Origin of the sequence: Streptomyces sp. NRRL F-6492, from assembly GCF_001280125.1 — a bacterium.
GTDB lineage: Bacteria > Actinomycetota > Actinomycetes > Streptomycetales > Streptomycetaceae > Streptomyces.
In genome coordinates this window covers 114,108-171,778 of sequence record NZ_LGEG01000114.1, presented here as the reverse complement: position 1 = coordinate 171,778, position 57,671 = coordinate 114,108, and the positions used below count along the sequence as shown (strand labels likewise).

Annotated in this window: 31 protein-coding genes (1 of these 31 only partly in view); 20 read left to right on the top strand and 11 right to left on the bottom strand. The window is 72.1% G+C overall.

Annotated features, from left to right (window positions below):
- The first annotated feature begins 312 nt into the window (after positions 1-312).
- On the top strand, positions 313-1,779 hold the full coding sequence (locus tag ADL08_RS11110) for a S8 family peptidase (protein WP_053641918.1): 1,467 nt from the start codon (positions 313-315) through the stop codon (positions 1,777-1,779).
- 144 nt (positions 1,780-1,923) lie between these two features.
- Positions 1,924-3,489, top strand: a complete 1,566-nt coding sequence (locus tag ADL08_RS11105; RefSeq protein WP_053641917.1) for an ABC transporter substrate-binding protein — start codon at positions 1,924-1,926, stop codon at positions 3,487-3,489.
- Positions 3,490-3,617: 128 nt separating this feature from the next.
- Here ADL08_RS11105 and ADL08_RS11100 read toward each other — a convergent pair whose 3' ends face one another.
- The 3 genes from ADL08_RS11100 to ADL08_RS38975 all read right to left on the bottom strand — a co-directional run bounded on the left by ADL08_RS11100 (position 3,618) and on the right by ADL08_RS38975 (position 6,725).
- Positions 3,618-4,379, bottom strand: coding sequence for a VOC family protein (locus ADL08_RS11100; RefSeq protein WP_053641916.1), 762 nt, complete (start codon positions 4,377-4,379; stop codon positions 3,618-3,620).
- A 200-nt stretch (positions 4,380-4,579) separates the two neighbouring features.
- Complete coding sequence (locus tag ADL08_RS11095) at positions 4,580-6,559, bottom strand: sulfatase-like hydrolase/transferase (protein WP_053641915.1); 1,980 nt, start codon at positions 6,557-6,559, stop codon at positions 4,580-4,582.
- A gap of 64 nt (positions 6,560-6,623) precedes the next feature.
- Positions 6,624-6,725, bottom strand: a complete 102-nt coding sequence (locus tag ADL08_RS38975; RefSeq protein ID WP_324610464.1) for a putative leader peptide — start codon at positions 6,723-6,725, stop codon at positions 6,624-6,626.
- A gap of 148 nt (positions 6,726-6,873) precedes the next feature.
- On the opposite strand from ADL08_RS38975, the gene ADL08_RS11090 reads away from it, so the two are divergent.
- The 4 genes from ADL08_RS11090 to ADL08_RS38065 all read left to right on the top strand — a co-directional run bounded on the left by ADL08_RS11090 (position 6,874) and on the right by ADL08_RS38065 (position 9,435).
- The gene (locus ADL08_RS11090; RefSeq protein WP_053641914.1) at positions 6,874-7,146 is read left to right on the top strand and encodes a heme-binding protein; all 273 of its coding nucleotides are present in this window, start codon (positions 6,874-6,876) and stop codon (positions 7,144-7,146) included.
- Between the two features lie 93 nt (positions 7,147-7,239).
- The gene (locus ADL08_RS11085) at positions 7,240-8,085 is read left to right on the top strand and encodes an SDR family oxidoreductase (protein ID WP_053641913.1); all 846 of its coding nucleotides are present in this window, start codon (positions 7,240-7,242) and stop codon (positions 8,083-8,085) included.
- A gap of 239 nt (positions 8,086-8,324) precedes the next feature.
- Entirely contained in the window at positions 8,325-8,762 is a 438-nt protein-coding gene (locus tag ADL08_RS11080) for a hypothetical protein (protein ID WP_053641912.1), read from the top strand.
- 247 nt (positions 8,763-9,009) lie between these two features.
- Positions 9,010-9,435, top strand: coding sequence for a winged helix-turn-helix transcriptional regulator (locus tag ADL08_RS38065; RefSeq protein WP_053641911.1), 426 nt, complete (start codon positions 9,010-9,012; stop codon positions 9,433-9,435).
- Here ADL08_RS38065 and ADL08_RS11070 read toward each other — a convergent pair.
- The 6 genes from ADL08_RS11070 to ADL08_RS11045 all read right to left on the bottom strand — a co-directional run bounded on the left by ADL08_RS11070 (position 9,394) and on the right by ADL08_RS11045 (position 18,000).
- Positions 9,394-12,231: a helix-turn-helix transcriptional regulator gene (locus tag ADL08_RS11070; protein ID WP_063885275.1), complete on the bottom strand. Its 2,838-nt coding sequence runs from the start codon at positions 12,229-12,231 to the stop codon at positions 9,394-9,396. The genes ADL08_RS38065 and ADL08_RS11070 overlap by 42 nt on opposite strands.
- A gap of 138 nt (positions 12,232-12,369) precedes the next feature.
- Positions 12,370-12,831 carry an Lrp/AsnC family transcriptional regulator gene (locus tag ADL08_RS11065; RefSeq protein WP_234352095.1) on the bottom strand — a complete coding sequence of 154 codons (462 nt, stop codon included), beginning with the start codon at positions 12,829-12,831 and terminating at the stop codon, positions 12,370-12,372.
- A 344-nt stretch (positions 12,832-13,175) separates the two neighbouring features.
- On the bottom strand, positions 13,176-14,255 hold the full coding sequence (locus tag ADL08_RS38705; protein WP_159043142.1) for a Fic family protein: 1,080 nt from the start codon (positions 14,253-14,255) through the stop codon (positions 13,176-13,178).
- Positions 14,249-15,007 carry a DUF6426 family protein gene (locus tag ADL08_RS37600; protein WP_053641908.1) on the bottom strand — a complete coding sequence of 253 codons (759 nt, stop codon included), beginning with the start codon at positions 15,005-15,007 and terminating at the stop codon, positions 14,249-14,251. The genes ADL08_RS38705 and ADL08_RS37600 overlap by 7 nt, the downstream gene beginning before the upstream one ends.
- Before the next feature lie 195 nt (positions 15,008-15,202).
- On the bottom strand, positions 15,203-15,691 hold the full coding sequence (locus ADL08_RS37145; RefSeq protein ID WP_159043143.1) for a hypothetical protein: 489 nt from the start codon (positions 15,689-15,691) through the stop codon (positions 15,203-15,205).
- Entirely contained in the window at positions 15,688-18,000 is a 2,313-nt protein-coding gene (locus tag ADL08_RS11045; RefSeq protein ID WP_053641906.1) for a peptidoglycan recognition protein, read from the bottom strand. The genes ADL08_RS37145 and ADL08_RS11045 overlap by 4 nt, the downstream gene beginning before the upstream one ends.
- 973 nt (positions 18,001-18,973) lie before the next feature.
- Here ADL08_RS11045 and ADL08_RS11040 point away from each other — a divergent pair.
- The 4 genes from ADL08_RS11040 to ADL08_RS11025 all read left to right on the top strand — a co-directional run bounded on the left by ADL08_RS11040 (position 18,974) and on the right by ADL08_RS11025 (position 27,918).
- Entirely contained in the window at positions 18,974-25,201 is a 6,228-nt protein-coding gene (locus ADL08_RS11040; RefSeq protein ID WP_053641905.1) for a DNRLRE domain-containing protein, read from the top strand.
- 112 nt (positions 25,202-25,313) lie between these two features.
- Positions 25,314-25,493, top strand: coding sequence for a hypothetical protein (locus ADL08_RS11035; RefSeq protein ID WP_053641904.1), 180 nt, complete (start codon positions 25,314-25,316; stop codon positions 25,491-25,493).
- A gap of 43 nt (positions 25,494-25,536) precedes the next feature.
- Positions 25,537-25,764 carry a hypothetical protein gene (locus ADL08_RS11030; RefSeq protein ID WP_234352094.1) on the top strand — a complete coding sequence of 76 codons (228 nt, stop codon included), beginning with the start codon at positions 25,537-25,539 and terminating at the stop codon, positions 25,762-25,764.
- A 360-nt stretch (positions 25,765-26,124) separates the two neighbouring features.
- Positions 26,125-27,918, top strand: coding sequence for a cytochrome c biogenesis protein DipZ (locus ADL08_RS11025; RefSeq protein WP_234352093.1), 1,794 nt, complete (start codon positions 26,125-26,127; stop codon positions 27,916-27,918).
- Positions 27,919-28,346: 428 nt separating this feature from the next.
- Here the strand turns inward: ADL08_RS11025 and ADL08_RS11020 are convergent, their stop codons facing one another.
- Both ADL08_RS11020 and eccCa read right to left on the bottom strand, forming a co-directional pair.
- Entirely contained in the window at positions 28,347-30,932 is a 2,586-nt protein-coding gene (locus ADL08_RS11020; RefSeq protein WP_053641902.1) for a hypothetical protein, read from the bottom strand.
- Positions 30,929-34,993 (bottom strand): type VII secretion protein EccCa, encoded by a 4,065-nt coding sequence (gene eccCa / locus ADL08_RS11015; RefSeq protein ID WP_420709669.1) that lies wholly within the window; start codon positions 34,991-34,993, stop codon positions 30,929-30,931. The genes ADL08_RS11020 and eccCa overlap by 4 nt, the downstream gene beginning before the upstream one ends.
- Before the next feature lie 278 nt (positions 34,994-35,271).
- On the opposite strand from eccCa, the gene ADL08_RS11010 reads away from it, so the two are divergent.
- The 10 genes from ADL08_RS11010 to ADL08_RS10965 form a co-directional block, all read left to right on the top strand.
- Positions 35,272-35,646, top strand: coding sequence for a hypothetical protein (locus ADL08_RS11010; RefSeq protein WP_053641900.1), 375 nt, complete (start codon positions 35,272-35,274; stop codon positions 35,644-35,646).
- Between the two features lie 264 nt (positions 35,647-35,910).
- Positions 35,911-37,290: a type VII secretion integral membrane protein EccD gene (gene eccD / locus ADL08_RS11005; protein ID WP_053641899.1), complete on the top strand. Its 1,380-nt coding sequence runs from the start codon at positions 35,911-35,913 to the stop codon at positions 37,288-37,290.
- A 97-nt stretch (positions 37,291-37,387) separates the two neighbouring features.
- A complete protein-coding gene (eccB, locus tag ADL08_RS11000) occupies positions 37,388-38,851 on the top strand; it encodes a type VII secretion protein EccB (RefSeq protein WP_053641898.1) in 1,464 nt (487 codons plus the stop codon).
- A gap of 115 nt (positions 38,852-38,966) precedes the next feature.
- On the top strand, positions 38,967-39,305 hold the full coding sequence (locus ADL08_RS10995; RefSeq protein ID WP_053641897.1) for a hypothetical protein: 339 nt from the start codon (positions 38,967-38,969) through the stop codon (positions 39,303-39,305).
- 53 nt (positions 39,306-39,358) lie between these two features.
- Positions 39,359-39,655 (top strand): WXG100 family type VII secretion target, encoded by a 297-nt coding sequence (locus ADL08_RS10990; RefSeq protein WP_159043144.1) that lies wholly within the window; start codon positions 39,359-39,361, stop codon positions 39,653-39,655.
- Positions 39,656-39,804: 149 nt separating this feature from the next.
- Positions 39,805-40,236, top strand: coding sequence for a hypothetical protein (locus tag ADL08_RS10985; protein WP_053641895.1), 432 nt, complete (start codon positions 39,805-39,807; stop codon positions 40,234-40,236).
- A gap of 34 nt (positions 40,237-40,270) precedes the next feature.
- Positions 40,271-42,532, top strand: a complete 2,262-nt coding sequence (locus ADL08_RS38700) for a hypothetical protein (protein WP_053641894.1) — start codon at positions 40,271-40,273, stop codon at positions 42,530-42,532.
- A 50-nt stretch (positions 42,533-42,582) separates the two neighbouring features.
- A complete protein-coding gene (locus ADL08_RS10975; RefSeq protein ID WP_053641893.1) occupies positions 42,583-43,149 on the top strand; it encodes a YbaB/EbfC family nucleoid-associated protein in 567 nt (188 codons plus the stop codon).
- Positions 43,142-43,450 (top strand): hypothetical protein, encoded by a 309-nt coding sequence (locus ADL08_RS10970; RefSeq protein WP_053641892.1) that lies wholly within the window; start codon positions 43,142-43,144, stop codon positions 43,448-43,450. The genes ADL08_RS10975 and ADL08_RS10970 overlap by 8 nt, the downstream gene beginning before the upstream one ends.
- A gap of 126 nt (positions 43,451-43,576) precedes the next feature.
- Positions 43,577-57,671: the 5' portion of a hypothetical protein gene (locus ADL08_RS10965; RefSeq protein ID WP_053641891.1), read on the top strand. It continues 4,205 nt past the right edge of the window; only the first 14,095 of its 18,300 coding nucleotides appear in the window; it begins with the start codon at positions 43,577-43,579; the stop codon falls past the right edge of the window.

The following is a 57,671-nucleotide window of genomic DNA, read 5'->3' as shown; positions in this document are numbered from 1 at the left end:
ATAGGTGTCCGTACATGCGGGCACCCGGATAGCCCCCCGGTGGCCGCGTTCGTAGGTTTCCGCTCACCGGTCGGCCACCCGCCACCCCCGGCGGCCGGCCGCACCACGAGGGGCCACGGGCGCATCGGCCCACCGCCCCTCGTACGCACCACGACCGCCCCCACCCCCCACACACCCAAGGAACGGGCGGTACCGGAAAAGCAGGAGTCGAGCCCGTGGGCGCCCTCGTGCGCCCGTGCGCCGGAACTCCCGTGTTCACCCCCCTCCCGTGACGGCAGACCCTTTGCCCGATCGGACGCGAAAGGAAACGAAGTGCACGGTTTTACCCCCCTCCGCATATCCGTCGCGGTCGTGGCGGCCGCCGCGGTGATGAGCACCGGCATCGCCTTCGCCGGCGGATCCTCCGACACGGCCCGCCCCTCCGACGCCGGCCGGGTCGCCGCCCCCGCGACCGCCGCCCCCACCGCCGCCACCGAGCTCGTCCAGGGCTTCATCGTCGGGTACAAGCCCCGGGCCGCGGAGGCGAAGTCGAACACGGCGGCGGAGAAGGACGCCGAGGCCAAGGCCGGCAAGGCCGGCGAGCCGGTCTCCTTCGAACGCCGCCTGGGCACGGGCGCGGCGCTGGTCGAACTGCCCGAGGCCGACGAGGTCCGGGACGCGCAGAAGGTCGCGGCGGCCTTCCTGGCCGACCCGGACGTCGCCTACGTCGTCCCCGACCGCCGGGTGTACGCCACCGCGGTCGACCCCGCCGAGTACAAGGCCCAGTGGGACCTGTACGAGACCACCGCCGGCATGAACGTTCCTTCGGCCTGGAAGCAGGCCACCGGCAAGGGCGTCACCGTCGCGGTCCTCGACACCGGCATCACCGAGCACACCGAGCTGAGCTCCAAGGTGCTGCCCGGCTACGACTTCATCTCCGACACCTGGACGGCCAACGACGGCGGAGGCCGCGACAACGACCCCTCCGACGCCGGGGACTGGCTGAAGAAGGGCGAGTGCGGCAAGGACAAGAACGGCAACCCCGTTCCGTCCGGCGACAGGAACAGCTCCTGGCACGGCACCCACGTCGCCGGCACGATCGCGGCCGCGGCCAACGGGTCCGGCACGGTCGGCGTGGCCCACGGGGCGAACATCCTGCCGGTCCGCGTCCTGGGCAGGTGCGGCGGAACGACCTCCGACATCATCGACGCCGTCACCTGGGCGTCGGGCGGAACCGTGACCGGCGTGCCCGCCAACAAGAACCCCGCCGCGGTCGTCAACATGAGCCTGGGCGGCAAGTTCACCTGCGACCAGGCCTACAACGCCGCCCTCAAGGCCGCCAGGGACCGGGGCACCACCGTCGTCGTGTCCGCCGGCAACGACAACACGGACGCCGCCGCCTACAGCCCGGCCGGCTGCGCCGACGTCGTCACCGTCGCCGCCTCCGACCGCGAGGGCAACCGCGCCGCCTACTCCAACTACGGCAAGGTCGTCGACGTCACCGCCCCCGGCGGCGAGACCTCCCCGCGTACCGCGGACGGCATCCTGTCCACGCTCAACAAGGGGACCAAGTCCCCTGGCGACGAGAGCTACGCCTCCTACCAGGGCACCAGCATGGCCGCCCCGCACATCGCGGGCCTGGCCGCGCTGCTGAAGCAGAAGAACCCCTCCCTCACCCCCGCCCAGGTCGAGCAGACGATCAAGAGCAACACCCTCGCGCTGCCCGGGACCTGCTCCGGCGGCTGCGGCGCCGGCCTCTCCGACGCGACCAAGACCCTGAACGCCGTCACCGGCGGCTGAGTCCGGCCCCGACACCGACCGTTCTTCCTTCCCCGACGACGGACGGCCCCGGCGGCTCCCCTCCGCCGGGGCCGTCCGGCATGCCCGCCGGCGGAGAACGGCCGACCTTCGACACGTGCCCCGAACAGGGCGGAAGGCGATTTCATGAAGCTCAGTCGTCTCGGCATCGCGGCAGGGACCTGCGCCTTACTGGTGGCCTGCGGTTACCGGCTGCTCCCGCTGACGAAGCCGACGGAGGACCCCATCGTCATCGGCACGGCGAACAGCCTCACCCACCTGGATCCCGCAGGAGGGTACGACAGCGGGTCCTGGGCGCTGTACAGCAACATCTACCAAGGCCTGCTCACGTTCGACCCCGGAGCGGCCGCCCCCCGGCTCGACGCGGCCGCGTCGTGCGCCTTCACCCGTTCCCTGACCACCTACCGCTGCACGGTGCGCGACGGCCTCAGGTTCTCCAACGGGCATCCGCTCACCGCCGCGGCCGTGAAGCACTCCTTCGAGCGCGTCCTCGCCATCCGGGACCCGCTCGGGCCGTCGCCGCTGTTCGCGAACCTCCGCTCCGTGGAGGCGAGCGGTTCCTCCGTGACGTTCCACCTGGCGGCGGCGGACGCCACCTGGCCCTCCAAGATCGCCACGCCCGCGGGTTCCATCGTCGATCCGGCCGAGTTCCCCCGCTCCGCGCTCCGGACGCGGCAGAGCGGGGCGGGCTCGGGCCCCTACGTCGTCTCCTCCTACCGGGAGGGCGTGCGGGTGGGCCTCGTCCCGAACGCCGCGTACAAGGGGGCCGTGGCCAGGAAGGGCAAGCCGGTCGAGGTCCGCTACTACAAGACGTCCCAGGACGTGGAGCGGGCGTGGAACGCGAGGAGGATCGACGTCGCCTTCTCCGGGCTCACCGCCGCGACGCTGGCGACCGTCGAGAACGGAAAGGATCCGGAGGTGCGCCTCTTCACCGGAGAAAGCACGGTGGGGCGCTATCTCGTCCTCAACACGCGCCCGTCGCACCGGCCTCTGGCGGACGTCGCGGCCCGCAGGGCCGTCGCCGCCCTCGTCAACCGGGGGCGCCTGGCGAACACGGTGTTCAAGGACACCGTGTCGCCGCTGTACTCACTCGTCCCCCGGGGCGTCACGGGACACGGCACCGACTTCTACGACGTGTATCCCGAATCGGATCCGGAGTGGGCGGCGCGGCACCTGCGCGCCGCCGGCCTCTCCTCGCCCGTACGCATCAAGCTGGGCCACCAGGTCGGCACCGCCGCCGTCGAGGCACACGAATTGAAGGAACAACTGGAAAGGAAGGGACTGTTCGAGGTCGAGCTGATCGAGGAAGGCGACTGGGTCACGTACCAGGAGCGGTACAAGAAAGGCGAATTCGACGCCTACATCCTGCAGTGGAACCCCGACTTCCCCGACCCGGACACCTTCGTCCAACCGCTCGTGGGAAGCGGCAACACCCTTTACAACGGCTATTCCTCGGCCGAGATCGACAGCTCGATCAAGGCCACGCAGCAGTTCGCCGACCGCGCCAGGACCGTCCCGCAGCTCCGGAGGATCCAGCGGGTGATCGCCGAGGACGTGCCCCTGGTGCCCCTCTGGCAGAAGAAGAGTTACGTGGCGACCCGCCCCTCCATCGCCGGCGGTCATTACCTCGTCGCCGACAGCAGCGGCGTATGGCGCCTGTGGGAACTGCGCCGGCAGGAGCCGGAAGGATAGGGGCGGGGCGGACGAGGGCCGGGACCTCACCACCGGCGCGGCCCCCGTGACGGCTCCCCCGGCCTGTCCGGAGCCGCCCCGACGGTGCGTCCGGGCCCAGGTGACCGCGAGGGGATGTCCCGGCGGCGTCAGCCCCGCTGCCGGGGCATCCGTACGGAGAACTCGTTGCCGTCGGGATCGAGCAGCATCACCCGGCCGTCGTCGCCCTCACCGGTGCCGCCGCCGATGCCCGTGCCGCCGTCACCGTCGGCGCGCGTGGCGCCGAGTGAGATCAGGCGGTCCAGCTCCGCCTCCCGGTCGGCGCCGGCGGGGAGCGACAGCTCGAAGTACAGCCGGTTCGCGCCCGTCTTCGGCGCCACCGGAGGACCGCCCCATGTGATCTTCGTACCGCCGTCGGGCGATTGGATCGCGGTCTCCTGGTCCTGGTCCCAGACCAGCGGCCACCCCAGCGCCTCGCTCCAGAAGTAGCCGACCGCCTGGGTGCCGTCGCAGGCCAGCGCCCCGATGGAACCGGTGTCGGCGAGGAACTTGTTGCCCGGCTCGATGACGCAGAACTCGTTGCCGTCCGGATCGGCGAGCACCACGTGTTCGTCCTCCGGGAGCTGGCCCACGTCGATGTGCTCCCCGCCGGACTCCAGCGCCCTGGCCACCGTCTGCCGCTGCTGCTCCGGGGAGGCGCTCGTCAGGTCGAAGTGGGCCCGGTTCCGGCCGGTCCTCGGCTCCCGGTCCGGCAGGAAACGGATGCGGAACCCGGTGGCGTCGGGAGGCAGGATCGCGACGCCGTCGTCCGGGCCGACGGCCGGTTCCCAGCCCAGGAGGCCGGACCAGAACCGCGCCAGATCAGACGGCTGGGTCGTACGGAAGCAGATCGCGAACAGTCGGCTGGTCATGTCCCTTGTTTCTCCGGTCCATCGGCGGCCTTCACGGCGCACCGCCTTCCCCGCGGGCGCAGCCTAGGGCGACCGTGCGGAACCCGCATCCGAGTTTCCGTCGCGCGGGCGACCGCTGGAGCCACCGGAGAACCCCATGGCAGCCGAGCCCACTTGTCCGCCCCGCACACGCCTGGAAGTGGTGCACACGGGACGCCGCGTCAGGCGACCGGGTCGAAGACCCGTGAGGACGGCGTGTACGTGCCGTCCAGGACGAACTTGAGGTAGCGGCCGGCATTGCGCAGGTACTCGTTCGTGCTGAGCGCGGCGGCCTCCACCGCCGCGCGGGCCGGCCGGGCGGTCTCGGTGTCGATGAACGTGAGGGCGTTGATCGCCTGGAGGCGTACGAACGGATCGGCGTGCTCGTCCAGGGTGCGGGCGAGGAAGGCGACCGCCTCGTCCGTGCGGTGGCCGAGGTGGGCCAGGCTCTCGGCCGCGCCGATCCGGACCTGGGGCGAGGGATCGTGCCGCAGCGTCCTTGCCAGGCGGCCGGCGGCCGGGGCCGCCCGGCGGTCCAGGATCAGCAGGCCCTGCGCTCCCCAGTGGCGGACGACCTCGTTGCGGTCGTCCAGCGCGCGGACGAGGGCGGGCAGGTGGCGGGGGTCGCGCTCGATCGCGCGGCCGGCCAGGTCCAGGACCCGGCGCAGGGGGTAGGCGCCGGGCTTCCGGCTGGCCTCCCATCCTTCGAGCGGGCTGCCCTCCGGGATGAACCCGTTGTCGTTGACCCGCAGGATGTGCTCGTCCAGCGCCCGGCTCAGCCGGCGCAGGGTACCGGCGTGCCGGGGGTCGCCGGCCAGGTTCCTCACCTGGTCGGGGTCGGCGCGCAGGTCGTACAGCTCCTCGTGGGGCTTGGGGCGCCAGAAGCGTTCCCGGGTGGTGTCCAGCCGGCCCGCGAGGTGCTCGCGTTCCCAGGACTGGTAGCCCTTGGCCAGCCAGGCGAACGCCTGGTGCTGTCCCCAGGGCCGGTGCGGCGCGTAGTTGCGCAGGTAGCGGTAGCGGGTGTCGCGCGCGGTGCGCACCATGTCGTAGCGCTCGTCCATCCGGTCCCGGCCGCCGAAGGCGTAGGGCGCGGGGCGGGGCCTGCGGACGCCGAGGAAGGGCCGGCCCTGGACGTGGTCGGGGATCTCCACCCCGGCCAGGGCCAGGACGGTGGGCCCGTAGTCCACCGAGGTCACGGCGCCCTCCTCCACCGAGCCGGCCGGCCGCGGGGCCAGATGGGCCCACTTCTCGGGGATGCGCACGATCAGGGCCGTGCGCATCCCCTCGTCGTAGCAGTGGCGCTTGCTGCGGGGCAGTACGCCGCCGTTGTCCGAGTAGAAGAAGACGACGGTGTCCTCGGCCAGTCCGGCCGTCTCCAGTTCGGCGAGCCGTGCGGCGATCCGCCCGTCCAGGGCCTCCATCGCGTCGTAGTAGTGGGCGAGGTCGGCGCGGATCTCCGGGGTGTCGGGAAGGTAGGCCGGCAGCCGGACCTCGGACGGCCGGGTGCGGCCGTCCCGCGCCGTGAACAGGCTGGACTCGTGGGTGGTCATGTCGTTGATCACCGCGAAGAACGGCGCCCCGGCCGGACGGTCGCGCCAGTGGGCCGTGGCGCTGGACTCGTCCCAGGTGGCGCCCATGTCGACGACGGTGTTGTAGTCGGTCTTGCTGTTGTTCGTGCAGTGGTAGCCGGCCCGGCGCAGGTACTCGGGGAAGCCGCGCAGGAAGTCCGGCACCCTGCCCAGCGCCCGCATGTGCTCGGCCGGGCCCGCGCTCTGCGGGTGGACGCCGCTGAGCAGCGCGAAGCGCGAGGGGGCGCAGACCGGGGCGCTGGAGTAGGAGTGCTCGTAGCGGATGCCCTCGCGGGCCAGCCGGTCCAGCGTGGGGGTGCGGGCGGTCCGGTCGCCGTAGGAGCCGAGGAACGGGTAGTGGTCCTCGGCCACCAGCCACAGGATGTTGGGCCGGTCCGCGGGCGGACGCGGGACCCGGGCGGGCGCCTCCTCCCGGACCGGAGCGGCGGTGGCGGTGGCGGTGGCGGTGGGTACGGCCAGGGCGGCCGAGGCGGCGGCGGTTCCGGCGAGGGCGGCGAAACCGCGCCGGGACAGCCCCGCGGGGCGCGGTGTACCGGAGGGTTGCTGACCGGGCAGCGGCGAGGACGAGGGCATGACGAAGCTCCAGGGGACGGGACGGAGCCGGATCGGGGTCCGGCGAGAGGTGAGGGGTGAGAGGTCAGTTCGTCCGGGAGCGACACAGAGCGCTCGACTGCCGCACCAGATCGACGTGCAGGCGCGCGACGAGCAGCGGCCGGGCGTACGGGGCGGCGGGGGTCATGATCACCATCATGAGAACGCGGTACGGGAGCGGTCAACGGCCGTCCGAGAGGTGGACGTCCCCGCTCATGCCGCCGGGAAAGGACCGGGCGTCACCCGAGTGCCCGGACAGGAGGCGCCCGTTCCGCCGGAGACCTAGCCTCGCCCCCATGCGCACGACACGCACCGTCGGCCTCGCCGGCGCCCGCCGGACCATCGGCGCGGGCATCGCCGAGGCGACCCGCACCTCCTCTCCCGGCGGCATCGTCGTCGCGGACGCGGGCGGGAACCTCCTGGCACACGTCCGGATGGACGGGGCGCAGCTCGGCGGCGTCGAGCACTGCGTCGACAAGGCGCGCGCCGTCGTCCCGTGCCGCCCGGCCGGCGGCGGTTCGCGCGAGCAGGACACCGCCGTGGCCGAGGCGGCGGCCACGGCCCTGTGAACCCGCCGTCTGCGGGTACGAGCAGGCCGAAGGCATCCGGAGACATCCGGTGTCCCGGAAGACCGGGCACCGGCACGGGAAGGGCGTGACGACATGGCGGGACCGATCCTCATCACCGGCGCGGGCAGCGGCTTCGGCAAGGAGGTCGCGCTGCGGCTCGCCGGGGCCGGACACGAGGTGATCGCGGGCGTGGAGATCATCGCCCAGGTCGGCGCGCTCCGCGCCGGGGCCCGGGAGCGGGGCGTCGAGCTGCGGGTCGAGAAGCTGGACGTCACCGACCCCGGCGACCGCGAGAACGCCTGGACCTGGGACGTCGAGGTCCTCCTCAACAACGCCGGCGTCTCCGAGGGCGGCGCCACCGCCGACATCCCCGAGGAACGGCTCCGGCGCCAGTTCGAGGTGAACGTCTTCGGCCCCGTCCTGCTCACCCAGGGCATCGCGAGGAGGATGGCGGCCCGCCGCAGCGGCCGGATCGTCTTCATGTCCTCGGTCGCCGGGCTCACCGTCGACCCGTTCACCGGCGCCTACGCGGGCTCCAAGCACGCCGTCGAGGCGTTCGCCGACGCCCTCGACCAGGAACTCGCCGAGTTCGGGATCACCGTGGCCACGATCAACCCCGGCCCGTTCCTCACCGGCTTCAACGACACCATGTTCGAGACGTGGAAGGAGTGGCGCGACGATCCCGCCGACCGCCTCTTCGACTACGCGGAACTGGCCTTCCCCCACGAGCAGTACGACCCCGAGCCGGTCTACGAACGGACCGTCGAGGTCCTCCTCGGCGAGGACCGCCGCTACCGGCACCTGCTGCCCGCCGCCATGGAACCGCAGGCCCGCGAGCAGATCGACGCCCAGTGGGACCGGCGGCTCAACGACGGCCACCGCCCCGAACTCGTACAGAAGGCCTACGACACCGCACCGGGCACACCGGCCGAGTCCTGACCGGCCCCGGCCGCCGCCTCGACCTGCCGGGCCCCGGCGCAGGCGCGGCCCCGTCTCCCCGACCCGCGTCGTGCGGCCTCCGGGCCGGGGACGCCCGGACACCGTTCGTCCGTCGGTTCTGGCCGCCGCTGCCGGGCGGCTCCGTGCGAGGGGGCACCGCAGCCGTTGGGCAGGTTGCCCCCTCCGCCGGGGCACCGCAGCGGTTGGGCAGGTTGCCCCCTCCGCCTCAGAATGGGCGCATGGCTCCTCTTCCCCTCGTCCCGCGCCCGCTGAACGCCGACGAGCGCGCGGTACTCGAACACATCCTGTCGACGGAGTTCACCGGCGCGCCGCAACTGCGGAGCCAGCTGGACCGCACCGAGGTGATCGCCGTCTGGGGGCCCGGCTCCGTGAGCGTCGACCTGCGGGTCCGGGAACCTTGCGAGCATGCGGCGCTGCCGGAAGCGCTCGTGCCCGTGGACGCACCCGTCCACGACCCGTCGGGCGCCTACGTCGGCGAGGTCCTCGTGTGGACGGACCGGGGAGCCACGCTCGCAGCCCTGGAGTTCGCCTGGATCACCGACGAGATGCCCACCTCCCTTCCAGCCGTCATGGACGGTCGGCTCGGCCGGCCAGTGCGACGGACTGGCCCCACCCTGAGCGCCCGTGGCCCTGCGGCAGACGAGATCGCCACGTGAGGCACCCTCTTGGAACGCTTGACACGATGAGGTGGATCGGCCCTGGTGCCCTGTTCGACTGCCGGGTCGGACGTCGTCCAGGCCATGGGGCTTCGCCGTGCACCGTGCCGGATGACGTGATGAAGACACCTGCGGGAATGGGGCGGGACCGGCGTCCGGCAGCGGCCGCACGAGGCGCTGCCGGCCGAGCCGACCGCCGCCGCCGCCCGGCTCGACCGACCGAGGGGCGGTCGCCGACCATCCTCCGGTGGCCGACGAGCTCCACCGGATCACGGCGCCCACGCTCGTCCTGGTCGGCGCCGAGGACGTCTCCACGCCCCCGTCCGACGCTTCCGGCCACCGCTACACGGCTGGTCCGATGCGACGGACGTCCTTCGAGAACTGGCCCTGTTCGGTCGCCCGGACGACCGACCTGCTGGGCGACTGGTGGACCCCTCTCGTGCTGCGCGAGGCGTTCTACGGAACCCGGCGTTTCGAGGACTTCCAGAGCGAGCTCGGCATCGCCCGCGCCACGCACGGGGAGATCCCCACGCCTGGGCGGGAGTTCGGTCACCGCCCTTCGCGGCGGCCGAACCTGTACGTGGGAGACCGCCCGGGAATTCCGGTCCCGACGGCTTCGGATCGGGACCGGCTACGCGTCGCGGCGCAGGACGCCGGAGAGGGCGATCCGTGAGGAGACCCCGAGCTTGCGGTAGACGCGGGAGATGTGGGTCTCCACGGTGCGCGGGCTGAGGAAGAGCCGTTCGGCGATCTCGCGGCTGCGCAGACCCTCCGCCGCCAGGCCGGCGATCTCGCGTTCGCGGTCGCTGAGCAGATCGCGCGGGTCCGCGGCGCGGCCGTCGGCGGAGAGTTCGGTACGGAGGTGGGCCACGCGTTCCCGGACGAGCCGTGCGGTACGGGCGACGGCGACGGCGTCGGCGATGTCGAGGTGGCGGAGGGCGGTGTCCGGGCCGTGGGCCTCGTGGAAGGCGCGGGCACCGAGCATGAGCGTCCAGGCGTACTCCAGGAGCATGCCGGCCGACCGGAAGGCCTCCGCCGCGGGTTCGAACAGTCCGGCGGCGACGTCGTGCGCGCCGTCGGCCATGTGCAGCTGGGCACGGGAACGGCGCGCGTACGCCCCCTGGACCGCCAGCCCCAGCCGCTCCGCCTCGACCTCGGCGGTACGGGCCAGGCGGTGCGCCTCCGCCCTGTCGCCGGCCTCCAGCGTGGCCGTGACCAGCAGGGAGAGCAGCAAGGGACGGGAGAAGGGCCGGACCTGTGGCAACCGGTGGCTGCCGATGGTGTCCAGCAGCGCGCGTCGGCACCCGTCGGCGTCACCGGCGAGCAGCCGGGCATGGGCGAGGAGGCCCGTCGCCGAAGCGGTCCACCAGCTGTGGCCGGGCGGGGCCGTGTCGGCGATCCCCTCGACGAGGGCGACCGCCTCGGCGGCGGACGCCCGGCCGTGGGACCAGACGTGCCCCGTCGCGCGTATCGCCTGCGCGAGGGTCACGGCAGGCCGCACGCCGAGGGAGTGGGCCAGGGCCTCGGCTTGGAGGGCGTGCTGCCGGGAGGCGTCCAGGTGGCCGGTCCAGTGCTCGGCGATGGCCAGTCCGAGCAGCCGGTGGAGCTGGATGGGCCGCTGGAGGCCGGTGTCATGGGTGGCCGGCCCCCGGCTGAGATGGCGGACGGCGTCGGTGAACCGCTCGAGGTAGAGTTCGGCGCTGCCCAGCAGGGCGAGGGTCTCCGGGGTGCGGCCGGCGAGGGGGTCCGGCAGGGCGTCAACGAGCCGGACGCAGCGGGCGACCTCTCCGGAGGCCTCCCGGAGGTCTCCGGCGTGAGCGGCGCAGAGGGCGTTGAGGACCCCCAGCACGGTGCGGTCCGTCGCATCCGTGTCGCCGGTCGCGCCCGGGATCCGTACGGCTTCCGCCAGCAGGTCGCGGGCCTGCTCGTGCGAGCCGTGCAGGACGTGCACCAGTCCGTATTCGATGATCAGCTCTGCGACTTCGGGCGGCAGTGGGTCGGGCAGGGGCCTGGGCAGCAGGGCGAGGGCCGCGCCCACGATGGCGGTCGCCTCCGCGTAGCGGCCGAGCTGGCGTTCGGCGTCGGCGCAGACGGCGTGGGCCCGCAGCAGGTGCCGCTCGTCGAGAGGAGCGGGACGGCGCCCCAGCAGTTCGTGCGCGCGGGTGCGGGCCTCGTCCACGCTTCCCGAGGCGATCAGGGCGTGGCAGAGGGCGAGTTCCGCTTCCGTACGGTCGGCGGCGTCGGCCTCCCCGTCGGGCAGGGCCTCCAGGGCGAGGCGGAGCCAGTGGGTCGCGGTCGCGGGATCCCGCGCGGTGATCTCGGCGGCGGCCTGGACGAGGGTGCGCGCGGCGAGTGCAGCGTCGGCGCCGAGCAGCCGCTCGGCGTGCCGGGCCCGTTCGCGGACCCGGCCGCTCCGGCCGGCGACGAGGTCCAGGGCACGGCGGTGGGCACGCAGCCGGAAGGACACCCCTGCCACCTCGTACGCGACGTGGCCTACGGCGGGGTTGCGGAAGGCCAGGCCGCCCCTTCCGTCGGCCGCGCGCACCAGGCCCGCCCACTCCAGTTCGGTGAACGCGTCGAGGGTGCGGTCCATGCCCAGTCCGCTGATCCGGGCGACGTCCTCGGGCCGGAACGGGCTGCCGGCCACGGCCGCCGCCGACGCGGTGAGCGCCGCCGGCACGGACAGCGCGTCGAGTTCCGCGATCAGCGGTTTCGCCTCGCGCAGCAGTCCGGCGATGTCTTTGCCCGGCCGGTCGGTTCCGTGCTCGGGACGCCAGCCCGCAGCCGCGAGCAGGCGTACGTAACGGGGGTTGCCCTCGGCCACGGCACACAAGTCGGCCGCGATCCGGAGGAGTCCGGTCCGGGCCCGTGGGTCCGTTTCTGCGTGGCCGGGCCAATCCGCGAGCAGCGCGGCCACGGCGCCGGGGTCGAGCGGCCCCGGTTCGACGCGCGTCACCGTGCCGGCCCGTGCCCCGTCCTCCAGCGCCCCCCTCAGCTCGGGCGCCGTCCGCCGGGGGCGGTGGGCGAGAGCGAGCAGGAACGGACCGGGCACCGCGGACCGCACCAGCCGCACGAGCAGTGCGGCCGAGTCCGGGTCGCACCAGTGAACGTCGTCCAGGACCACCACGTGCCCCGCCATCCACTGGGCGGGCCCGTCACGAACCACGTCGAACCGCCGTGCGTCCCGGCCGCCGGCGGCCGGCCCCGCAGCCCAGGCGTCACGGAACACCCGCCACGGGGTGGTGTCGCCGCGCACGGCGTGGGCGCGGGCCACCGGGACGCCCTGCCGCGCGGCCAGCGCTGCGAGTGCCCTGGTCAGGCGGGTCTTCCCGATGCCCGGCTCTCCACAGATCTCCACGACCAGACCCCGGCCGTGCCGCAGCGCCGTCACGGCCCCCGCCAGCGCGGTGAGTTCGGCCTCCCGTCCGGGAGGGTGCTCGCCGGCAGCCGGTTCGGGCACTGCGGACATGAGCGTCGTTCTCCCTCTGCGCAGAGCGTGGACAGAGCAACCATACAGACGCGGACGGGGGCCTCGAACTTCGGTTTCTGAAGCGGGGCGCCTGTGCGAGTACCGAATCCAACGTTCTTGATGGGCAGGGGAGTTCGTTCAGTCGGGTATGCCCCAGGTGAAGCGGTGCGCGTGGATGCCGAAGTACGGGAAGGACTCCACGGCGCTCACCCCGGGGACGGTGCGAACGCGGTCGTTGATGATCGCGGACAGTTCCTCCATGGTGCGGCACACGACCTCCGCGAACAGGTCGCGGGAGCCGGCCGTGGACACCAGGTAGACCACGCTGTCGATGCGCTCCAGCTCGTCGATGACCTCCGGGAGCCTGCCGTCGACGTTGACGGCGAGTAGCGCCATCACGGGCAGCCCCAGCTTCATGGGGTCGGTGACCGCCGCGAACTCCAGCAGGCCGCGGTCGGTCAGGCGCTGCACCCGGGCGCGCACGGCCGGAGCGGACAGCCCCACCTCCCGGCCCAGTTCGGTGTACGAGGCGCGTCCGTCCTGCTGGAGCCTTCGGACCAGGGTCTTGTCGACCGCGTCCAGTTCGATACGGGCCGCCACGTGATCCTCTTTCCTTCCGAGGGATGCCGGACGAGACCGTAGCAACCCGGCCGGGCGGGCAGGGCCGACCGTCCTGATGGAGCGCGTCTCGGGAGGGGACCGCGAGCGGCCGTTCGGCGTCTTCCGCACCCCTGTCGTACAAGCCCTGCGCCGGCCCCGGCCCGAGTCGCCGCTGCTCCTCACGTGCTCCGTGCGTCCCCGGCAGGGGCCGCCCCCGCCGACGGCGTGCCTCGCCGATCCGGACGACGCCTTCCGGCTCGACCAGCACGAGATCCCACGGCCGAAATCCTGGCGCACAGTGGGCACCTGACCTCGGTGAATCCAAGATCCCCGTGAGGGTCGGGCTAGGACTCCGGGGTCCAGGGTTCGTCGAGGACGGCCAGGGAAGGGGGGTGCACCAGGGCGCCGGGGAGCCGGGGGTGGGGACCGAGGACGCCCTTCGCCGTCAGCCGGGCGAGGACCGGCTCCGGGGGGTACGGGACGCGGTCGCGCAGCCAGCCGGCGGAGACGGCGGGCGAGGAGCGCAGGTGGGTGAGGACGGCCGCGGCGGCCGGGTCGTCGGTGAGGTGTCCGGCGGCCTCGGTGAGGAGGGTGCTGTAGCGGGTGATGGTGGTGGTGCGGTGCCGGGCGGTCTCGGTGACGGCGCGGGCGAAGAGGGAGCCCCACTCCGTCCACCGTCCTTCGGCGGCGGCGACGAGGGCCTCGTCGTGGGGGCGGCGGTGGGCGTGGACCCAGCCGTCCAGGTCCAGCAGCAGCCCGGGCAGCAGCCGGGCCGCCAGCAGGTCGCACTGGGCGAGGAGGCGCGCCGTCCGGCCGTTGCCGTCGGCGAAGGGGTGGACGGTCAGCAGCCGGGCTGCGGAGAGGGCGGCCGCGTCCAGGGCGGGGGCGGTGGTGCGCACGGCCCAGCGGTACCAGCGTTCCACGTGGCCTCGGAGTTCCCTGCCGGGTGCCACCTCGATGGCGAAGACCTGGCCGTCGGCCCAGGTGATCCTGGCCGTGGACCGGCGCAGGCCGCCGGGGCCGGGGATGCTGGGGTCGCCGGCGACGATCAGCGTGTGCAGCTCGCTCAGGGCGTCCGGGGTGAAGCAGGGCCTGCGGCCCGGCCGTTCCGCGATCTCGGCGCGGGTGGAGGCGGCGGCCAGCAGCCCGGCCTCGGCCCGCCGTTCGGCGACGGCGGCGATCCGGGCGGTCACCGGCCCGTCGGGGGTGCCGGCCAGATGACGGCTGTGCACGGCCGTGCGGAACCGGGCCCGGTGGAAGAGGTCCGGGTTGCCCAGGTGCCGCCCGGCGGCGTCGGAGAGTTCGGCCAGCGCGGCGGCGGCCTCGTCCCGCTCCGCCGGGGGGATCGCCTCCGCGTCCAGCGGCGGTACGACGGGGGCGACCCGTCGTACCGCCGTGCCCGAGGGGCGTGGGGACTTCAGCACCACCGGCTGGTGACCTTGCCCGTCGGCCGCACCACGTTGACGTACTCGGTGGTGACGTAGCCGAAGATGTTCGACGAGGTGACGGAGTACGTGAACGTCTGGTACTCGACGAACAGCGTCCACGACTGCCCCAGCTGGAGGGTGACGTCGACGGAGTACGACTCCTCGAACACCGTGTTGACCTGGGCACCCAGCGTGGCGGACAGGACCTGTGCCGCGTTGGCGGAGATGTTGGCACTGGTCTCGTAGGACCACTGGTACTTCACGGTCCTGTTGACCCGTACAGGCATGGAGTCGGCGTTGCGGTGGCAGTCGGTCGGTCTCTCGAACTTGGCGCCGGCCTGGATCGGGCCCGCGCCGCTGGCCGGCGCGCCGCTGCCCCAGCCCCACGACATGGGCGGCATCGCCGGGTCCATCGGGGTGGGCGGCCGGGTGGCGGTGCCGTCGACGACGACCCGGGGCAGCGTGCCGTCCACCGGCTGGCCGACGACGCCGTTGAACATGTCGATGTCGCCCCACGAACCGCCGGTGCCGCCGCCGTCCCCTCCGCCGCCCCAGCCTCCGTCACCGGGATCACCGCCGGGAAAACCGCCCGGGTTGTCGTCCGGCCAGGGGTCCTCCTCGTCTTCGTGGTCGCAGCTGGTCTGGTTGTCCTCGCAGGCGTAGGCGGTGTACGAGGCGGTCACCGCCGGTACGGCGGTGAGCACGGTCGCGCCGAGGGTGGCGGCGACCATCATCTGGCGGAGCTTCACGGGTCCTCCGGTCTGGAGCGGTTCGGGTGGCGGCCTGAATTCTGTCCGGCCGGCGGACCCGGCCACGTCCGTGGAAATACGTAAGGCGGTACGCAAACCGAGGCCGGAGCACCAGTGATCCGCGTCGGAGGTTCGCCGTCGGTTGGACACGAGCCGCCCGGGTCCGAAGATTCCGCCGCCGTCGGTGACCGATGCTCAGCGAGCCTTGCCGGAGGGCTGGTCACGTCGCCACGCGGCGGCCCGGGCCCGGGCCCTGCGGTCTCGGATCGCGCTTTCGACAGGACCGAGAGCGACGCCGACGACCGCGCGCTGCTCATCGCGATGGTGTTCCTCGGCGGCGAAGAGGGCCTCGCCCTTCAGGACGCGGCCCGCGACCTCCTGGGCGAGGACGCGGAGAAGGACGTACGGACCATAGTGACCGCCGCGCAGATCCGCACAGTCCTGCGGGCGGCGGCTGCCGAGTTCTCCCGCACGTGCGACCCCGCTGACCTCGCCTCCACCCACGACGCGTGCGCCGCTCGCCTCGGGCGACGACGCCAGTTGCCGACGGGCCCACCGATCGGGTTCGAGGCCGCCATCAGGTGAAGCCGTGCGGTCCCCCGCCGACGCCTCGACGAACCGGCGAGCCGCCGCACGAGAACGATGCCGCACGCCGACAGCGCCGGCGGTGTCCTCTTCGGTCACTTGAGGTAGACGAGGCCGTCCGTGGTGAGGGCGGGGCGGCCGGCGGTGCCGGCCACGACGACCTTGACGGTGTGCTTGGCGCTGGTGGCCCAGGTCTTGGTCCAGATCGCGTCGCGGTACTTGGCGGTGGAGGACTTCAGGTCGACCGTGGCGGCCTTCACGCCGTCGACGTAGATGTGGGCCTGGCCGGAGGTGCTGGCGCGGGAGACGGTCCAGGCCGCCGAGCGGCCGGTGAACGTCCACGTCAGGGACGCGTTCGCGGACGAGCTGGTGAGGGACCGGCCGCCGAGGTAGCTGGTGGACGACTTGGCCGTCCAGGTGCCGGTCTTGACGGCCGCGGTCTCCTGGAGGATCACCGGCGTCGCGGACACCGATGCGCCGGTGGTGTTGCCCGCCCGGTCGTAGGCGGTCATGCTCCACGTCGTCGCGGTGCCGGAGCCGGCGGTGTGGGCGGAGCTGGTAACGGTGGGGCCGTAGGTCCCGATGACCGGTGCTGTCAGCCGTACGTCCTTCAGCGCGTTGTTGTCGGCGGCCTTCCAGTTCAGGGTGACGGGGACGGCGGTGGTGTTCACGGTCCCGGTGCGCAGGGACAGGGTCGGCTTGGTGGTGAAGGCGGGTGCGGTGGTCTCCGCGGCCACGATGACCGCCGGGCTGGTGGTCTGCCTGCCGGAGATGTGCGTGGCCCGTACGGCCACGCTGTGGGTGCCGGGCACGAGGGTCGTCATGGCCGAGGTCGCGGTGCCTGCTGCGGTGGCGGCCGGCTTTCCGTCGACGAGCAGTTCGTACTGCTTGACGAGGGAGGTGGGTGTGGTGGATGCCCAGCCCAGCGTGACGCCGGCTTTGGTGTAGTACGTCGTGCCGGACAGGCTCGCGCCGGTGACAGACGTGACGGTCAGCCCGGTGACGGGCCCGGCCGCCCAGGTGCGGAGGGTGCCGAGCCGGCCGTAGAAGGCGTTGCCGGGGCACTGGGTGTTGTAGCCGTCGCGGTGGCCGTGGATGACGGGGAACGGCATCTGGGCGCCCTTGGCCCAGGACCTGCCGAAGTAGTCGGTGCCCTTGTCCCCGGCGGTGAGGGTGGTGGTGCCTGCCGGGTCGACGCCGTACTGGCCCAGCTTCCACGCCGCGATCCGGGCGACCGAGGTCATCGCCGCCTGTGAGGGGGCGGCGTCGGTGTAGGTGCCGAGGACGGAGATGCCGGTGGTCTCGGCGTTGAAGCCGTAGGCGTGCGCGCCCTGGACGGGCCGGTCGACTCCGCCCTTGCGGCCCTCGTAGACCGTGCCGCACTTGTCGACGAGGAAGTTGTAGCCGATGTCCTTCCAGCCCAGCTGCTTGACGTGGTACGCGTAGATGCCGCGGACCACCTTCGGGGCATCGGCGCAGGTGTAGGTGTTGGACTCGGCGGTGTGGTGCACCACGACCGCCTTGATCCCGCCGCCGGGCAGGTAGCCCGGCTCCTCCGGGCTGATCGTCTCGTCCGCTCCCCATCCGGCCCGTGAGGTGACCGGCGGCCGCGGGGCCGTCGACGGCGGCGCGGGCGGCAGGGTGGCCGTCGCGGACGCGGAGGGCGTGGGGCTCGTCGTCGAGGGCGAGGGCGACGCGGTGGAAGGGGACGGGGTGGCGGACGAAGGTGACGCGGAGGGCGTTTCGGTCGTCGGTGTCGGGACGTCGGTCGTCGGCGCGCTCGTCGTCGGCTCCGTGGACGGCGTGCCGCTCGTGGAGGAGTCGGGCGTCGGCGTCGCCTCCGGTGCGGGGGGCGTGGAATCCGTGTCCGAAGGCGTGGGCTCGGCGGTCGCCTCCCGGGCGAACGCCGCCGGCGCCATGGCCTTCACGTTGCCCGTGCCGGGGTCGACCATGTCCAGACGCAGCCCCGCGGGCAGCCGCGTCGACGTCTTCCCGCCCGATGCCACCCGCACCTCGACGCCGTCGGACGGACCCACCCACGCCGGCTCGGTACCACCGCGGACGGCACCGGTCTCGCCCTGACCGCTGTCACCGTCCAGCCGCAGCCAGCCGGACCACTTCCCTGACCCCGCGGCCCGGGTCCGGACCTCGACCGCGCCGGTGACGCGCGCACCGGGGTCGGTCCAGGTCACGCCCAGCATGCTGAACGGCTCGGTGTCACGCCGTCCGAGGGACGCGCTGCGGCTGTGGGCGCCCGTCGCCAGCGGCGCGGTCCGCTCCCGGGTGCTCACCGGCCCCGTCGTCGCCTTGCCGTCCGTGCCGGTCGGTGCGCCGTTGTCGCCGGTCATCCCCTGGAACACCAGTACACCGGCCAGACCCGCGACCGCCGTGGCGGCCGTACCCCACATTCGACGCCGCTTCACGCAGCCCCACCCTTTCGAACAACCCTCATCGGGGCACTCGGTGAACCGACACGCGTGCCGCATGCGACACGCGAGGGGAACACATGGCCCGGCCGTGGCCGGCTTGACGACCGTCGGCGAACCGGCGAGAACGTCATCGGATTCGCCCGTGGGCATGCGGCCGTACGGACCCGCCGACGTGCTCGGCCTCGATGGATTCCCGATCACCTCGGTACCGGAGGCCGGGGCGACGGTGTCGGAGATCCCCCACCTGGTCAGAAGCCGCCCGGAGCCGATCGGCCGTGCTGCTCGCGCGTCCCGGTTCACCCCGGACGGTCGATTATGCACGCAAGTCCGCCCCGTACGACGCCCTCGCGAACGCCCCGGTGCGGGAGGTCGCGTCAGAGGCGTCCGCAGGAAAGAAAGATGGGTGCTGACATGTATGGATTCACCGGCGGAGATCGTTGAGAGTTGCCCGGCTGACGGCTCTCCGACAGAAGGAAGCCGACGTCATGGTGGAGCTGCCGTGCACCTGGGGGAAACGGGATGGGGGGTGTGTCGCTGTCGTACGCGGACGGCGTCCGCGTGCGCCGGAGGGTCTTGCCCTGCCGAGCACTGCCGCGTCTTCTTCCTGCGGCGACGTGGCATGCGCGACCGGACCGACCCGCTTGCCGCTCCATCGGGACAGGCCTGACCGGGCCGTAGCGGTCATCCTCCTTGCTCCAGCATCACCTCCTTGAGGTGACGAAGATCACTGAGCGCCAAGGAACCGTTGAGATTATCTGGATCCGTTTGACACGGATGGGCGGTTTTGTGAGGCGTTGCTTTCTCCTCACGCACCGCTTCTCCGCGGTCTCTGGATCCATGAGCAATGAGACTTGAGGAATCAATGAGGGTTCATTCGTTCGTGCCCAAGTGGCGCGAGCAGCCGTGGGCCGGGGGGAGCAGCCGCTACACAGCCGGCTGCATAGCTCTGGCCATGGCCGTCACCCTGCTCGACGGAACGAGCGCCGCGATGGCGGCGTCGGACCGGGTCGAGCCCACCGCCGTACAGAAGGCGGTCGCCACCCAGGCGGCGGACATTCCGTCCGCCCGGGTGGCCGCCCGGTTGTCGGGCAAGCGGGTCGAGGCGCTCTCCGAGCGCACCGAGACCTCCACCACGTGGGTGAACGAGGACGGTTCGCTCACCACCGAACTCGCCGCCGGTCCCGTCCGTTTCAAGGACGACGGCGACCAGTGGCGCGACGTCGACCTGGAACTCGCCGCCGACACGACCGGTGCGGTGGCTCCCAGGGCCCACCCGCACGGCCTGAGGCTCTCCGGCAAGGTCGGCTCCAAGGCCGCCTCGCTGCGTGCCGCGCAGGCGGGCAAGGCCGTCGACCTGGTCACCCTCGGCGAGGGCGACCAGCAGATCACCCTGCAGTGGAAGGGCGGCCTGCCCGCTCCCGAGCTGGACGGGACACGAGCCGTGTACCCGGAAGCGGTGCCGGGCGCGGACGTGGTCGTCGAGGCGACCCGCAGCGGCTTCGAGCAGTTCGTGGAGCTCAAGAAGAGGCCCTCCGCCGAGGGCTTCTCGTACACCCTGCCGCTGAGGGCCAAGGGCCTGAGGGCCGAGCAGCAGGCCGACGGCAGCGTCCTCTTCACGGACAAGAAGAGCGAGAAGACCGCGGTGATGCCGGCTCCCGTGATGTGGGACGCCACGGTGGACCCCGTCTCGGGTGAGCACACCCGCCGGGTCAAGGTCGGTCTGGAGGTGGTCCGGAAGGGCTCCGCCATCGACCTGGTCGTCACGCCGGACGCGAAGTTCCTCGCGGATCCGGAGACCAAGTACCCGGTGACGGTCGACCCCTCGACCTCCGCGCTGTCGAACGTCTTCGACACCTACGTCCAGCAGGGCGAGACCGTCGACTGGTCCAACGACGTCGAGCTGGACCTGGGCAACCCGGGTACGAAGAACGGGGACGGCACCTGGCGCACCGCGCGCTCGTTCGTCTCCTGGAACACCGCTCCGATCTCGGACGCGCTGGTCTCGAGCGCGAAGCTGAGCCTGTGGAACTTCCACTCCGGCAACACCACGTGTGCGGCGCAGTCCTGGGAGGTGTGGTCCGCCGGGGCCGCCTCGACCTCTTCGCGCTGGACCGCGCAGCCGGCCTGGACGGCGAAGAAGGCGACGTCGACGGAGACCAAGGGCAATCCGTCCTGCGCCTCGGCGCCCGACGGGTGGATCAACGCCGACGTCACGACCCTGGCGCAGGAATGGGCCTCGGCCAAGGCGGCCAAGGGCAACATGGGCCTGCGCGCCACCGACGAGTCGGGGTCCGCCGGGTGGAAGCGCGTGAACTCCGCGAACGCCTCCACCAACGTCCCGAAGCTGACGGTCACCTACAACTACCGTCCGCGCACCGGCACGAAGCAGGAGGCGGGCGCCCCGTTCTTCTCCTACGGCGGCGCCTACGTCGTCAACTCCACGACGCCCGTCCTGCGTGACACCTTCGTCGACGCCAACGGTGACAAGGTCAACGGCACCTTCCAGATCTTCGACTCGGCCACCAACACCCAGGTCGGCAACGTTCTGGTCTCCCCCTGGGTGGCCTCGGGCCAGCCGGCCTCGGTGACCGTGCCCGCCGGTGCGCTGACCAACGGCAAGACGTACAAGTTCCGCACCAACCCGTACGACGGGGCCCACTACAACCTGGGCTGGTCGGAGTGGAAGACCTTCACGGTCGACACCGCCGCCCCCTCCGCCCCCACGGGCATCGTCTCGGCGGACTACCCGTCGACGTCCTGGGTCAAGGGCTCGGGCCAGGCCGGCGTCTTCACCGTCACCCCCAACGGCACCGACCACAACTGGCTCGAATGGTCGCTGGACGGCGTGACCTGGACCAAGGTCGCCACCGGCGGCTCGACCGCCGCCAAGGCCATCGGCGTCGCCCCGCCGAACGACGGCACGCACACGCTCCAGGTGCGCCAGGTCGACAGGGCCGACAACAAGTCCGAGGCGATCTCGTACACCTTCCACGCCGGTCCGGGCGGCTTCGTCCAGCCGGGCACCGGCGAGCGCACCGCCCGTCGTCTGCCGCTGGTCGCCGAGGCCGACGCCGGTAAGTACGACAAGGTGTCGTTCTCCTGGCGACGCTCCGAGGCCGACGCGTGGACCCGGATCCCGGTCGGTGACGTCACGGCCGGGGGCACCGCGCTGACGGCCTGGCCCGTCGCGCTGACCGGTGGCAGGAACGCCCCGCTGGTGTGGAACGCCACCGACACGGTCAACCCCGACGGCACCGTCCAGCTCAAGGCCGACTTCACCGGCCCGAACTCCGCGACCGGCGCCACCGAGCCCCTGCAGGTCGTCGTCAACCGTGAGGGCGACGACGCGGCGGGCACCGACGTCGGTCCCGGTTCGGTGAACCTCCTCACCGGTGACTTCACCCTCTCCGGCAAGGACGCGTCCGCCTTCGGCATGTCCGTGGTGCGCACCGCCTCCTCCCGTGACCCGCAGGCCGCGGCCAAGCTGATGGGCGCCGACGGCGGCCAGGCCGCGATCTTCGGCAAGGAGTGGCTGTACGGCGCGTCCGGCAGCCAGGTCAGCTCCCCGTACGGCGGTCTGGTCAAGACCTCCGAGACCTCGCTGAGCATCTCCGTCATCGGTGACGACACGCGGTACCACTTCACCGCGAACAAGGACAAGACCGGTTGGGTTCCGGAAGCCTGGCTCTCCGACTACACCCTGACCGGCAACTTCACCGGGAACTTCACGCTGCGTGACGGCGAGGGCCGGGTCACCACCTTCGTACCCGTTCCGGGCACCTCGCCCAAGGCGTGGCGTGCTTCCACGGTCTACATCGACGGCCTGAGCAACTCGACCACCACCACGGTCTGGGAGAACACCACCGTCGGCGGCAAGCCCGCGGTCCGGCCGAAGAAGATCATCGCCCCGACCACGGCAGCCACCGCGGCCGCGTGCGAGGCCGACCCGGCCACCCGGGGCTGCCGCGTGCTGGAGTTCGTCTACGCGGGCACCACCACCGCCACCGGTCACACCACCGCGGCCGACTTCGGCGACTTCGCCGGCCAGGCCAAGGAGATCAAGCTCTGGGCCACCGAGCCCGGCGCCACCTCGGCCACCGCCAAGGCCGTCGCCGCCTACCGCTACGACGCGGCGGGCCGACTGCGCCAGCAGTGGAACCCGCAGCTGTCCCAGGGCACCCAGACGCAGTACTCGTACGACACCGCCGGCCGCGTCACCTGGCTCGCCCCCAGCACCGAGCTGCCGTGGGACTTCACCTACGGCAAGGCCGGCAACTCCGCCACCGCGGGTGACGGCATGCTGCTCAAGGCCCAGCGCGCCACCCTCACGCCGGGCAGCGCGACCCAGACCAACGGCACCGCCACCACCAGCGTCGTCTACGACGTCCCGCTGACCGGTACCGCCGCCCCGTACAAGATGGGTGCGGCGGACGTGAAGGCGTGGGGCCAGACCTCGGCCCCGACCGACGCCACCGCCGTCTTCCCGGCCGACTCCGTCCCGTCCTCCCACAGCGGAGGCAGCCTGACGGCCGCGGACTACAAGCGGGCCTCCATCCACTACCTGGGCGTCTCCGGACAGCCGGTCAACACCGCCCAGCCGGGCGGCCACCTCAACACCATCGAGTACGACCGCTTCGGCAACACCGTCCGCCAGCTCTCGGCGGGCAACCGGTCGAAGGCCCTCGGCCTGACCCCGGCCGACCAGAGCCAGCTCGCCGACCTCGGCATCGCGGCCCTGACCCCGGCCGAGCGCGCCGAGCTGCTCTCCCTCCGCTCGGTCTACACCGCGGACGGCTCGCGCCTGGTGGAGGAGTTCCAGCCGCTGCGCCGGGTGGACCTGGCCCGGGCGCTGAAGTCCGGCAGCACCGAGCTGGTCGCCGCGGGCACTTCGGTGACCGCGCGTCCCTGGCTGGTCAACACCTACGACGAGGGCCGCCCCACCGACGGCTCCGCCAAGGTCGAGGGCCAGCTGACCACGACGGTCTCGGGCGTGCAGGTGCGTGAGCACCCCACCGCCCAGGGCGACCAGAAGGTCAACAAGACCGAGCTCGACTGGGTCAAGGGCCTGCCCGTGAAGTCCGTGGAGGACGCCACCGGCAAGGCACTGGCCACGGTCACCGAGTACGACGCCGAGGGCCGCGTCGCCAAGCAGGTCCTGCCCGGCGGAACCGCCACCTCTGCCACCACGCGCGTCTCCACGTACTGGTCGGCCACCGGCACCGGCGCCTGCCAGGGCCGCCCGGAATGGGCGGACCAGCTCTGCAAGGTCGCGCCCGGCGGCACCGTCGCCGGCACCCAGCCGGCCGAGCTGCCCACCACCGCGTTCGAGTACGACTTCTTCGGCAGCACCGCCAAGACGACGGACACCGCCAACGGCCAGACCCGCACGGTGACCATCACGTACGACAACGCCGGCCGCCCGGTCTCCTCCAAGACCACCGGCGGCCTGGGCACGGCGACGCCCGACGCCACCACCGAGTACGACCCGGAGACCGGCAAGGTCGTCAAGACCACCTCGCCGACCGCCGGCACGATCACCCGCGCGTACGACAAGCTCGGACGCCAGATCTCGTACACGGACGCCGACGGCGGCACCACCACCTCCCAGTACGACGCCCTGGACCGGCCGACCAAGGTCAGCGACTCCGTCCCGTCCTCGGTGACCTACGCCTACGACCACACGGCCGAGCCGCGTGGTCTGGCCACCAAGGTCACCGACTCGGTCGCCGGCGCCTTCGGCGCCACGTACACGGCCGACGGCGACATCGCCGGCGAGTCGCTGCCCGGCGGCTACAGCATGAAGCAGGTCCGCGACGCCGGCGGCGAAGTGACCCTGCGCAGCTACACCCGCGACTCGGACGGTGCCGAGGTCTACAGCGACTCCGTCGCCCGTACCGGCATGGGTCAGGTCGCCCGTCACTCCGGCTGGTCCGACCAGGAGTACACCTACGACACCGCCGGCCGTCTGACGAAGGTGGCGGACACCTCCGACACGGTCTGCACCGTCCGGACGTACGCCTTCGACGCGCGTGCCAACCGCACCGGGCTCACCACGGCCGTCGGCGCCCCCGGCGTCGACTGCCCGACCACGGGCGGCACCGGCGCCACCAACGCCTTCGACAGCGGTGACCGCCTCACCAACAGCGGCTACGCCTACGACGCCTTCGGCCGCACCACCGCCATGACGGGCGGCGCGACCATCGGCCACTACACCAACGACCTGGTCCGCCAGCAGACCGCCAACGGCTCCCGCCAGACCTGGAACCTGGACGCGGCCCACCGCATCCGCTCCTGGACGGTGGAAACGGGCGGCGGCTCGACCTGGACCCAGACCCAGTCGAAGGTCAACCACTACGACGGCGACGGAGACAGCCCGCGCTGGATCACCGAGAACACCACCGGCACCGTCAGCCGCATGGTGGAGTCCCTCGGCGGTCCGCTCGGCGCCATCACCGGCAAGACCGGTGAGGTGTTCCTCCAGCTGGCCAACATCCACGGCGACGTGGCGCTCCAGCTGCCGCTGGACACCTCCGTCGCCCCGGTCGCGCTCGACAACGACGAGTACGGCCAGGCCCGCGTCGGCCAGACCGAGGCACGCTACGGCTGGCTCGGCCAGAACCAGCGCTCCGCCGAGACCGTGACCGGCACGATCCTGATGGGCGCCCGCCTCTACAACCCGGGCACCGGACGCTTCCTGTCCATCGACCCGGTGTACGGCGGCAACAGCAACGCCTACGAGTACTGCTCGGGCGACCCGGTCAACTGCACCGACCTCGACGGCCGCTTCAGCCGCTCGAAGACCCGCTACTACTCCTGGGGCCGTATCTCCGCCCACTACTGGGGTCCCAACTGGGGCACCGGCGTCGGCGGCGTCTCCATCAAGATCGTGGCGAACAAGCGGTGGACCTACCGCATCGGCAGCTACGGCTGGGTGACCTACACCATCGCCGGAGCGGTCCTGGGCCTGCTGGCCCTGCTCTTCCCGCCGGCCGCACCGGTCCTGGGCGTCCTGGCCGCTCTGATCACCATCATCGGAGCGTCCATCCAGTTCATCGCCCAATGGGCGTCGGCGAGAGGACAGTGCCTGCACATCAACGTCGGAGCCAGCGTGTACACCAAGTGGTGGGTCCCGCGCTACTCCTTCGGCAGATACGCCTACCCCTGGCGCGGCGGCTGCTGACCGGCCGTCGTGCCTGAGATGAACCCGTGACACCGCGGCCGGGGAACGAGACCCTCGTTTCCCGGCCGCACCCTCATCCCCTCACCCCCGGGGCCCACACAGAGGAAGACACATGCCCGTCCACCGCCGCGCCGCCACCGTCTTCGCCCTCCTCGCCACCCTCCAGACCGTCATCGGCGTCGTGTTCACCGCAGCCTTCGACCGGGCCTTCGGCGCACCCCTGTTCTGGACCGCCACCGGCGGCTTCGCCCTCGCCTGGTACTTCCAGCGCAAGGCGACCGTCCAGCAGTGACCCGACCGCCGACGGTGCCTGCCGGATGCCTAGAATTCGCCCGGTGACCAACACCTTTCGATGTACCCACTGCGGCACCGTCGGCCTGGAACCCGGCTTCGTCGAAGACGCCGGTCAGAACTCCCGCGGCTACGCGCGCTGGATTCAAGGGGCCCTCGAACGAGGCCCCTTCGGCGGCGCCAAGCGCATGGGCAGGCCCACCTGGCAGATCGACGCGTACCGTTGCCCCAACTGCGCCCACCTCGAACTCTTCGCCGGCAACCGCGCCTGAGGCCGCCCAGGAGCCCTCGATCCGCATCGCCCCGGTCGTGGCCGGAGCAGTACTGCTCATCCGGTCGATGCCGCTGGTACGGCGCCGGGTGCAACACCGTTCGCTGCTCCGGAGAGCCCGGCGATCGGTGGAGGAGGGCACCGGCGAAGGCGACCTCGTGGTGGTCCCGGGAGACGACGTGGCGGCAGAGGTTTCACCCATGCCAGGTAAATCGGCCAGAGGCCCCACAGAAGCAAACCTCCGAGTCTCTTGAATCTCGCTTTCGCCAATCCGAACGTTCCCCCGCAACGAATAGCCACTGCGGGAGGCGTGGAACAGCCGCCCTCCGGACGGAAGGCGATCAGCATGCTCACACTTGCTTTGATCGGATTGCTGGGAGGGCTGATCACGGCGGTCTCACCCTGCATCCTGCCGGTCCTCCCCGTGGTGTTCCTGGCGGGCGGCACCGGCGGCGAGCACGACGGTGGTGCGACGACGCACACGTCCCCGGCGGCCACGGCGAAGGCGGGGACTCCGCCTCGGAGCCCGGAGCCCTCCGGGGGCGGGGTGATGACCGCTCCCGCCGCGCCGCCGGCCCGGGCGCCGCGCAACCGCCGTCCGTACGCCGTGGTGGCCGGGCTCGTCGTCAGCTTCGCCTTCTTCACCCTGCTCGGCGTCACGATCATCTCGGCCCTCGGCCTGCCGCAGGACATCCTGCGCTACATCGGCCTGGGCCTGCTCGTCCTCATCGGGCTCGGTCTGATCCTCCCGCCCGTCGAGCGCATGCTGGAGAAGCCCTTCGCCCGCATCCCCCAGCGCCAGGTGAACAAGGAGGGCAGTGCCTTCGCCCTGGGCCTGGGCCTCGGCCTGCTGTACGTGCCCTGCGCAGGTCCCGTCCTGGCCGCGATCACCGTGGCCGGCGCCCGGGGCGAGATCAGCGCCGACATCGTGGTCCTGACCCTGTCCTTCGCCCTGGGCACCGCCGTACCCCTGCTGGTGTTCGCCCTGGCCGGGCGCCGGGTCGCCGAGCGGGTCGCCGCGTTCCGCAAGCGCGCCCGGGCACTCCGGATCGTCGCCGGCTCCCTGATGATCGTCCTCGCCCTGGGGCTCGCCTTCGACGTCACCTCCGCCATCCAGCGCTCCCTGCCCGACTACACCTCCGGCGTGCAGAAGAAGATCGAGGACAGCGACGCCGCCCGGCAGCAGCTCTCCGGCCTGTACGACGACTCCAACAAGGACCTCTCCCGCTGCGAGGACGGCGCGGACGAACTGCGCTCGTGCGGACAGGCCCCGCCGATCGAGGGCATCGACTCCTGGTTCAACACCCCCGGTAACGGGCCCGTCGACCTCAAGAGCCTGCGCGGCAAGGTGGTCCTGGTCGACTTCTGGACCTACTCCTGCATCAACTGCCAGCGGGCCGTACCCCACCTGAAGGACTGGGACCGCGCCTACCGGGACGCCGGACTGCGGATCATCGGCGTCCACTCGCCCGAGTTCGCCTTCGAGAAGAAGCGCGACAACGTCGTCGCCGGGGCGCGCAAGCTCGGTGTGACCTGGCCCGTCGCCCTCGACAACGACCTGGCCACCTGGAACAACTACCGCAACCGCTTCTGGCCCGCCAAGTACCTCATCGACGCCGACGGCACCGTCCGCCACCTCAAGTTCGGCGAAGGCCAGTACGACCGGACCGAGCAGCTGATCCGCGACCTGCTCCGGCAGGCGAACCCCACCGTCGCCCTCCCCGCGCCCACCGGCCGCGCCATGGACGACCTGACCGCCGACCGCACCCCCGAGACCTACCTGAGCAACCTGCGCATCCGCGGCTACGTCGGCACCCCCCTGGTGAACGACGAGCCCGCCGCCTACCGCTTCCCCAAGAACCCGCTCCCCCTCGGCAAGCTCTCGCTGGACGGCACGTGGACCGCCGGCTACGAGCACTTCACCGCCGGCCCCGACGCACGCCTCGCCTTCACCTACCGCGCCAAGAACGCCAACCTCGTCCTCGCCGGCACCGGCAGGGTCACCGTCCTCGTGGACGGCAGGCCCACCCGGACGATCGACGTCTCCGGAGCACCGACCCTCCACCGCCTGACCGACGACGGGGCCCCGCGCACCGCCCGCCTCGAACTGCGCCTCACCCCCGGACTCCAGGCCTACGCCTTCACCTTCGGATAGGAGCGACCGGGCCTCACCGCCCGGGCACGGCACGCACGAGGACGAGCGAGCCCCGGTGGGTCGGTTGTGCGCGCAGGTGGCCGAAGCGCTCGTCCCAGCCTCCGGAGTCCAGGTCGTGGCGCGGGGTGCGGTCGAAGCGTTCGCGGGCGGCGGGGTCGAGGAGCGTCCCGGGTGGTGCACGCTGAAGAGGGTCATGGCGGCGTCGGCGAAGGGCAGGTCCTCGGTGACGGCGTCGACGGCGCGGGTGAACCCCGTCGGGCGCCGGGCGCGCATCGAGGCGGACGGTTCGACGGCGGCCACCGCGGCGGCGGCGTTCTCGTACGCTCCGGTCCCCGCACCGACGTTGAGGACGATCCGGGACCGGCGTCGCCTTCCTCCGTCCTCTTCCCTCGCCTCGGCCCAGCGGCCTCCCCGGCGCGAGCCGTCGCTCATCCCAAGGCCGCTCCGGGTGCCGTGTGAAAGCGCGACGCGTCGGGCAGGGGGCGGCGGTCGTGGGGTTCCAGCATGTCCCGGCGCTCGAACCAGTCGACGAGGCGTGCACGGGCCTGGGCGTCGCGCTCCCGGACACGGCTGTCCACCCCCTCCGCGGGCGACACCTCGCGGAGCAGGACCCGGATCGGGGACGCGTCGTCCTCCGCGATGTGCAGGGCCAGGACCGCGAAGGCCGTGCCCGGTGGGAACACCACTTCCGGTTCGTCGTCCGTACCGAGGAAGACGGCCGTACGACGGCCGGTGGTGGACCAGATCCCGAACTCGACCGCGCCCTCCAGCTGCGCGTCGCAGGCCGGTACGGCCGCCACGGCGGCGGGCTCGACGATGACGGCGCCGGGCACGTACCGGTCCAGCGGCACCGCCTCGGCCGGGGCGGCGAGCATGACGGCCCCGTAGTGACCCGGCAGCCTGCGCAGGCCCGAGCTGAGGCAGCGCAGCAGCGGCGTGAAGGGGCCCGGTGCCGCTGCCCGCGCCGCCTCGGCGAGTCCCGCCCGGGACACCGGGTCGGGGGTGTCGGCCTGGTACACCGCGATGGCGACCATGTCCGGCTTGAGGTCGTCCTGGGCCGTGGAGCGCAGCGACGGCAGCCGGGAGGCCAGAAGTTCCGTCCTGCCCGCGAGGACGTGGTACCGCTCACCGAGGAGGTCCCGGAGGGCCGCACGGTCCCCGGGGCCGCTGGGCGCGACAGGTGCCGGCGCCGACCGGGCGGGCTGGGGCGGGACCGGAGCCGCTCGCACCGGGGCGTCGGGGCCGGGCGGTGCGACCGGAGCGGTGGCGGGTTCGGGCTGCTGGTCCCGCTCGGACGGCGGTGTCGTCTCCGGCACGTGCGGGTCCGGCGCATGCGGATCCGGCTCCGGGGTACCGGCACCCGGCCCGAGCACCACCCGAGGCGCGGCGGGTCCGGGACGCGGCTCGGGCCCGGCTTCCGGCGCGCCTTCGGGGTCCGGTCCGGCCTCCGGCGACGACAAGGCCTCGGGCGCGGGCCAGGTCGTCCGGGGATCCCGCCAGTTCAGGTCCAGCGCCGTGGCTCGGGACCTGCCTTCCGCCTCCTCGGCCTCGCTCCCGTGGACCAGCAGTCCGTGCGGCTCTGTCGCGCCCAGGCCCGGCAGCATCGCCGCCGCCCCGGGAAGCGCCGCCCAGACCTCGGGTCCGATGCGTACGCCCCCGTCGCCCACGACCAGGACGGGGCGCACGGGGTCGGGTCGCAGCGTCCGGGGGCGGAGGTCCGGTGCGGGTCCTGCCGGGCGCAGCCAGAGCCCCGCCGGTACGGACTCCAGTAGCCAGCCCTCCAGGTCCGTGGTCCGGTGCACGGCAGGGGCCGGTGTGTCCTGTCCGGGCAGTCGCAGCCACGCGGACGGGACCACGCGACGGTGCTCGGGCGAGGCGGCGAGTTCGAGCACCAGGGGCTGCCAGGTGGGTGCGGCCCGCTCGTCGAGGAGCGTGGTGGCGTGGTCGTCGGCCGTGCGTACGGGGAGGCCGATGGCCACGCGTACCGTGCGGCCGAGATGTTCCGCGAGGGCCACGGCCATGGCGATCAGGTCGGACGGAGCGGCCCACGGTGCGGCCAGCAGCAGGTCCGCCGCGTCCTCCGCCGCCTCCGGTACGCGGTCGAGGAGTTCGGCGGTGGGAAGCGACGGCCGCCGGGGTGAGCCGACGCCCAGGAGGAAGGTGTCCGGGTGGACGCCGATCAGCTGCTCGGCCGCTTCGGGCAGGTCCCCCAGCCAGAACCCGCCCCGCACGGAACGGCTCTCGTCCTCCACCGGTGCCGCGCCTATCACCGGTACCGCCCCTTCCGGCGGCGCCGAACCGAACCCGTGCGCACCGGCCCGGGACTCCGCCACCATGGGGACCGGGGGCGCGGGCGGCGGGAGCGGATCCTCCGCCCGATCGGGATGCTCGTCCCGGTCGGGTTCCTCAATCCGGTCAGGGCGCTCTTCCGGGGCAGGTTCCTCGGTCCCGTCGCGACGCTCTTCCTGGTCGGGATCCTCACTCGGGTCGGGGTTCCCGCCGTGGCCGAGCCCCTCGCCCCGGCCGGGGCCGGGCTCCGCGCGCTCGCTCTGCCCCGGAGCCTCGTTCCCAGCCGCCGGCGGCCAGTCGGGCGCCAGTCGGCGCGGCTGTTCCCCCGGCTGCGTGCTCCACCAGCTTCCCGGCTCCGCGATCCGCAGCGTGCCGTCCGGTTCGATGCTGACCACGCCGTCCGGGGCGATCACCGTGAAGTCCGCCGTCGCCGCGACGGCCTCGACCGGACGGCTGCCGTCGGGGCCCGTTGCGGCGAGGCCCGAGGCCGCCAGCACCAGGCTTGTCGCTCCGCGTTCCACGGCGAGGGCCACCAGGTCCGGAAGGCTCCGGCGGAGCACCGGGGCCGCGTCCGGTGCCGCGGCCAGGATCAGGAGCGCGCCGGGCAGTGGGGGAAGACCGCCGAGGGCTGCCGTCAGGGCCGGTGCCATCTCCTCGGACGTGATCACGAGGTGTGGGCCGACGGGACGCACCCTCGATCCGGTGGCGGGGGCGGACGTGGTCATCCGGAGTGTCCGTTCTGCGGGGTCGGGCCGTCGGGGTCGAGCAGCGGCGTCTGGAGCTGCACCGTGCGACGGCGGGTGATGTGCAGTGCGCGTCCGGTGGGCAGCACCTTGGGCTTCGTACCGCCGAAGAGGTAGCCCTCGGTGGGCGGGCAGGACAGCAGGACGGCCGGGGTGTTGACGTCCTGGAGCTTGCGCAGGAGCTGGTCGGACAGGCCTCGTCCGGCTCCGTTGGCGGAACGGGCGACGATGATGTGCAGGCCGATCTCCGCGCCCTGGGCGAGGTGGTCGAGGACGGCGGCGAACGGATGGGCCGACGGGGAGCCGTGGACCAGGTCGTAGTCGTCGACGAGTACGAAGAGTTCCGGGCCGCTCCACCAGTCGCGCAGCCGCAGCCGGTCCGGGGTGATGTCGGCGGACGGAACGCGGTTGGCGATCGCCTTGGCGGCGCCGGTGACCATCTGGCGCAGTGGGTCGGCCGAGACGGCGTAGCCGAGCCGGTACTCCTCGGGCACGGTCTCGTACATCTCGCGGCGGAAGTCGACCAGCATCAGGCGGCCCTGGTCGGGTGTGTAGGCGCGCATGATCTGGGTGGCGATGTGCTTGAGGAGATTCGTCTTGCCGGTCTCGCTGTCGCCGACGACGATCAGGTGCGGGTCCTGGGAGAAGTCGTGCCACAGCGGCAGGACGTCGTGTTCCTCCAGGCCGAGCGGGATCCGAAGGGAGCCGTGGGGTGCGGGGAGTTCCGCGGCGTCGAGGACGGGCGGGAGCATGCGGACCTCGGGGGCGCGCGGCCCGGTCCAGTGGTCGGCCACGACGTCGACGAGGTCGGCGACGCCCTCGCTGAGGTCATGGGCGGTGCCGAGGCCGTCCATACGAGGCAGCGCGCACAGGAAGTGCGCCTGGTCGGCGGTGAGTCCGCGGCCGGGGATCTTGGGCACCTTGCCCGCCGCCCGCATGTTGACGACCGAGTCCACGGCGTCTCCCAGGCGCAGTTCGAACCGGGTCTGGAGCTGGTCGCGCAGGGCGCCGGTGATCTCGCCCCAGCGGGTGGTGCCGACGAGCAGGTGAACCCCGTAGTTGAGGCCCCGCTGCGAGATGAGGGTCAGCGGCTGGACCAGGTCCATGAACTCCTGGCGCAGCGTGTTCCAGCCGTCGATGACGAGGAACACGTCTCCGTGGGGGTCGTCGGGAAGCTCTCCGGCCGCCTTCTTGCGGCGGAAGGTGGCGATGGAGTCGATGCCGAGTTCGGCGAAGCACTTCTCGCGGCGGGTGATGACCGCGTTGACCTCGGCGATCGTACGGGTGACGCGGTCCGGGTCGTGGCGGCCGGTGACCCCGCCGACGTGGGGCAGGCCGCGCAGGCCCGACAGGGTTCCGCCACCGAAGTCCAGGCAGTAGAACTGCACTTCGGCGGGGGTGTGGGTGAGCGCGAGTGCCGTCATCATGGTGCGGATCAGGGTGGACTTGCCGGACTGCGGGGCTCCGGCGATGCCGATGTGTCCGTCGGCTCCGGCCAGGTCGGCCATGAGCAGGTCGCGGACCTGCTGGAAGGGCCGGTCGACGACGCCGACGGGAACCTTGAGGGTGCCGCGGGCCTCACCCTCGACGGTGAAGCCGCGCTCCGGGTGCGGTCCGATCGGGGGCAGCAGTTCGTCCAGTGTCGGCGGGACGTCCAGCGGCGGCAGCCACACCTGGTAGGCGGGGGGACCGACGTCGGTCAGTCGTTCGGCGGCGATGTCGAGGAGCGTGCCGGTCTCCTCGGTCTCGGGCTCCTCCTCCGTGTCGGGGGTGGAGGGCAGCACGCGGGGGGCCACGTAGTCAGTGCCGAAGGCCACGACCTGGCCCTCGATGACCGCGCGCTGGGCGGCCGGCCGGCGTTTGGGCTGGTAGGCCCCGGAGACGTAGGCCGCCTTGAAGCGGGTGAGGGTGGAGATGTCGCTGCGCAGATAGCCGTTGCCGGGCTGGGAGGGCAGCTGGTAGGCGTCGGGGACGCCCAGGACGCCCCGGGACTCCATGGCGGAGAAGGTGCGCAGGCCGATCCGGTACGACAGATGGGATTCCAGCTGGTGCACGCGCCCTTCGTCGAGGCGCTGGGAGGCGAGCAGCAGGTGGACGCCGAGGGAGCGGCCGAGTCGGCCGATCATGACGAAGAGGTCCATGAAGTCGCGGTGTGCGGCGAGCAGTTCGGAGAACTCGTCGACGACGACGAACAGCGTGGGCAGCGGGTCCAGCGGAGTGCCCGCGGCGCGGGCGGTCTCGTACTCCAGGAGGGAGGCGTAGTTGCCCGCCGCGCGGAGCAGTTCCTGGCGGCGGATCATCTCGCCGTGCAGCGCGTCGCGCATGCGATCGACCAGGTCGGCCTCGTCGGCGAGGTTCGTGATGACGGCGGAGGTGTGGGGCAGACGGTCCAGGCCGAGGAAGGTGGCGCCGCCCTTGAAGTCGACGAGGACGAAGTTGAGGATCTCCGAGGAGTGGGTCAGGGCCAGGGCGAGGACGAGGGTGCGCAGGAGCTCCGACTTGCCGGAGCCGGTGGCGCCGATGAGCATGCCGTGCGGGCCCATGCCTCCCTGGGCGGACTCCTTGATGTCTAGGTCGATGGGTGTGCCGTCGGGGCCGAGGCCGAGCGGGACGCGCAGTTTGTTGGACTGGTTGCGCTGCGACCACTGCTGCTTGACGTCGAAGCGGTGCAGGTCGTGGATGCCGAGCAGGCTGGTCAGGTCGAAGTCGGTGGCCAGTGGCTCGCCCTGGTCGACGCTGTCGCCCAGCCGGTACGGGGCCATGGCCGCGGCCAGGCGGGTGGCCGCGGTGGGGGTCAGGCCGTCCGGCACTCCGAGCGTGGTGACCTGGTCCTTCCGATTGCGGTCGGCGCCGACCATCTCCAGGGTTCTGTCGGTGCCGTCGGGGGTCCCGGTGATCCGCAGGCGGAGGACGAGTCTGCTGTGCTTCCACTCCAGCGCGGAACCGACGTCGACGACGGTGGCGTTGCGGTAGCCGCCGAGCGCGGCCCGGTGGGGGGCGGTGAAGGTGGCCCCGTCGAGCACGATGACCGTGTAGGGCTCGTCACGGCTCGGGGTGGCGTCGGGCTCGTAGGGCGGCCGGGCGCCGAACTCCTCGCCGAGCAGCTGCTCCAATTCGCCGATGGTTCCGGCGACGAGCCGGAGCGGCCCCGCGCCGTCGGTCTCCCCGGGGTGCAGGGCGTGCGGCAGCCACTTGGTCCACTCCCAGTGGGCACGCCGGTCGGGCGGGGCGACCACGGCGACGCGCAGTTCGTCGGGCGCGTGGAACGTGGCCAACTGGGCGAGCACGGCGCGGGCAAGGGCGCGGGGCCGGTCGTCGGTGCCGGCCGTCGCGCCGCCGTCGGGTGTCCCTCCTTCGGTCGTCCCGTTGCCGGGGCCGGCTTCGTCGGCGCCCCGGATCAGGACGTGGGCGAAGCCGCGCAGGTGAATGGCGACGGGCTGCTCGGCGACGGCGCCGTACGCGTGGATGAAGCGGCGCAGGGCGTGGGCGCTGAGCGGTTCGAGGTCGTCGACCGGCTTGGTGGCGAGCGGGGCGAGGCGCACCGCGAGACGCTGGGAGCCGCGCGCGATCCGTACGTCGCTGAAGTCCGGGTGTGAGGAGCGTCGTTCCCACAGCCGCGAGGTGCGTACCAGGGAGGGCAGCTCGGACGGGTCGGGGTGCCGCCATGCCAGGGCCTCCTGCTGGCGGAGGACCTCCTTGCGCACCTGGCGCCGCATCTGCGACAGGTAGCGCAGGTAGTCGCGGCGTTCGCCGGTGAGCTCCTGCTTGCGGTCGGCGTTGCCGCGCATGATCTGGGTGACGACCATGCCGATCGCGGACACGGCCATGGTGCCCATGGCGATGTACGTCATGAGGCCGCCGTTGGGCCGTAGGAAGATGAACACCATGGAGAGCGAGGACAGCGCCATGGGCACCATCGTGATGATGTTGCCCATGCCGTTCTGCTTCTCCGGGAGGCCCGGCGGCTCCTGCAGTTGGATCTCGCCGTCCGGCATCTCGGGGCCCGGCCGCCTCGGCGGGCGGTTGACTTGCACCACGCTCAACGAACAACGCTCCTCACACCTGGCGGCCGACTGTGTGCCGATTCCTCGTCAGTCGGGAACGGGCGGAAGGTGCCCGATGGTTCAACCCCGTGGCCCGCGCCCCGGATGAACCTCCACGGGCGGGGTACGCGTTGATCTCTCCGTCGGAAGCAGGGGCGGACGAACGGTGGGAGAGCGTGCGCGACTACGGACGACCGCCGGACCGGGTGCCGGTGACGTCGGCGGGGTGGGCGAGGCGGTGCGTGCACGCCCGTCGTGGCGGTGTCTGCGGGAGAGCGGTGTACGAGGACGAGGCCGAGGACGCGACGGCGGACGAGGTGCGGGCGCTGCTGCGCGACTGGCTGCCGGACACCCGCCCTGAGGACCGGGACCCGCTCGCCGGGACCGCGACCGGGCTGGACGTGCCGGAGGCCACCGCGTCCGAGTTGACGCGGGTTCTGGCTCGGCTGCTCGGCCCGGTGTCCCCCGTCGTCCCGGCACCGCGGGAGGCGCTGCTGATCGCCCGCGCGCTCGTGGTCGACGAGCATCCGTCGGCGGGCGCCTGGAGCGAGGGCGAACGGCGGGCCGTGACCCGTCTGGTCGCCGTGCTCCTCGTACGGCACGGCGAGGAGGGCGTCGAGTCGTTCGTACGGGCGCTGCGGGGGGACGACTGATCCGTTCGCCGTCGCCCGTACGAACGGCTCGACGCCACGCCGACCCCAGTCGCCAGGCCCGCCCTCTGTAGCCACACCGCCCCTCGTCGCCTGGCCCGCCCTCGTCGCGACGGCCGGCCCCGCAGCCCCTCCCCCGCCGTCGTGCCGGGGCCTGTGCCGGCCATCCGGTTCGCCGCGGTTGAACCCGGCACCGGGGCGCGTCCGTTCCACTGCCCGCCGAGGGCGTTCCGGCCTCGGCGGGACAGCAGGAAGGACACGCGGGCAGTGAGCGGTAGCGCGGTGGCGGGGCTGTGCCGGTTGAGGTTCCACGGGCCGCACAAGGTCGTCGAACTCTCCGTACCGGCCGACGTCCCCCTGGCAGACCTGTTGCCGACGATCATCGGCTACTCCGGGGACGGCCTCGACGAGGAGGCCGTCGAGGCGGGCGGCTGGGTGCTCCAGCGGCTCGGCGAGGAGCCCCTGGACGAGGAGCGGACGGCCGAGGCCCTGGGCCTGCGGGACGGCGAGCGTCTCTATCTGCGGCTGCGCCGCGAGTCCCTGCCGGAGGTCCATTTCGACGACATCATCGACGGTGTGGCGGCCGGGCTCGACCGGCGGGGCGACACGTGGCACCCCGCCCTCACCCATCACCTGGCACTCGGCCTGGCGCTGCTCGTGCTGGCGGGCGGCCTGGCCCTCCTGGCCCTCTCCGGGGACATCGGGCCACTGCGGGGGGTCTCGGCGGCGGTGACCGGAGTGCTCCTGCTCCTGGGCGCGGGGAGCGCCGCGCGGGCGGTCGGGGACGCGGGGGCCGGTACGGCGCTCGGCGCCGCGGCCGTTCCCTATGTGGCACTGGCCGGGGCGCTGCTGCCGTCCGGGGACAGCGACCTGACGGCCGCCCGGCTGCTCGCGGGCGGTTCGGCCGCCGCGAGCGCCTCGGTCCTCGCGCTCGCGGCCGTGGCCTGTTCGGCGCCTCTTTTCCTCGGGCTGCTCATCACCGCGGTGGCCACGGCGGTGGCGGGAGCGCTCGCCCTCGCGGGGCTCACGGCCCCGGAGACGGCGGGGGCGCTGACGGTGCTGGTGGTGGCGCTCGGGACGTTCCTGCCCGGGTTCGCCTTCCGGCTCTCGGGACTGAGGCTGCCCGCGTTGCCGCGCACCGCCGAGGAGCTCCAGGAGGACATCGAGCCCTACCCGGCGCAGGACGTCGTGGACCGCAGTGCCGTGGCCGACGGCTATCTGACCGCCTTCCACGTGGTGACGGGCGCCCTGTGCGCCGCCTGTCTCACCCTGATGGCCCCCGCACCCGGCTGGGCTTCCGTGGCCCTGAGCTGCGCGGTGTCGCTGCTGCTGATCCTGCACGCCCGTGAGCTGGGCTCCCGGTGGCAGCGGCTGGCCCTGGTCCTGCCCGGCTCGTACGGGCTCGCGCTGCTCACGACCGGGTGGGCTCTCTCGCTGGGCCCCACCGGTCGTCTGTACCTGCTGGCGGGGCTGGCGGCGACCGCCGCGGCCCTCGTGATCGTCTCGTGGACGGTGCCGGGGCGGCGGATGCTGCCGTACTGGGGTCGGGCCGCCGACCTGCTGCACAGCCTGCTCGCGCTGAGCATGCTGCCGCTGGCCCTGACCGAGGCCGGGGTCTTCGCCTGGGTGCGCGGGCTCACCGGCTGAATTCCGCGACCGGCCCCCGGGCCGGGACTCCGGCGCGGGGCCGGTGACCTCACCTCGCACCTCGCACCCCACCACACCTTTCCTCCGAGGAGTTCACATGCAGTCCAGGCGCGACCAGGTGCAGGCCCACCTGTTCGTGATGAGCAGGCTCGGGGCCGGGATGCTGCGGGGCGAGCCCGACTCCCTGGACCTTCCCACCCGGCGCACCGCTCGCGGGGTGCGCACCGGGCTGTTCATCGCTGTCCTGATAGCCCTGGTGATGGGCTTGTACGGGGCGATCAAACCGGGCGGTTCGACGGGCTGGGCCAAGCCGGGGACCCTGGTGGTGGTCAAGGAGACGGGCGCCCGGTACCTGTTCGTCGGCGGGGAGCTGCGGCCGGTGCTCAACCAGGCCAGCGCCCGGCTGGTGGCCGGGGAGAAGATGACCGTCACCCAGGTCGGCCTGAACTCGCTCAAGTCGGCGCCGCGCGGCGGACCGGTGGGCATCGTGGGCGCGCCGGACGGGCTGCCGGCCACGTCCGCGCTGTCCCGCGGCGACTGGCTGGTGTGCGGACTGGTGGTCGCCACGGCGTCGGGCAGGCCCGGAGCTGTGGTCTCGCTGGCCGTCGGCTCCGCCGGTTCGGGCCAGGCACTGGGTCCCGAGCAGGGACTGCTGGTGGTCGCCACGGACGGCACTCGCCATGTGCTGTGGCAGGGGAAGCGGCTGCGGCTGGGCAAGGACGCGGGTACGGCGCTCGGCTACGGCACGGCCACGCCGTTCCCGGTGGCACCGTCCTACCTCAACTCCCTTCCCTCCGGGCCCGATCTGGTCGCGCCGGACCTCACGGGCCGGGGCACGCCCGGTCCCGACCTGGCCGGGCGGCCGACCCGGGTCGGCCAGCTGTTCACGGGCCCGGCCGGTGAGCCGTACGTCCTGACCCGGAAGGGCCTGGCACCGCTCGGCCGCACCCAGTTCGAGCTGCTGCGCGGTGACCCGCGCACCCAGAAGGAGGCGTACGCGGCGGCTCCGCCGCTCGCCGTCGTGGTGGGCGCCGCGGACCTGGCCGCCCACCCGGCGCCGGCCGGGATCCTGCCGGACACAGGACTTCCGACGACGCCGCCGGAGCTGGTGGCGCCGGGGACTGGTCAGGGCGTGTGCACCGCGGTACGGCCTTCGGCGGCGGGCGGGCCCCGCACCCTGGTGACCGTGGCCGACGCGTCGGCGGTCGCGGGACGGCCGGTGACGCCCCAGCCGGGTGTGACGGCGTCGTGCGGCGCGGCCGACCGGATCTCGGTACGGCCGGGGGGCGGCGCGCTGGTGCGGGCGCTGTCCGGGGCGGGCACGGCCGGGGCGACGTACCTGGTCGCGGACAACGGCGTGAAGTACCCGCTGCCGACACAGGAGGCGGCGAAGGTCCTCGGCTACGCGGGCGCGACGCCGGTGGGCGTGCCCTCGACGCTGCTGACCATGCTGCCCTCGGGCCTGGACCTCGACCCGGCGGCGCTCATGACCGCGGGGGTGGTCGACGCGCCCGCCGACGAGCCGGCCCCTCTGTGCCCCGGGAGCGTTCCGGGGAGCTGAGCACGGTGTCCGCGCCGCCGCCCGGGGCCGGTGCGATGGATCGGTGAACCCCCCACCGCGAACGGCCCGTTCCCCCTGCCGGGAAGCCCACCGACCGTACGATCAAGGAGATCAGGTGTCCGACGTTCCCAATGACAACCTCAAGATTTCATCAGCGGTACTGACCCAGACCCTCAACGAACTGGAGGAGCACCTCCAGACGATGGAGCGGGCCTACACGCAGTCCGAGGACATCGCGATCCAGGTCGCGCAGAGCATGCGGTCCGCGGCGGGCACCAAGTTCATCGCGAAGATCGAGAACTGGCAGCGCGGCTACCGCACGGTGATGGCCGAGTACAAGGACCTCCTGGACGCGGTCGGCACCACCAGCAAGGTCATGACGGACACCGCCGGTGAGGCGGACGCCAACATGGACCTGTGGAGCGGCGACGTCTACGACGTCCTCAGCAAGTGATCACGTACGCCCTCTCCGTCTCTCCCTCCTCCCCTCTTACCCAAGGAACGCGCATGAGCGAAATGGACATGGACATCAAGCACGGCGCGCTCGAGGAAGCGAACGCCCAGATGAAGCAGGTCGCCGCGACCATGAGCTCGGCCGTGGAGACCGTCGTCCAGCGGCTCGACGCCATCCGGTCGGAGTTCACCGGTGAGGCGGCCAAGGAGTTCGCGGAGTTCAAGCAGGTCGTGAACTCCCTGGACTCCAACCTGTCGCAGCAGTTCAACAAGGGCGCGGACCTGCTAGCCGACGCCCACGGCATCATCCGGGGCGGGGACCGCAAGAGCGCGTTCCTGTTCCAGCGCTGAACCTCCGCGCCCCGCACCGGAACCCGGCACGCCGTCACCGTCGGCGTGCCGGGTTCCGGCGTTCCGGGGCCGGGGTGAACCTCCAAGTGCGGGGCCTCCGTTCTCCGTGCCGGACGGTACGCGGCCCGGAACAGGAATGGAGAGACCCCATGGCGGACGACAACGAGGGTGGCGAGAGCGTCACTTCGATCACCGAAGACGTTCTGCTGGAGAAGGCGACGAAGTTCGAGGAACTGCTCCTGGAACTCACCTCGGACACGGTCCTGCTGGCGCTCCCCGACTGGTCGGCGGGAAAGCCCAACGGTGACTTCGGCCAGATCCTGCCGGGCAACCCCAAGCAGTTGCACAGCGCCGCCCGTGTGCAGGCGGGATTCGCCGCCGTGTGCACGCAGCTGGAGGGCGCTCTCGACAAACTCCAGGGCGTCACCAAGAGCGGCAGCATCAACCTGCGGAGCGTCAAGGAGATCCTCGGCGACGCGGCGGGCGACGCCGTCGACGTCACCGAGATGTGGGAGATCCTCGGCATGATCCAGCGGGACGCCCAACAGTCCAGCGGGTCCACCCCCTCTCCCGAGAAGTAGACCGTCACCCACCCGACAGGAGTTCGACGCGACCATGGCGGTAAAGAAGTGGACCTGGGAGGAAGGCCTCAAGGTCTTCATGGACACGACCGGGGCCTTGACGACCCGGGAGACGGTGGCCGGGCCGGGCTCGACGGACTGGTCCGACTTCGGCACCTTCCGCATCGAGAAGAACGTCGCCTTCAGCAAGGACTACAGCAAGATCTTCGACTTCTACTGGACGTTCGACACCAGCTACGGCGGCCAGTCGGCACGGTTCGTGGTCGGCTTCAGCGTCAACTGGAAGGGCTACTTCGACGACGTCAAGTCCCCGTACAACCTGTTCCTGAACGAGCCCTACAAGGCGCTGCTGCCCCTGGTGAACGGGACCTCGTCCGCGAAGACGGACATCGTCAACTCCTTCTCGTTCGGCAACGCGAAGGACCAGCTGGACGGGGTGGTCACGTGGCTCGACGAATGGCTCCCGCTCATCAAGGGCTGGGGGAACGACATGGACTCCGAGGGGAGCGAATGGCGGGGCAGCGCGGCCGGCGCGTTCAAGAAGTTCGTCGACGTGATCCACATGGAGATGAACAAGGTCAAGCTGGACATCAAGACCCCGCAGGACATCTCGAAGTTGCTGGGTGAGTCCAAGACACAGCTCGAGACGTCCTCCCGGGGGATGTACGGGGCATTCGAAGCGTGGAGGGCCAAGAAGGTGCCCCCCGATTCGGGGGCCGGGTACTCGGCCATGAACGGGGTGGCGCTGCTCCGGGCGGAGTTCAACCGTCTCATGACGGGCTCGACACTCACCGTCACCTGGCGGACGACGGGCACTCCGAGCTACGCGAACGGCTACACGTCCACGACCACTCCGGACTTCGGCCAGATCCTCGACGGCTCCAAGAACGACGTCAGTTCCCCCGACTGGGTCAGGACGGTCGAACGGAACGCGAAGAACGAGTGGCTCAAGACGATCGCCGACCTCGACACCGCCGCGTCGACCCACGTCCTCGCCCTGGACAACAGCTACCTGAAGCTCGCGGCCGCCCTGGAGGAAGGCGTCTACCAGCCGAGCTTCACCCTGCCGGGCGGGGGCAGTCCCACCGGGCCCGGCGGTGCCGGCGGCGGCGGGGGCCCGGGCACCGAGGACCTGCCGGGCGGCGGAAGCGGCGGTCCGGGCGGGATCGGGGGCGGCGGGGGTGGCGGGGGCGGCAGCGGCCTTCCCGATCTGAAGGGCGGCAAGGGAGGAGGCTCAGGCAATCCCGGTGACAAGAAGCCGACGGGCCTGCCCGACGGCCCCAAGATCCCGCCGGTCTCGGTGCCCACCACCACGCCCGGTTCGCCGGGAGGGGGGCCGGGTACGGGCGCGGGCGGCGGTGGCAGGGTCCCGCTGCTCGACAAGAACGGCAAGCCCGTCATGGGCAGCGACGGCAATCCCGTCCTGGTACCTCCGGGCTCCCGCATCGGCAAGGACGGCAAGGTCTACGACGCCAACGGCAAGCCGGTCCTGGGTACGGGTGGCAAGCAGATCGTCGCGCCCCCCGGCGGCAAGGTGGGCACGCCGCCCGTCAAGGACGAGACCCAGACGGGCGGACTCCCGGGCTCCAACTACGACCGCATCCGGCTTCCCGAAGGCGCGAAAGTCCTCGCGGACGGCACCGTGGTCGACGCCAAGGGCAAGCAGCTGCTCGACTCCAACGGCAACCCCTACGCCCTCCCCAAGGGAGCCACCCTCAAGGACGGCATCGTCGTCGACGCGAACGGCAACCCGATCAGCCGCATGCACCAGCTGCTCACCAACGCCGAGCACGCCGTCGACTCGCCCCCCGTACGGAAGATCACCACCGGCGGTGGCGGCTCGGGCGGAGACAACAAGCTGATCCTCGACGGGTACGGCTCGCGCGGCGGCGGCAACAGGTTCACCCTCGACGGCGGCGGTTCGGGCGGCAGCGGCGACGGTCCCCGGCTGAAGGGCGGCTCCTCGGTCGTCACCGGCACCGGGGGGCTTGGCGAGCGGGCCGCGCGCATGCTCGGCATCCCTCCGGAAGGTCCGCCGCTCACCGCCACCGCGACCCCCGACGGCCGGCAGTCGGGCGGCGGCACCGGAGGCGGAGGGACAGGAGGTGGCGGCACCGGAAGCGGCGGCGCGCAGATGCCGCAGTCCCCGATGATGCCCCCGATGAGTCCCGGCGCCGGAGCGGGCGCGGGCGGACCCAACCAGGGCAACGACCGGCAGCGCACCACCTGGCTGACCGAGGACGAGGAGACCTGGGGCACCGACACCGGCTCCGTCAGCGGAGTCATCGGACGCTGACGTCCACCCGTCACCGACACCACCCATCCCAGCAGCACGAAAGGCGTACCATGGCCATCGACTTCGACGGCATCCTCAAGGACGCGATGTCGGCCCTGCACGATCAGCGGGACAGGATGCTCGCGGCCAAGCGCGAACTGGACGCGGCGACCGCGTCCGTCACCTCCAAGGACCGCATGGTGTCGGTCACGGTCGGCCCCCAGGGCCAGGTGGTCTCGATGACCTTCCACACCAAGGCCTACCAGTCGATGGCACCGGCCGAACTGGCCGCGGCCCTGATCGCCGTTCTCAACGAGGCGCGGGCCAAGATGGGCAGCCACGTCATCGAGCACATCAAGGGCTTCCAGGACTTCGGCGGACACCTGCGCAGCGTGACCGGCCTCGCCGGCACGCCCGACGACATGGACGAACTCCTCAAGCCGCTGCGGGCGATGGCCCCGTCCTTCGGCCTGGAGAAGGCCCAGGAGGAGGCGAAGGCGGCCCGGCAGCAGGAGTTCGCCGCCGAGGAGGAGGCAGCCGCCCGCCGCGCCTCCGAACAGGCAGCCAAGCAGGAGGAGTTCGCCACGCAGGCCGAGAGCCGTATCCCCACCGGGAAGCAGGAGGAGTTCAGTGGCTGACGACCTGAGGGTACTGAGCGACCTCAAGAGCAAGTTCGCCCACTACGACGACTACCAGCGCTGTCTCGCCGACCTCGGCAAGGCGATCCTGGAGATCAACCGGATCAACAAGGAGTCCGCGGGCAAAGACGAGATCGGCACGACGTACCACGATCAGGTCGACAAGCCCACCGAGAACCTCACCGAGACGCTCTCCTACGTCACCACACGGCTGGGCACGGTCGTCGAAGCCGGCAACGGCACCTCCGACATCATGGACAGGTCGGACGAGGAGGCCGGGTCCCAGGCGGACGCCTTCTGAGCCCGGGCCGCCGAGCGCCGTCCACCCGGCGCCACGTGCGGGGGGCGTCCTCCCCCTGAACCGTGCGGACGGCTGCCCCCGTTCCACCGGGCACAGCCGTCCGCACGATCAGAGGACCCTCACGCCATGGCCATCAACCCGCCGGAAGGGATCGCCGACTTCCTCGCCTTCGTGTCGGGCATGGAATGGCCCGAGGCCGACGAGGACCTCATGCGGCGGGTGTCGGAGCACTACGGTGCCATCGCGACGGACCTGGAGACCCTGTCCGGGTACGTCACGGAGCTCATCCCGATCGTCAAGAACGACTTCGACGGCGAAGCGGCCGACTCCTTCCTCGTGGCCATGAACGACCTCACGGGCGCGACCGCCGGCGCGAACCAGCTGACGCAGACGGCGGAGCTGTCGCGCCAGCTGTCCGAGGTGGCGCTGAAGGTCGCCAACCAGGTCGAGTACACGAAGATCATGGCGATCCTCCAGCTCGTGCAGCTGCTGGCCGAGATCCTGTTCGCCACGCTCTTCTCGGCCTTCACCTTCGGCGCGGTGTGGGGCCCGGTGTCGGCGATGTTCACCGCGACCAGAGAGGGCCTCAACCATCTCTTCCGGTGGCTGCTCCAGACCATCATCAGCCAGACGTTCATCGGCATCACCGGCGGCGTCTTCCAGGACACGGTGATCCAGCTCTACCAGCTCAACGCGGGCCACACCACGAGCTGGAACACGGAGTCGCTCATCGACTCCATCAAGCAGGGCGCCCTGACCGGTCTGGTCGGCGGCCCGCTGGAGGTCGTCTTCCACTACGGCGGCAAGATGCTCGGCAGGCTCCTGGGCGGCAGGACCCCGGGCTCGATCATCAGCAAGCGGATCGACGACGTGCTGAACAAGGCCGACAACAAGCTCGGAGACGTCCCGAAGAACAAGAAGCTCGACGTCCCGCAGGGCTCGGCCGGCCCCAAGTCGAAGCTGAACGACGTCGCGTCGAAGACCGACAAGGAACTGCCGCCGACTCCGGTCAACAAGGCGAAGAACGACACGACGCCTCCCCCGGTCCCTCCGAAGACGCCCACCGAAGGCGGCGTGCCCGCGCCCGCCGCCCGCCCGAAGCCGGACACCGCCGCCCCCGCTCCGGTCACGACCAAGCCGGACACCCCGGGCGGCGCCACGGCCAAGGACAAGCCGAACGCGCCGGTCACGGGTGCCAAGGACGCCCCGGCCCCGGGTGCGAAGGACACGCCCGCCCCGGGCACCAAGGACGCTCCCGCACCGGGCAGGACGGACGCCCCCGCACCGGGCAGGACGGAGTCGGGCGCCGGTGCGACGGCGCCGGGGGCGGGCAAGTCCGCCGCCGGGGACGCGCCGACGACGGGCGCGCCCGCCAAGTCCTCCGATGCCCCGGGGACGGGTGGGGCCGCGGGACACGGCGCGAACCCGCTGGACGAACTGCTGGCCACCAAGGAGGCGCGCTCGGCGTTCGCGAAGGACGTCGGCGAACTCCTCGGCGGTGTCAACCGCCAGCTGGAGACCGGTTTCATGCGGTTCGGCGAGGGGACCATCGCCGAGGCCTTCGCCGACAAGATGGGCGACGTCTTCGCCAAGCACCTCAAGCACGAGGGCGCGGACGAGGTGGCGGAGGCCGCGGCGAAGCAGGCGGCGAGGGAAGCGGGCAAGGAGTTCGGCGACGTCCTGGCCCACCAGTGGGTCCGCCTCGGCGCGGACCATGCCGACCTCCCCGAGCTCCTGACCAAGGCGATGGGCGACCTGGGCAACCTGGCGCCGCTCAAGAACCTCGCCGACGCGATGCCGGACCTCTTCGCCCGCTCCGAACACAGCAACGCCCTCGCGCGCGTCTTCAAGCAGGAGAACCCCCTGCAGGGCAGCCCGATGTACCAGCTGGGCGGGGCCGTCGCGTCCCTCCTCAGCGAGGGCACGCACGAGATGCTGAGCGAGGGCTTCTACAACCTCGTCTTCGGAGACGGCACGTTCAAGATCACGGCGGGTCCGTTCGCCTCCGGCGTGGCCATGGGCGCGCTGAGCCACGGCCTGAACCGGATGTTCGAGCCGGTCATGGTCAAGTACCAGAACTGGGTCCTCAGCCACCAGTACGCCGAGAACCCGAACGACAGCAAGTACTTCGGGCTGCTGCACCCCATCAACATCGCCTCGTTCGTGGCCAACATGACAGGCAACCCGGCGCCATGGCCGGTGCCCCGCCCCACATCGGACACGACGGACCCGAGCTTCACGCGCGACATGAAAGACATGGTGAAGTGGGTCTTCTCCAACCCCTTCACCGGCACACCCTTCTTCTCCGACACACCCGGTGGCCCGGACGTCACGGTCCAGAGCGACGGCGGCAGCGCCTTCACGCCGCTCGACGTGGACCTGGGGCCGTCGTTCGCCGACGACATCGCCAAGGACCCGCTGTTCCAGGTCGAATCCGACGGCGACACGTCCACGGACGGCGGCGGGGACAAGGACTCCGACACGAAGGACGACGGGCCCGGCACCGCCCGTCCGACCACGTCGTCGGACCTCTCCTCCCTGCTGGGCGACGACACGGAGAACCGGGGCCCGAACCGGACGGAGGAGGACCGGCTCACGTCGCGCACCGCGACCCAGAGCGGGGGCGACCAGTTCGCCGCCCCCGTACCGAAGGCCACCGAGCAGTCGGCGGAGGAGCCCGCCGGCACGGCGTCCGGCGTCAAGCCCCACCCGCTCCAGGCCGAAGCGGACCGGGCCGCCGCCGAAGGACTCGGCTACCTCCTCGTCGACGTCGACGACACCGACACGCCCTCCGGCGACGCCCCCGCGCACCGGACGGACCTCGACGACGAAAGCCCCAGGGCCCCGGCCGCCGGTGACGACGGTCCCGAGGCCCCGGCCGGCGACAACGACGACCCCAAGGTCCCGACGGGCTTGGGCGACGACGGCCCGGAAGTCCCGGTCGACGGCGACGGCCACAGCCTCACTCCGTCCGGCGGTCCGGTACGGGACATCCCCTCGGGCATCGCCGTCGGCGCCCTCAGCCCCGCCCAGAACAATGCCCTCCAGGCGCTCCCCAAGCGGCCCGGTGTCTTCGTCGTCGGCATGCACACCGACCTCGACACCCCCCACGACCCCGCGACCGTCCTCAATGCCCTCACCGACGCCCACGACGACGGCCGGCTCGACGGCATCACTCGGATCCAGTTCACCACCTGCAACCTCGCCTCCCCCGTCCACGAAGCCACCGTCAAGACGGTCATGAGCGGCCTGTGGAAGCACCGCGCCAACGATGTGCCGCCGCCCGGCCCCGTCAAGGCCCTCGCCGCCGACACCCCCGTCTGGTACGTCCCCGGCGGGCGTCTCGTCACCGCCGCAGACGTCTCCGTCACCTCCGACGGCAGGCTCTCCGTCCGGCGCGACGACGCCGCCCGGCACGAGTACGCCGACACGGGCGCCCCCGACCACACCCCCGATGTCACCGCCCCCCGCTCCGACGGCCTGCCCGACCTGCCCGACCGGCTCGACCCGGTCGACGGGGGGGTCGTGAAGTTCGGTCCCGGAGGGGCGACTCCGGGGCCTCTGTCCCAGCACCTCACCCGGGAACACTGGGGACTCCTGCTGACCGATCCTTCCGGGGCCGACCTGCTCGCGGAGGTCGCGGACGGTGCGCGGGACGCCGACGGCGCGTGGAGGACGCTCGACGCGGACGCGTACCGGAGGCTGCTGACCCTGACCCTGGCGCCCGACCACACCCGCCCGTCCGCCGACGACGTGGCGGAAGCCTTCACCGCCTATGCGGAGGAGGCCGAGGCCGCCGCCTCCGCCAACGACGGCTGGGGCGGCCTGGAGGCCGTCGCCAACCTGGTCAGGGCGCTCCACCTGGACGCGTCGGACCGCCCGCTCGGGCAGGACACCGAGATCCTGGTCCAGCGTGTCCTCCTCGACCAGGGCTTCCCCCCGGTGCGGTTGTCACCCGAGGCCCGCACCACCGCCTTCTGGCGGGACTCCACGCCCCTCGTCCTCTCGGCCGAGCTGGCCCTCGGCATGTCCGGCCTCGCCCAGGCCGCGACCCGCCCTTCGCCCCTTCCGGGTACGGCCACTCCTTCTCCGGCACCGCTGCCGCCCGAGAACGCCCTGCGGGACCTGCTGCGGGAACCCGACGAGGCCAGGACGGCTCTGCTCCGTGACCTCCTGAACGGGGCACACACCAAGGAAGGCGTCTGGCGCACGCTGGACACCGACGCGTATCTCGCTCTGCGCGCCGGGATCGAGGGTGGAGAACAGAATGCGCTCGCGGAGGACGTGCGGGGCGCGCTCGACGGTGTCTTCGCCAAGCACCGGCAGGACCTGGCCGGGGCGACCGGGCTCGTGGGGCAACTCAAGGCCGTCGCCGACACGGTCCTGACGCTCCATCAGGTCACGGGTGTCCGGGCGTCCCCGAGCGGCGCGCTCACCGCCGACGCCGAATTCGTGGTCCCGCGCATGCTCCTGGACCTCGGTGTCACCCCGGTGAAGCTGCCGGCGAAGTACCACACGGAGGCCACCTGGAAGAAGCCCAAGATGCCCGCCATGAAGGCCACGAGGCTTCAGACCTTCGCGATCGACGTGGCCAGGGCCGTCGTGTCGTCGCACCGGTGGCCCTCCACGCCCACGTCCACCTCCACCTCCGCGGACAGCGGGAGCCCGGCCGGCGGCCCGAGCGCGGCCACGGGGCGGCCCGCCGGGGACGGCGCCCGGCCGGCCGGTGACCACACGTCCACGCCCGTCGGCGGTCCCGCCCTCGCGCAAGCCCGCGAGACGGGGGACGGACAACCGGCGCGCGGCCGGGACGACGACGCGGCCGGTCCGGAGGACTGGCGGGCGGATTTGAACGCCCTCGGCGCGCGTACGCCCGAGGACACCACCGCCCATCTGGTGCTGAACGACGCCCCGGTCCGGCTGGTGGGCCGCTCCGACAGCACTTTGCGCACCGACGACAAGCCGTACACGACGCTCACCAAGGACCTCCCTCAGGACGCGACCCACTGGCTGACGGTACGGATCCCCGCAGGGCGCGCCGTCGACTCGGGTGATGGGCGGCTGCTGCTCGGCAAGGACGACCTGGCCGCGGTGACCGTCATCGGTCCCGACAGCGAACTGACCACGATCCAGAAGTTCCAGCAGAGCTTGCGCGAGCCCGGCGCCGCACCGGACACACGGCCGCTGCCGCTGTCCGTCCTGACGCCCGTCGGACAGGTGTTGCACGCCCATCCCGGTCTGGACGACGACCATCCGATGGTGCGGGCCGCCCGGCGCGTCATGTACGCCGAGGCGTCCCGGGAGGCCGAACTGCGGCTGGGCACGGCGCTCGCCGCGCGGGAGGACGTCCAGCGGGAGGTACGGCAGCTGGTCCGGCAGATCTGGAACAGGATCGAGAAGGAGCCCGTCGCCAGGACCCGTACCGGTGAAGAGGTCGACCGCATCGCGCTGCTGGGGTCCCCGGAGGCGTCGGCGAGCGGCTCCGTGGGCAACGATCCCGGCACGCTCAAGGCCGTCGTCACCGACGGGAACGTGCGTGAGCAGATGCACCTGCTCGGCAACGTCGTGCACAGCAACGCGGTGTACGGCAACGTCACCAAGCCCCTCCTGAAGTTCACGAAGCCCGAGCCGCCGATCCTCAGCGGCGACTGGGCGAACCAGCAGCGGGCCGCCGCGCTCATCGAAGACCTCGAGGCCCTGCCGAAGTCCCCGGCGCGTGACGAGCGCATCGCCGAGATCGAACGCGGGCTGCGGACCGCTCTGCGTCCGGACGAGGTGAATCCGCCTCTGAGCGATCGCGAGCGCAGGCACGCGCTGCGGGACGACCAGCTGCTGTGGGAGCCCGGTGAGCGGCGCACCGGGATCAAGATGATCGCCGAGAGTCAGGTGACCGCGGACAGCACCGGCGGGCTGATGAGCGCGGGTACGTCCAACACGACGTACTTCACGCTCGCCCTCGTCCACGCGATGAGCAAGCAGTGGAAGATCCCGGTCGACTACCAGCTGGTGCGCCTCGCGCTGCTGGTCGACATGCTGCCCGTCGGCCACCACACCTTTCACGAGATCATGCGGGCCGCCGACGCGTTCGAGCGGGACGTGCTGGCGAGGGAACCCGGCCACACCCCCGGCACCCTGGAGTACGGCGACGACTGGGGCAGGTTCCGGTCTCTTCCGCCGCTGACCGAGAGCGAGCTGCGCGCCGCCATGCCCGGCGGAAGGTTCCCGGACGAGGTCGCGCTGGGTCTCGAGCCCGGTGAGACGACACCGGTGGACTCGCCGGACCCGGCCCACGTCCCGGTCGCCGTCGCCCCGCGCGACGCGCGGGCGCCTCGCGGGGACGAGTGGTCCGTTCTGCTGGACCGTCTTCCCGGCGACAGGAACCGGCTGGAGCCGCTGCTCGGGGAACTCCTGGGCGGGACGCCGGGCAAGACCCGTGACTGGCGGCGTGTCCACGCCGATTCCTATCAGGAGCTGCGGAGCCGTCTCATCGGGGACGTCGAGCCGGACGCCCAGACCGGCGTACGCGACGAAGTCACCTCGATCATGGAGCGGCTGATCCCGCAGCCGGAGGACACCACCGCGGTGGACCCCGAGGAGTCGGCGCACCCCGGCGGGGCCGACCCGCACGCGGAACTCGACGGCATCTTCGATCAGTACTACTCCGCCATGGCGGCGGCCGGTACGGACCGCACCCGTCTGGCGGCCGTCGCGGATGTCATCGGGGAACTCCAGACGTACCAGGCGCGGCATGAGCCGGGCGCGACGGTCCCTCCGCCGCCGGACTCCGTGGTGCCGGCCGACACCCTCGTCCTGGTGCAGCACCTGCTGGTCGCCCAGGGGTACACCCCGGCCCTGCTGGGAGAGGAAAGCGGCACGGCGGGGTTCTGGCAGCGGCCCGCGGACCAGGTGGCGGCCGACCTGATCGCCGGCATGGGCGAGTTCGCCCGGTCACAGCCCGTACGCACCATCCCCGCCGGCATCGCCGTCGGCCCCCTCAGCCCCGGCCAGAGCAGAGCCCTCAGCTCCGTGCCGCGGCAGTCCGGACGTTTCGTCGTGGGCTGGCACACCGACCCGGCGAGCCCGCCCGACACGGACGCCGTTCTCAGGACACTCGTCGACGCCCACGACAGCGGAAGGCTGGACGGCGTCACCGAGATCCAGTTCACCGGCTGCGACCTGGCCACACCCCTCCACGAAACCACCGTCCGAACGGTCATGAGCGGCCTGTGGGCGCACCGCTCCCAGGGGGGCACGGATCGCGACCCCCTCACCGCGCTGGCGGCCGACGCCCCGGTCTGGTCCGTGCCGGGCTCCCCTCTCTTCACGGCCCGTCACGTCGGGATCACCGCCGACGGCAGGATCACCGTCCTCGGCGACCCCCCGGCGCGCTGGCACCGCTACACCGACACCGGCACGTCCGACCACACCCCCGACAAGACGGTCACCGACCGGGACGGAGCTCCCGCCGACGCGGTCCGTGACGCCGGCACCGACATGCCCGACCACCCCGGAGCGGTGCGGTTCGGCGACGAGAACGAGGCGTCACTGACCGTGGTGTTCGGGCCCGGTGGGGAACCCTCCACACCGCGGCAGGTGACCGTACGGTTCCCGGAGAAGGGAAAGAGCCTCAGCGAGGACCAGCGAGCGGAGCTCGACGCGTTCGCGCGTGACCTGCGGCCCGAGCTGGAGCGCCGGCGGCGGGACGGCGAGCCGAAGCTCGAGGTCACCGTCACCGCGGGGGGCAACAACCGCTTCCCCGGGCGGGCGAAGCAGGCTGCCGACGCGCGCGTCACCGCCCTCGTCGCCGCGCTGTCCGACAGCCTCGGGAGGGTGGCGCCGGAGTCGGATCGGACGCTGATCGACCACATCACGTTCGACCGTCGGCCGCAGGGCCTCTCGCTTCTCGACAGCCTCACGCCGACCGGTCCTTCGACGGCGGAGTCCCGGCGCGAGAGCACCGTCTCCGGCGACGTACGGACGCTGACGCCCTACACCGAGGAGGCCCGGGCGTTGCTCCGGCAGCTGCCCGACGCGGGAATCGACCTCACGCAGCTGTCCCTGGCCATCGGCCACGCCAGGGGCGACGAGTCCCTGCGCGGCCTGGCAGGTGACCCCGACGGCGCTGTGGCGAAGTCGATCGCCGAGATCCACCGGACGGTCAGGCCCTACCGGCACCCGGTACAGACGGGCGCCTCGATCTCGCCCGAACTGCTGACGCGGCTCCGCGAGTCGGCGGACGACCGGACGACGTACTCCCTGGACGAGCTGGTGTCCGCCACCCCCGTCTGGTCGACCCGGCAAGGACACGAGGCCGGCGCGGCCGACAACGCGATCGTCGAGGTCCACCCCTCGGTCACCTGGTCCGTGCCCCAGGCGCTCGGCGAGAACCGGGTCGTGTTCACCCCCGGCTCGCACTACGAGGTGACGTCGGTGACGCGTGCGACCGGCGGTCGGTCCCTGGTGAGGCTGCGTGAGGTGGATCCGCAGGCTCCCGAGGGCTCCGAACGGGGCCCGTCCCGACGGACCGCCCCCGGCGGCCCGGTCATCGGTGTCCCCGGCATGAGCTACCCGGGGCCGAGCCGTCCCACCGGTGACGGTCTCGCCTGGAAGAACAAGCGCTACGGGTACGCGACGAAGGAGTACGTCCACCGCGGCGAGGCGGAGGTCGAGGTGGTCGACGGAACGCCGTACGTGCGCTTCTACACCGCCGTGGTCGAGGAGGTCCCCCTCACCATCACTCCCGGTGTTCCCGGCCGGGCCACCTCGGCCGACAACCACAAGGACGTCCAGCAGGACCCGCGGACGGGGCAGGTGCTGCTCTGCACCGGCTCGGGCGACGCCACCATGTGGACGAGCATCGGAACTCCCGCACGCTCCGTCGCATGGCTCATGAAGTACCAGGCGGAGCACGGCGACGCCAAGAAGCCGCTCATCCGTTCCTACCTCGTTCCCCAGGACGTCTACCACCGCATCTCCGAGGGCGCCCGGCACCTCGACACTCCGGATGTCGCCGGTGAGAAACCGTCGCTCAACGTCGACCACTCGGGCGACCGCAACCAGTTCGGAATCCGCGGAGACGACCTGACGCTGCTCCGCGAGAGCATCCGTCCGAACTCCCTCATCACCTACTTCGCCGCCACGAAGGACCATCTGAGCGAGGACGCCGACGACCCCGGCCACACGTTCCCGAAGCACGGTGAACACCTCCATGTGAACGAGCTCCGGGACCGGATCGGCATGCCGGACTCCGAGGCCCCCGGCCTGAACGCCGAGTACAACCCGTGGATCTCGGGGGCCTCGCACCAGAACAGCGAGACCGCTCTCGGCCGGATATCCCGGAAGCTGCGCCAGCACCACGTCACGTGGAAGCAGTACCTCCAGGAGCCCGTCGACCGCGTCCAGGAACCCCTCCTGGAGGATCCGATCCCGTACGCCGCCAGGGAGAAGGAGCTCTGGAAGTTCCTCAAGGATCACCTGCGGTTCCTCGACGACACCGACACCCCGAGCACCGACTGGCCGGACCGGTACAACAGGTCCGTCGACCGCCTCATGCACGGGACGGTGGTCACCTGGGCCACCCACGCGGCACTCGCTCATGAACTCGCCCGCCAGGACAAGGAGGTCTCCGCCGACTTCCACGTCCCCCGGGAGCCCGCGCGGCAGGACTTCGCCGCCCTGCGCGAGTCACGGGCCGCCGAGATCGCCCTGCAGATCGAGACCGGTGAGCGACTGACCCGACTCAGGGAGGACGGAGCGCCGGTGTTCCGGATGCTCGACCTCCTCGGCGAAACGTTCCCCGGACTCGACGTCCGCTACGGCATGATCTGCGCGGCGAGTGAGGAGTACACCTTCTACGAGCACGCGCAGATGGTGGCCGGCCAGTACATCAGACTCGTCGACGCCACCGGCAACGAGGGCACCCGCCTGATTCCGGTGGACGCCGTCGTCAAGGCCATCCTCTTCCACGACATCGAGAAGCTGAACTCGAAGGCGATGTACGGCGCCGGAAAGGACGCGCACGACAACGAGCCGGAGCACCGCGGCGCCGTCGATCTCATGAGGCGCTACCGGAACCTGTGGGGCGACATGACCCGGGATCAGGTCAGCTTCGCCTTCCGGGCCTCACTCCTGCTCGTCGACTCCGACCCGATGGGCTTCTACTTCCGGGGGAAGGAGAGCGCCGACAGCACCTTCCAGTGGATCGCCGAGGCCGCCCTCCGACTCACGGATACGCCCATGGAGACGACGGAGGGCACTCGGCGTCGTCTCGTGGACCTCGACAGCGAGCGGCTGAAGACCATCCGCAGGCTCTTCCACGAGTTTCACCAGTACTACCAGGCGGACCTCTCCTCGTACACGAGCTACAGCCGTTACCACGACCGCCGGGGAGGAAACGCCTGGCATTCCGGAAAGGCCACGTTCGACAAGTACTTCGAGGCACCCGCGGCCGGACCTCTCAGCACCGGAGACCCCACGTCGGGAACCGGCCCCGAGCTGGCCGAGGCCGAGGTGCCCGTCGCCGGGACGGACAAGGACTTCCCGCGTTATCGCAGATTCGCGCTCGTCGACAGGACCGAGGGGCCGGAAAGGTTCGCCTACGAGACGCAGTACCGCAATCTGGCCGCGATGTTCGCCGACGACGACACCGTGAAGGGGCACTTCGAACGGATCGGAGCGGCGCGCCTCCGCGCCGCGGCCGGCAAGCTGGGCGACACGGCCAACGCACGGCCGGAGACACCGCCTGCCTCATCGGTCCATTCCGAGGACGACGACGACTACGGCTACGGCTTCGGGCTCCCGGGTGCGGACGAGGACCAGTTCGTTTCCCTCGGGAGCGGCGAAACCCCGACCCCCGCACCCGCTTCCGCTCCCACCACGCCGCGTGACTCCGCCGACCGGGTCGACGAGCTCGTCCTGGCCATCACCCGCTCCCACCAGGACAACGGCACCCACCACTTCATCGACCCCGACACCGCCCCGGGCGAGGCGGAGCGGCTTCGCGACGCCGTCGGGCGGTTCCCCCGTGACGAGCGGTTCTTCTCGCTGGCCGGTCACATCGCGGGGACCGACGGCGCGCCCACCTGGCGCGGGCAGCGGGTCACCGCCCGGGAGCTGGCCACCGTGCTGTCCCGGCTCGCCGACACGGGGGTGTGGGACACCGCCAAGCCCCTGCAGTTCGCCGCCTGCGGTCTGGGCGGGGGCCTGGAGCGGTCGTACGCCGCCGACGCGCTGCGCGCGCTCCGGGAGCTGCGGCCCGGTCTGTCGCTCACCGCGTACGCGCCCCGGTCCACGCTGTGGTTCGTGCCGTCGGTGACGGGTCCGTTCGGCACCGACACCACCGGCCCCGGCCACACGGCCGTGGCCCAGAAGGTCGTCTGGGGTGCCGACGGCACGCCCCGGCTCGTCCCCGACCACTGGGTCAAACTGTCCCTCCCGGTGGGCGAGGGCGCCGGGGTCGAGGCCACGGTGCTCGGCGCGCACATGCCGCCCGACGGTGGACTTCCCGCCGACGCGGTGCCGTTGACGACATCGGCGCCTCAGGGCTACCTCACCGCCGAGCGCGAGGGATCCGGGGACCTCTCCGAAGCCGTCCCCTTCGGGACCGGCGACAACGGCGAGGGCACCTCCTCGCAGCAACCCGTCGCCCCACCCGTACCACCCGCGTCGGACGCCTCCGCTCCCCCGCCCCCGCAGGTGCCGTGGTACGTCGCCCACAAGGCGCTCGGTGACGGGCGGGTCACGTCCGTGCTCGGCTCGGAACGGGTGGCCGAGGACCGGAAGGTCGCCAGGACCGAGCTGGAGCACGCCGGTGTGGACGCCCGGACGGCCGTCAAGGTCGTGGGGCGGCTGGCCACAGTGCTCTCCAGCGGCGACACCCGCACCTGGGACGCGTTCCTGCGCGACGGACTGGTCTTCCGCGCCAACGGCAGGGTCGTGGTGGTGACCGCCTGGCCGGCCGGCCTCGCGCACCACGCGGCGCAGGCGCGGGACGAGTCGGCCCCGTACGCCTCGCGCAACCAGGCCGTCACCAACCGCGCGGTGACCTCCGGCGGCAACGCCTCGGTCGCCGCCGGGGTGGACGCCGTGCTGAAGCTGGCGGGCGTGGGGAACCTGACCGGGGTGACCCCTTCCGTCAAGGTGCAGGCCGGCACCACGTACGCCACGGCCCGTACCTCCACGACGGACACCCAGGGCGCCGGCCGGACCGTGGTCAAGGCGACGCACGAGTTCGACGGCGACGTGCGCGTCCAGGTGCGCGTCCTCGACAAGGACCCGGGGCGCGAACGCACCGTGGAGCTCGGCACCTCGACGCGGCTCCGGATCGCCTTCCCCGAGGGGGTGGCGCCCTCGGGCGACGGCGCCACCTGGAAGGTCACGGATTCCGGCGCGCTCAAGTCGGTGCTCTCCACGGTCAACGCGGTCGCGCCGGGACAGCTCCTCGCCGATCTCGCCTCGACCCTGCACAGGGCCGGGTTCGCCCCGGACGTCACCGCGGCGTTCGTCTCCGAGGTCAGCCAGGAGTTCTTCAACGAGAAGGCGTTCAAGGACGGCAACCAGTGGTGGAGCACCGGGAGTCTGTCCTCCAGGGTGTTCACGGCGGGCGGTTTCACGCGGAAGTCGCTCGCGGGGCACTTCCTGGTGGACGCCGAACTGACCGGACTCCAGCACATGGGCCGGACCGGCGGCCCCCTGCGGGTGCGGGAGGACTTCTCCGACGCGTTCGGCGTGAAGTCGAGCAGCAAATTCGGCGACAAGTCAGGCCTCACCGCGGGCGCGGCGGCGCCGGCGACCGTCAGCAGGTACGTGCTCGTTCCCAGTGTGGAACTGGCCGTCAACGCGGCGCGTTCGCACAACTTCGACGTGGGCGGTGCGGACAAGAGCAAGGCGAAGCTCAAACACGCCGAGGAGGCCCAGGCCGAGTACCGCGCGGTGGCGCGGTTCCACGTGGAGTTCGTGTCGTCGTCGAAGCGGCCGCCCCTGTCGTTCGACTCGACGCTGGAGATGGCCGTGGGCGTCCCCGCCTCGCGAGCCGCCGACTTCGAAGCGCGGCTGCTCGGCCCGGACCGGGAGCGGTTCACGCCGGAGCCACCGCGCCGGGGCGACACCGCGCCCCGGCCCTCCGCACGCGTCCGGACCGTGGGCACGGCCGTGCGCGAGCTGCTGCGGTTGGCCCGCCAGGAGCCCGCGGCGAACAAAGACGTCGGTGCGTCCAGGCCGTTCCCGAGCGGCGGGCTGCCGGATGCGGCGGGACTGCTGAAGATCGCCCGGAGGCATCCGATCGAGATCGCCACCCCGGACGGCACCCTCCCCGCCGGAGCCCCGTGGACGAGCCTGCGCGACCGTCCAGGCGTGTCGGTCGTCCCCGAGCAGCGGGCCTACGCGCTCGTGGACACGGCCCTCGACGGGCCCGCCTTCCGCTACCACGTGGACGCGGCAGGGCAGGTCACCGCGGCCCAGCGCCTCGGCACCTCCACCTTCACCGAGCTGTTCGGCCCGCTGGAGCGAGGAGAGGGCGGCGTCGCGCAGCTCACCGCGCTGAGCGCCGCCCGGCCCTGGCTCGGGTTCTCGGTGCACGACGGCTCGGAGGCCCCGCCGCACCTCGTCGGAGCCTCCCGCCCGGACGACGTACGGCTGGTCGTCCACCGGGACGCCGACGGAACGCTCGATGTCCGGGGCATCCTGCGCCACCCGGTCGAACAGGCCGTGCGCAACCTCGCCGCCGACGACGGAGCCGCGGCACGGCCGACGCGGGTGTACGCCGACGTCGCCGCCGAGCTGGAGGACTTCGCCGCGCTCCGCGGCCCGGTGGAGGTACGGATCGACACGCGGTACGCACACGCCGACGAACTGGCCTACCGCATCGAAGGGAGCCCCCACCTGCGCATCCGTCAGGGCGACGACCCTCGCCGGCCGGTCGCGTACCTGATGGAGGTGACCGAAGGCGGCGCCCTGCTCGGGCCCTTCCGCCAGCGGGACTTCGGAAGCGATCCCGTGGAGCCGCCGGCCCTCGCCTCGCGCACCGGACTCGGACCCGGCGTGGTCGGTGAACTCCCCGGCGCGCCGAAGGTGCTGGAGGCCGCACGGGGCTGGCTCGACACCCATCTGGAGCGGACCGGCCTGAAGCGGAGGCTGAGCGAGGACGAGTACGCGCAGTTCCACCGGGAGCTCACGGCTGCCTTCGGCACGCCCGGCATGCGGGCCCGCTTCGCCAAGCTCCTCG

What these genes read in the sequence shown, in the direction of transcription:
- ADL08_RS38975 (WP_324610464.1), bottom strand. Translation starts at nt 6,725, where the DNA reads ATGACCCCCGCCGCCCCGTACGCCCGGCCGCTGCTCGTCGCGCGCCTG.
- ADL08_RS11035 (WP_053641904.1), top strand. Translation starts at nt 25,314, where the DNA reads ATGCCCGTCCACCGCCGCGCCGCCACCGTCTTCGCCCTCCTCGCCACC.
- ADL08_RS11085 (WP_053641913.1), top strand. Translation starts at nt 7,240, where the DNA reads ATGGCGGGACCGATCCTCATCACCGGCGCGGGCAGCGGCTTCGGCAAG.
- ADL08_RS10975 (WP_053641893.1), top strand. Translation starts at nt 42,583, where the DNA reads ATGGCCATCGACTTCGACGGCATCCTCAAGGACGCGATGTCGGCCCTG.
- ADL08_RS11100 (WP_053641916.1), bottom strand. Translation starts at nt 4,379, where the DNA reads ATGACCAGCCGACTGTTCGCGATCTGCTTCCGTACGACCCAGCCGTCT.
- ADL08_RS11045 (WP_053641906.1), bottom strand. Translation starts at nt 18,000, where the DNA reads ATGTGGGGTACGGCCGCCACGGCGGTCGCGGGTCTGGCCGGTGTACTG.
- ADL08_RS11070 (WP_063885275.1), bottom strand. Translation starts at nt 12,231, where the DNA reads ATGTCCGCAGTGCCCGAACCGGCTGCCGGCGAGCACCCTCCCGGACGG.
- ADL08_RS11020 (WP_053641902.1), bottom strand. Translation starts at nt 30,932, where the DNA reads ATGACCACGTCCGCCCCCGCCACCGGATCGAGGGTGCGTCCCGTCGGC.
- ADL08_RS11090 (WP_053641914.1), top strand. Translation starts at nt 6,874, where the DNA reads ATGCGCACGACACGCACCGTCGGCCTCGCCGGCGCCCGCCGGACCATC.
- ADL08_RS11040 (WP_053641905.1), top strand. Translation starts at nt 18,974, where the DNA reads ATGGCCGTCACCCTGCTCGACGGAACGAGCGCCGCGATGGCGGCGTCG.
- ADL08_RS11080 (WP_053641912.1), top strand. Translation starts at nt 8,325, where the DNA reads ATGGCTCCTCTTCCCCTCGTCCCGCGCCCGCTGAACGCCGACGAGCGC.
- ADL08_RS38700 (WP_053641894.1), top strand. Translation starts at nt 40,271, where the DNA reads ATGGCGGTAAAGAAGTGGACCTGGGAGGAAGGCCTCAAGGTCTTCATG.
- ADL08_RS11095 (WP_053641915.1), bottom strand. Translation starts at nt 6,559, where the DNA reads ATGCCCTCGTCCTCGCCGCTGCCCGGTCAGCAACCCTCCGGTACACCG.
- ADL08_RS10990 (WP_159043144.1), top strand. Translation starts at nt 39,359, where the DNA reads ATGAGCGAAATGGACATGGACATCAAGCACGGCGCGCTCGAGGAAGCG.
- eccB (WP_053641898.1), top strand. Translation starts at nt 37,388, where the DNA reads ATGCAGTCCAGGCGCGACCAGGTGCAGGCCCACCTGTTCGTGATGAGC.
- ADL08_RS11105 (WP_053641917.1), top strand. Translation starts at nt 1,924, where the DNA reads ATGAAGCTCAGTCGTCTCGGCATCGCGGCAGGGACCTGCGCCTTACTG.
- ADL08_RS10985 (WP_053641895.1), top strand. Translation starts at nt 39,805, where the DNA reads ATGGCGGACGACAACGAGGGTGGCGAGAGCGTCACTTCGATCACCGAA.